This window comes from Rhizohabitans arisaemae (genome assembly GCF_025996515.1).
GTDB classification, from domain to species: Bacteria; Actinomycetota; Actinomycetes; order Streptosporangiales; family Streptosporangiaceae; genus Rhizohabitans; species Rhizohabitans arisaemae.
Genome location: NZ_BLRH01000009.1, coordinates 1 through 57671, shown reverse-complemented (window position 1 = coordinate 57671; position 57671 = coordinate 1). Strand labels below are relative to the sequence as shown.

The window sequence follows — 57671 nt, the reverse complement described above, 5'->3', positions numbered from 1 at the left end:
CATCCTGGCCGAGCTCGGCACCGACGTCGAGACGCTCTGCGCGGCGCTGCTGCACGACACGGTCGAGGACACCGCCTACGGGCTGGACGAGCTGCGCGGCGACTTCGGCGACAAGATCGCGTTGCTGGTCGACGGGGTGACCAAGCTGGACAAGGTGAAGTTCGGCGACGCGGCGCAGGCCGAGACCGTGCGCAAGATGGTCGTCGCCATGTCCCGCGACATCCGCGTCCTCATCATCAAGCTGGCGGACCGGTTGCACAACATGCGCACCCTGCGCTATCTGCCCCGGCACAAGCAGGAGCAGAAGGCGCGGGAGACCCTGGAGATCTTCGCCCCGCTCGCCCACCGCCTGGGCATGAACACCATCAAGTGGGAGCTGGAGGACCTCGCCTTCATGGCGATGTTCCCCAAGCGCTACGACGAGATCGCCCGGATGGTGTCCGAGCGCGCGCCGCGCCGCGACCTCTTCCTGCAGGAGGTCATCCAGGACGTCTCCGGAGACCTGCGGGAGGCGAAGATCAGGGCGACGGTCAAGGGCCGCCCCAAGCACTACTACTCGATCTATCAGAAGATGATCGCCCGCGACGTGGCCTTCGACGACATCTACGACCTGGTCGGGATCCGGGTGCTCGTCGACACGGTGCGGGACTGCTACGCCACCCTCGGGACGATCCACGCCCGGTGGAACCCCGTCCCCGGGCGCTTCAAAGACTACATCGCGATGCCCAAGTTCAACATGTACCAGTCCCTGCACACCACGGTGATCGGCCCGGAGGGCAAGCCGGTGGAGCTGCAGATCCGGACGCGGGGCATGCACCACCGGGCGGAGTACGGCGTTGCGGCCCACTGGAAGTACAAGGAGGACGTCGGGGGTTCCCCCGCCAAGGGCAAGCCCGCCGGGGACATGGCCTGGCTGCGTCAGCTCCTGGACTGGCAGAAGGAGACCGCCGACCCCGGCGAGTTCCTGGAGTCGCTGCGCTTCGACCTCTCGGTCTCGGAGGTCTTCGTCTTCACCCCGCGCGGGCAGGTCATCGCGCTGCCCGAAGGGGCCACCCCGGTCGACTTCGCGTACGCCGTGCACACCGAGGTCGGGCACCGATGTATCGGCGCCCGGGTCAACGGGCGGCTCGTCCCCCTGGAGTCGCGGCTCAACAACGGGGACACCGTCGAGATCTTCACCTCGAAGTCGCCGGACGCCGGCCCGTCCCGGGACTGGCTGAAGTTCGTCAAGAGCGGCCGGGCACGGAACAAGATCCGGCAGTGGTTCTCCAAGGAGCGCCGGGAGACCGCGATCGAGGCCGGCAAGGAGGCCATCGGCCGGGCCATGCGCAAGCAGGGGCTCCCCCTCCAGCGGCTCATGTCGGGGGAGGCGTTGCTCGCCCTCGCGCGGGACCTGCGCCACGCCGACGTGTCCGCGCTGTACGCCGCCGTGGGCGAGGGACATCTGGCCGCGCAGGCGGTCGTACAGAAGCTCGTGCAGTCCCTGGGCGGCGTGGAGAGCGCCGAGGAGGACATCGCCGAGACCGCCTCGCCGACTCGGTCGAGGAGCCGCTCACGTTCCTCCACCGGGGCAGGGGTGATCGTCGCGGCCGAACCCGATGTCTGGGTGCGCCTGTCCCGGTGCTGCACCCCGGTTCCCGGGGATGAGATCGTGGGATTCGTCACCCGGGGTCACGGGGTCTCCGTGCACCGGGTGGACTGCACCAACGTCGCGCAGCTGCGGGAGCAGCCGGACCGGCTCGTCGACGTGACCTGGCAGCCGACCGAGGACTCGGTCTTCCTGGTGGCGATCCAGGTGGAGGCGCTGGACCGCCCGCGCCTGCTCTCCGACGTCACCCGGATGCTCTCCGATCAGCATGTGAACATCCTCTCCGCCTCGGTGTCCACCTCGCGCGATCGGGTGGCGCTCAGCAAGTTCACCTTCGAGATGGGGGATCCCAAGCACCTCGGCCACGTGCTCAAGGCCGTGCGCTCGGTCCCCGGGGTCTACGACGCCTACCGGGACACCAGCGGCTCCTGACCGGGGGCGGTACGGCCGTGTTCCGGCTTCGCCCTCGCTCTCCCATGCGGGAGAGCCTCATGTCAAGGCGGATGGGCGGCGGACACGTGTGGGTCTCTCACTCGGCGCGCTCGTCGAGGTCACGGCGCCGCCGAGCCAACGATCATAAGGGGTGTTTTCGCTCAAGTCCTTGTACGCACCCTATGAGCGGTACGATCCCTGTGCGGAGTTTACGATGCCGGTCGCGTCGTCGGGACGCTGGAGATGATCAGGCATTACGCCAATTTTACCGGCCATTTGATAGAAACTTGCCTTTGTTTGTGGCGCGAGATAGGTGGAGGAATCCCGGTGACCGGCGAGGACAGCAAGAGCCAACTGGCGCGTGAGCACAATGAGCGGAAGCTGAAGCGGGAGCGGAACAAGTCCCGGCGCGCCCCTGTCATCGCCGCCGTGACCACCGTCGTGCTGGTCGTCGGGGCGGTCGTCGGATGGGTCGCCCTCGGCGGGGACAGCGAGGCCAAGCCGCTGGCGGCGTCGAGCCCGACCCCCTCGGTGACGACACCCAGCCTGCCCCCGACCCCCACCCCGCCGGGCCAGGTTCGCTGCGAGTACCCGGCCGAGACCGTGGGGACCATCAAGAAGGTCGGGACGCCCCCGGCCAAGCCGGTGTCCGCCAAGACGATGACCGTCGTCACCAACCACGGCACGATCGTGATCGAGCTGGACGCCAAGAACGCGCCCTGCACGGTCAACTCCTTCGTCCACCTGGCCAAGAAGAACTTCTTCGACAACACCCCGTGCTACCGGCTCACCCAGGCGCGCACCTCCGCGCTGGACGTGCTCCAGTGCGGGGACCCGTTCGCCAAGGGCGACGGCAACGAGAAGGACGGCACGGGCAACCCCGACTACCGGGTGGCCGACGAGGCCCTCGGCACCTCCGACTACGCGGTGGGCACGGTCGCGATGCTCAACAACGGCGAGCCCAACACCAACGGGAGCCAGTTCTTCGTCGTCCACGGGGAGTTCCCGGTGGAGAACATCGGAGCGAACAACACCCCCTTCGGCAAGGTCGTCAAGGGGATGGACATCATCCACAAGATCGCAGCGGGTGGCAACACCATCCCGGAGAAGGAGCACGGCGAGCAGGGCCCGACTCCGCCGAAGATCCCGCTGATCGTCAAGGACCTGACCGTGTCCCGGAAGTGATCCCTCAGCCAACGGAAAACGCCTGCCGCGCAATGCGCGGCAGGCGTTTTCCGTAGTCGGGGCGGGAGCTACGGTCAGGAGAACTCGGCGAGGGTGCGCTCGGCCTCCACCAGCCAGGAGCGCCGGGCGGCGAGCGACTCCTCCGCGTTCTTCACGTCCTTGTCGCGGCCGGCGGCCCGGGCCTTCTCCAGCTGAGCCTCCAGCTGGGCGATCGAGGTCTTGAGCTGCGCCACCGCCCCCTGGGCGCGCGCCCGCGCCTCGGGGTTGGCCCGCTTCCACTCCGAGTCCTCGGCCTTGCGCACGGTCTCGTCGATCTTGCGCAGCGCGCCCTCCAGCCGGTCCCGCGACTCGCGGGGGACCGGTCCGTAGGCCTCCCAGCGCTCGTGGATCTGCCGCAGCGCCGTACGGGCCGCCCGCGCGTCCGTGATGGGAAGGATCTTCTCCGCCTCGGTGAGCAGCTGCTGCTTGGCCGTCTCGTTCTCCCGGAGCTCGGCGTCGCGCTCGGCGAAGACCGCGGAACGGTTCTGGAAGAACTGGTCCTGGGCGGCCTTGAAGCGCGTCCACAGCTCGTCCTCGACCTCACGGGAGGCCCGGCCGGCCGACTTCCAGTCCCGCATCATGTCGCGGTAGGCGGTCGCCGTCTGGCTCCAGTCGGTGGACGTGGCGAGGGCCTCGGCCTGGACGACGATTCGCTCCTTCACCGAACGGGCGGACTCGCGCTCCTCGTCCAGCCCGGCGAAGTAGGTCTTCCGGCGCTTGGCGAAGGTGGTGCGTGCCGCGGAAAGTCGCTTCCACAGCGCGGCCTCGGTCACCCGGTCGATCCGCTCGGCGCCCTTCCAGTCCTCCACGAGCTGGCGCAGACGCTCCCCGCCGGACTTCCAGTGGGTGGCGCCCTCGGCGATGCCCTCCGCCTCGGCCACGATGCGCTCCTTGACCCCGCGGGCCTCGGCCCTGGCCAGGTCCCGGGCGACCTTCACCTCCTCCCGGCGCTTTCCGACGAGTTCCGTCAACCCGTCGAGCCGTCCGAGCAGCGCGTCGAGGTCGCCCACGGCGTGCGCGTCGGTGATCGCCTCACGGAGCTTGGTGATGCCGAGCTGGGCCTGGGCGGGCGGCAGCTCGGTACCGCGGACGCGCTGCTCCAGCAGGTCCACCTCGGTCACCAAGGCGTCGTACTTGCGCCTGAAGTAGGCCAGGGCCTCCTCGGGCTCCCCGGCCTGCCAGGACCCGACGGCCCGTTCGCCCTCAGCCGTACGCACGTAGACGGTGCCGTCATCGTCTACTCGGCCCCACGGGTCGGTGGTCACCGTGTCCTCCTGCTTCGTCCAACGCGTCTGCACGTTATTACGTCAGTCAGCTCTTGTGGGAGATTGTCACGTCTTTTATCTCGACGGGGAGCTTGGGGGGTGTCGGCCCCTGTTCTCCATCGCCTTGCTTCGGGGTGATGTTTCCACCCTCGGCGACTTTCTTCAGGACGTCCATGCCCTTGACGACCTTGCCGAAGGGGGTGTAGTTCGCCCCGATTTGCGCTACAGGGAACTCCCCGTAGACAAAGAAGAACTGGCTCCCGTTGGTGTTCGGGCCACTGTTCGCCATGGCCACCGTACCCGGTTCGTACTGGGAAGAGCCAAGGGCCTCGTCCCCGAATCGGTAGTCCGGCCCGCCGGTTCCGTCCTGCTGGGTCCCGTCCCCCTTGGCGAGGGGGTCGCCGCACTGGAGGACGTCCAGGCCGGTGTCCTTGGACGCGGTCAGCCGGTGGCACTTGGTGCCGTCGAAGAAGTTCTCCTTCGCCAGGTGCACGAACGAGTTGACCGTGCAGGGCGTCTGCTTGGTGTTGAACTCGACGACGACGTCACCCTGGCTCGTCTTGAACGTGATCGTCTTGGCCTTGAGGTCGGGCTTGGCCGGAGGCGCGCCGACCTTCTTGACGTTGCCCGCCGCCTCCGCCTTGTAGTCGCAGCGGACCTGGTCGAGCGGGGTCGGGCTCGGGGTCGGCGTCGGCGACGGCGGGGCGGTGGGCGCCGTCGGGGTGGGGGTCGCGGCGGCGTTGACGCCGGCTTCGCTGTCGCCGCCTCCGAGTAGGGTGGTGGCGGCCACGATCCCGCCGACCACGACGATCACGCCGATGGCGGACCCGATCATCGTGTTCCGCTTCGCCTTGGCCTCACGCTGCGCACGGCGGGCCATCTGACGCTCGTGATGCTCCCGTGCCAGCTTCCTTTGGCGGTCCTTGCCGGTGGTCACCGCAACGCCCTCCCGAGACTGTGGTCGAGTTGCTCCTGCGCGATAATGAGGTGGGCGAATCGTACCGGGAGTCGGGTAAAGATTCGCAGCCCGCCGACCGGCACCGGTACCCTTCGGTTACATTCACATCCGATTTCCTTGACGCCTTGGATGAGTTCCGTGCTGATCGCCGGGTTTCCCGCAGGAGCCTTCGCCACCAATTGTTATGTCCTCGCACCCGCTCCGGGCGAGGAGTGTGTGATCGTCGACCCAGGTCAGAATGCGGTCGACGGCCTGGAGGACGTGCTGAGGGAGCATCGCCTCAAGCCGGTGGCCGTACTTCTCACCCATGGACATGTCGACCATATGTGGTCCGTGGCCCCGGTGTGCGGCGCGCGGGACATTCCCGCCTGGATTCACCCGGACGACCGAGAGTTGCTCACCGACCCGGGCAAGGGGCTCTCGCTCGCGGCCAAGCAGCAGTTCATGGGCGGGAAGGTGACCTTCACCGAGCCGGACGAGGTTCGTGAGCTCGCCGACGGTGCGACGCTCGGCCTCGCGGGCCTGGAGCTGGTCGTGGACCACGCTCCGGGGCACACCCGCGGGTCGGTGACCTTCCGGCTCGCCGCGGAGCAGGTGATGTTCTCCGGGGATCTGCTCTTCGCCGGGTCCATCGGCCGTACCGACCTGTACGGCGGCGACTACCCGACGATCCTGAAGAGCCTGGCGCGGGTGTGCCTGCCCTTGGCCGACGAGACCGTCGTGCTGCCCGGACACGGGCCGCAGACGACGATCGGGCGGGAGCGCGCGACAAATCCCTACCTTGTCAAACTGGCCGACGACGCCGACGCGGGTCCGCGTGGCGCCGGCCCGAGCAGGGGACTCTAAACCACCATGACCTTTCAGGCCCCCAAGGGGGTTCCCGAGTTCTGGCCGCCGCGTTCGGCGACGCTCACGGCGGTGCGCACGGCCTTCGCCGACGCCGCCGAGCGGGCGGGCTACGGCTACATCGAGGTGCCGGTCTTCGAGGAGACCCAGCTGTTCGCCCGCGGGGTCGGCGAGTCGACCGACGTGGTCTCCAAGGAGATGTACACCTTCGAGGACCGCGGCGGGCGTTCCCTGACCCTGCGCCCGGAGTTCACCGCGGGGGTGCTCCGCAGCGTCCTGGAGCACAACCTGCACACCGGGCAGCTCCCGGTCAAGCTCTGGACGACCGGTCCCGCGTTCCGCTACGAGCGTCCCCAGGCGGGTCGCTACCGCCAGTTCCAGCAGTTCGACCTGGAGGCGATCGGAACCGAGGACCCCACCGTGGACGCCGAGACGATCGCCATCGCCTGGGACGGCTATCAGGCGCTCGGGCTGTCCCGGGTCCGGCTGCTGCTGAACACGCTGGGGTGCAAGGAGTGCCGTCCCCTCTATCGCGCGGCGCTCCAGGACTTCCTGCGCGCCCTCGACCTGGACGAGGCCACCCGGCAGCGGGCCGAGATCAACCCGCTGCGGGTCCTGGACGACAAGCGGCCCGAGGTCCGGGCGAAGGTGGACGCCGCGCCGTTGATCACCGATCACCTCTGTGCCTCCTGCAAGGCCCACCACGACCAGGTCAGGGAGCTGCTCGCCGACCTCTCCATCCCCTGGGAGGACACGCCCCGGCTGGTGCGCGGGCTGGACTACTACACCCGCACCACCTATGAGTTCGACCACCCGATGCTCGGCGCCCAATCCGGCATCGGCGGCGGCGGGCGGTACGACGGGCTCTCCGAGGACATCGGCGGCCCCCCGCTCCCCGGCATCGGGTTCGCGGTCGGCGTCGACCGGATCATCCTCGCGGTGGAGGCCGAGCACGGGCCCGGCGCGGCCGGCCAGGCCCGCTGCGAGGTGTACGGCGTCCCGCTCGGCGAGCGGGCGGCCCGCGCCGTGTTCGGTCTCGTCACCGAACTGCGCCGGGCCGGGGTCGCCGCCGACATGGCGTTCGGCGGCAAGGGCCTGAAGGGCGCCATGAAGGGCGCCGACCGTTCCGGTGCCGCTTTCGCGGTGATCCTCGGCGAGCGGGACCTCGCCGCGGGGTCCGCACAGGTCAAGACGCTGGAGACCGGCGAGCAGAGCGAAGTCCCCCTGACTGAGATCGTGATGAAGCTGAAGGAAAGGCTGGGTAAATGATCCGCACGCACACGGCGGGCTCGCTGCGCGGGACAGACGCGGGGACTCGGGTCGTCCTGGCCGGCTGGGTGGCCAGACGCCGTGACCACGGCGGGGTCGTCTTCATCGACCTGCGCGACGCCTCGGGGACCGCGCAGGTGGTCTTCCGGGAGGAGGAGCACGCGCACGACCTCCGGTCCGAGTTCTGCGTGAAGATCTCCGGAGAGGTACGGCTGCGTCCCGAGGGCAACGAGAACCCCGAGATCCCCACCGGTGAGATCGAGGTCGTCGCCGACGAGGTGGAGATCCTCAGCGAGTCCGCGCCGCTGCCGTTCCCGATCGAGGGCTCCTCCGGCGTCTCGGAGGAGGCGCGGTTGAAGTACCGCTACCTCGACATGCGGCGGGCGGAGCTCGCCCGCGCGATCCGGTTGCGCTCACAGGCGACGGGCGTCGTCCACCAGGTCCTGGGGGAGCGGGGCTTCCTCAACGTCGACACCCCGAACCTCACCCGTTCCACTCCCGAGGGCGCCCGCGACTTCCTGGTGCCGGTCCGCCTCCAGCCGGGCAACTGGTACGCCCTGCCCCAGTCCCCGCAGCTGTTCAAGCAGCTGCTCATGGTCGGCGGTCTGGAGCGCTACTACCAGCTGGCCCGCTGCTTCCGGGACGAGGACCTGCGCGCGGACCGCCAGCCCGAGTTCACCCAGATCGACATCGAGATGTCGTTCGTCGACCAGGACGACGTGATCGAACTGGGCGAGGCGCTGATCGGCCGGGTGTGGCGGGAGACCATCGGCTACGAACTGCCCACCCCGCTGCCCCGGCTCACCTACGCCGACGCCATGGCCCGGTACGGGTCCGACAAGCCGGACCTGCGGTTCGACTGCGAGCTCGTGGACATGACGGCGTACTTCGCCGGCACCTCCTTCCGGGTGTTCCAGGCGGAGTACGTCGGCGCGGTCGTGATGCCCGGCGGCGCGTCCCAGACCCGCAAGGAGCTCGACGGCTGGCAGGACTGGGCCAAGGCCCGCGGCGCCCGCGGGCTCGCCTACGTGCTCGTCCAGGCCGGCGGCGAACTCGGCGGTCCCGTCGCCAAGAACCTCTCCGAGCAGGAGCGCGCCGGGCTGGCGGCGGCGGTGGGCGCGGCCGAGGGGGACGCGGTGTTCTTCGCCGCAGGGGAGGCGCGCGGTTCCCGCGAGCTGCTCGGCGCGGCCCGGCTGGAGATCGGCCGCAGGTGCGGCCTCATCGACGAGTCGCGGTGGAACTTCCTGTGGATCGTCGACGCCCCCATGTTCGAGCCGGTGACCGACGAGAAGACCCTGCAGACCGGCTGGACCGCGGTGCACCACCCCTTCACCGGGCCCAAGCCCGAGTGGGCGGAGAACTTCCAGGACAACCCCGGCGAGGCGCTCGCCTACGCCTACGACATGGTCTGCAACGGCATGGAGATCGGCGGGGGCTCCATCCGGATCCACCGTGCCGAGATGCAGCAGCGCGTCTTCGACGTGCTCGGCATCTCCAAGGAGGAGGCGGAGAGCAAGTTCGGCTTCCTCCTGGAGGCATTCAAGTTCGGTCCGCCCCCGCACGGCGGCATCGCCTACGGGTGGGACCGGATCTGCATGCTCCTCGCCGGCGGCGACTCGATCCGCGACGTGATCGCGTTCCCCAAGACCGCCTCCGGTTTCGACCCGTTGACCGGCGCCCCCACTCCGATCACCGCGGAGCAGCGCAAGGAGGCGGGCGTGGACGGCCGTTCCCAGAACGCCTGACCCGGACGGAAGCGGATGTCGTGGGGCGCGCTCTCAGGGGCGCGCCCCACGACACGTCTTCCGGCGGGTCAGCCGAGGCGGGCCTGGTAGACGGCGCGGGCCTGTTCGAGGTCGGCCAGGACGTCGTCCAGGTGTTCGGCGGTGTGGAAGACCCCGCGGGTCAGCAGGGCCTGTTCCAGGCGGTCCAGCCAGTCCAGGCACCACATGAGGTCCTTCTGGCGGGCGACGTGGGCTCCGGCGACGTCCAGGTAGACGGGGCTGGAGTGGGCGTAGGCGCTGGGCCCCAGGACCCGGGGGTGGGCGGGCCCCTCCGCCACGGCGACGATGTAGGTGGGTTCGGTCACGGTCAGCACCGTCTGGAGTTCGCCGCCTTCCCCGCTGAAGTCGGCGCAGGCCTGGACGCCGTCCGCGGTGCGGATCTCCACCCGCCCCACCTCGGGCCCCACGGCCTTGGCCCGTACCAGCACCGCGGTCCCCGGGACGAGGTCGAGGGTGTCGCCCGGACCGTGACCGTCGACGGTGAGCTCCAGCCAGGGTCCGTTGGTGGCGATCGTCGCGCCCGCCCGGATGGCACGGGCGAACGACTCGGCGCTGAGCCGGCCGTCGACCCGGGCGTAGACCCGGGCCCAGCCGGGCGGGTTGGACTGGGTGCCGCAGCGGGTGTAGGAGAGGAAGACGTCGGTGCCGGCGGTCGCGGCGAGGCGGTTTCCCGCGCCCAGCAGCCTGCGGAAGACGACCGCGGTGGTCTGCGGCGAGGCGTGGGTGAGGACGTCGAGGCTGTCCACGAGGCCGAGCGCCGCGTCCACGACGAGGCCTCGCGCCTCCGCCGACCGGCGGATGGTGTCGAACATCGGGGCGGGCGGGTCGTCCTCGCCCATCGGCAGGTAGAAGGGGTGGCTGTAGCCGAGCACGGCGCCGAGCCCCCGGAGTTCGCGGCAGGCGGCGCTGTTGCCCGGCCAGTCTTCGGGGTTGTCGCTCGCCCCGTGCCCGCTGTAGAAGCGGCGCGGCGGGGTGGCGGGGCCGAAGGCGTACATGTGCCCGTACAGTTCGGCGCGGTACTCCACGCCCATGCGGGCGATGTGGGAGGAGTCGGACCAGGGCAGGTCCCGGCCCGCCCAGACGTCGAGTGCCTCCCGCTCGAAGATCAGCGATGAGGTGTAGTTCCCGGCGAGCAGGTTGAGCACGTGCAGGTCCTCGCCGTGCTGCATGGCTTCGGCGAGGTGGGGGTCGGCTACCGTGTCGCCCGCGAAGTTCATGTGCACGTGGGTGTCGCCCCCGTACCACCCGTCGGCGACGGGATCGTAGAGCCGCTCGGGGGCGGACTCCACGAGGATCTCCTCCCCGGGGCCCGGGGTGAGGCGGGTGACGGTGACGCCGTACTCCATGCCGCGGGTCACCGTGACCGTGATCGGCGCGGCGGGTACGGCCACGAGCAGGTCGTCGCCGTGGAAGTAGCCGTGGCCGTGCCAGTCCCGCTTGGCGGGCGCGCCCTCCGGGTACCAGGCCTCGCCCGTGCCGTCGTCGGAGACCGACCAGCGGCAGGGCATCCCGGCGCGCAGGCGCAGTCGGGCGGCGGGCATCCGGCGGACCACCCCGGGGAGGGCGACGGGCCGCCCGTCCACCTCGATCACGGCGTCGGCGTCCGGCGGGACGGGAACCTCGATCAGCCGGGCGCCGTACGCGGGGATCGGCTCTCCCGCCACGGTGGCCGGCTCGGGGCGGCGCGAGTCGACGAGGAGGGTCCTGGCGACGGTCTGCCCGGGGAGCGCCGGCCGCGCCGTACCGGGTTCGAGGCGGACGCCGCCCGGGAGGAGGCGGAGCGCCATGAGGCCGGGTGGCAGGGCCCCGTCGAGGGTGTCGCGCAGGACGGCCTCGAAGTCGAGCGCGTGGGTGCGGTCGAGCCACGCGGCCCGGGTTTCCCGAGGGTGGTCGGCGGAGATCCGCTTCACCGCGGTGTCGATCAGACTCCAGGCGGAGGCGAACCGCATCGAGGTGATCAGTGGGACGGTGCTGGCTTTCGGCTGGCCCCAGGTGGGGCCGTGCTCGGCGAGGAGCCGCCGGTAGCCGGCGAGCATCCGGGCCACCGGAGCGGGAGTCGGTTCGTGGCAGGTGCACATGGAAAACCCCCCGGTCTTTCAAGGTAATTCCGACGGTAACCCCGCTCCGCGGCCGCTCCCGGCTCGCCCACGGCAAGCGTCCTACCGGCGATAAATGCTCTGCATCCCGGTGTAATCACTGTCTACCGCGATGTGGTGAACAAACGTTCGGTCACTTGCGTCATGAAAAGCAGGCAGAATTCCGAACCTCGGAACCGAGGGGGCGCGGGATCCGTGGTGAGGGATGAGACGAAGGAGCCCAGAGTGTTCGAACAGATTCTTGATCTTCCCGCGCACCCGTTGCTCGTGCACGCGGCGGTGGTGCTCATCCCGCTGCTCGCCCTGCTGGCCTCCGCCTACGGGCTGATCCCCCGGATCCGGGCGGCGACCGGCTGGGCGGTGGCCGCGCTCGCGGTGGCGGCGCCGGCGTCGGCCGCCGCGGCGTACCTCAGCGGCACCGCCTTCTACGACAGCCTGTTCGCCCGGGGCGTGCCCCCCGGCGAGCTGGGCGAGCGGGTCGTCACCCACGCCAACCTGGGCTCGCCGACCCTGTTCGCGGCCCTCGGCCTCGGCCTCAGCGCGGGAGTCCTGCTGTACGCGGTCGCCCGGGGGCCTCGCGTCCTGAGCCTGATCTTCACGGTGACGACCGTGCTCGCCGGCCTGGTGGCGCTCTTCCTCACCGTACGGGCCGGGCACACCGGGGCGACGGCGGTCTGGGGCCGGTAGAGTCGCATCGGTGGAGAGTCTGTTCGACGAGGCCGCGCAGGAGGCGGAGCGGGCCCAGGCCCCGCTCGCGGTCCGGATGCGCCCCCGCACGCTTGACGAGGTGGCCGGGCAACGGCATCTGCTCGGGCCGGGAACCCCGCTGCGCAGACTGGTCGAGGGCGACGCGTCCATGTCGCTCTTCCTGTGGGGGCCGCCGGGCACCGGCAAGACCACCCTGGCCTACGTGGTCGCCGGGGTGACCAAGCGGCGCTTCGTGGAGATCTCCGCGGTCTCGGCCGGGGTCAAGGAGGTCCGCGCGGCGATCGAGGAGGCCCGCCGCGCGGCCGCGATGACCGGGCGCCAGACCGTGCTCTTCGTGGACGAGGTCCACCGGTTCAACAAAGCCCAGCAGGACGCCCTGCTCCCCGCGGTGGAGAACCGGTGGGTGACCTTCATCGGCGCCACCACCGAGAACCCGTTCTTCTCCGTCGTCTCCCCGCTGCTCTCCCGCTCGCTGCTGCTCACCCTGGAGCCGCTCGCCGAGGAGGACCTGCGCGGGGTGCTGGAACGCGCCCTGGCCGACGAGCGGGGACTGGCGGGGCGGGTACGGCCCGCCGGGGCGGCCCTGGACCACCTGGTGCGGCTGGCTGGCGGGGACGCGCGCCGGGCGCTGACCTACCTGGAGGCGGCGGCCCTGCTGGTGGAGGACGGCCGGGAGATCACCGTGGAGGTGCTGGAGCGGGCCGCGGACAAGGCCGCCGTCCGCTACGACCGGCAGGGCGACCAGCACTACGACGTGATCAGCGCCTTCATCAAGAGCATGCGCGGCTCGGACGTGGACGCCGCCCTGCACTACCTGGCCCGGATGATCGAGGCGGGGGAGGACCCCCGCTTCATCGCCCGCAGGATCGTGATCTTCGCCTCCGAGGACGTCGGGATGGCCGACCCGACCTGCCTGCAGACCGCGGTCGCCACGGCGCAGGCGGTGGCGCTCATCGGGCTGCCCGAGGGCCGCATCAACCTCGCCCACGCGGTCGTCCACTGCGCGCTCGCCCCCAAGTCCAACGCCGTGGTGAAGGCGATCGGCGCGGCGATCGAGGACGTACGGCGCGGCGGGATCGGCCAGGTGCCGCCGCACCTGCGCGACGGGCACCACCCGGGGGCGGCCAAACTGGGGCACGGGGTCGGCTACCGCTACCCGCACGACGCCCCGCACGGGGTCGTCCGCCAGCAGTACCTCCCGGACCCGCTGGCCGGCCGGGCCTACTACGAGCCGACCGGGCACGGCGCCGAGGCGCGGATCTCCGAGCGCTGGAGCCGGATCCGCGCCCTGCTCCGCCCGCCCGGGTGACCCGGGAACTCACCGGCGCCATGTCGGCCATCTGAGAAGCCGGTACGGCCGGGCACGATAAGGTCTTGGGAATCCACCCGGGGTCGTCGTCGAGGGGACGGATCACCCATGCTCACCGCAGGAGAAGTCGCGGGCCTCATCGTCGCCGTCTTCTGGGCGATTCTGGTCAGCTTCGTCGTGGTCATGCTGATCAAGCTGGCGCGGCTGCTCAACCAGACGACCCGGATGGTCGCCGAGCTCAACAAGCGGGTGGTCCCCCTCCTCGACGACGTCTCCGTGACCGTGACCGAGACCAACCGGCGGCTCGCCGGGGCCGAGGCGATCAGCGACGACGCCAAAGTGGTCAGCGGCAACCTCGCCCGGCTCACCGCCGTGCTCAACCTGCTGGTCACCACGCCGGTGCTGAAGCTGGCCGCGCTCGCCGCCGGCGTCCGCGGGGCCGTCGCGGCACGGCGGCGCCCGGAGCTGGAGAAGGGGCGCGGCCGATGATCCGCCGGCTCTTCTACATGAGCCTCGGGGCGGCGATCGCGATCTGGGCTTTGCGTAAACTTCAATCGTTGAGCCCCGGCGGTCTCGCCCATCGGGCGGCGCACGGAGCGCTGGGCGTGCTGGGCGCCGCGCGGGAGTTCGCCGCCGACGTACGGGAAGGCGCCGCGCGTCGGGAAATCGAGTTGCGCGCGGAGCTGGGCCTCGACACCGTTTCCGGTATATCCGGTCTATCCACCCACCAATACGTAAAGGACGGCCGCTGAGATGGAGTCGGCAGAGATCTCCCGCCGCTTCCTGCGCTTCTTCGAAGAGCGCGGGCACACCGTCGTGCCCTCGGCGAGCCTGATCGCCGAGGACCCGACGCTCCTGCTGGTGAACGCCGGGATGGTGCCGTTCAAGCCCTACTTCCTGGGTCAGCGGCGCCCGCCCTACCCCCGGGCCGCGAGCGTGCAGAAGTGCATGCGCACCCTGGACATCGACGAGGTCGGCCGTACCACCCGGCACGCCAGCTTCTTCCAGATGCTCGGCAACTTCTCCTTCGGCGACTACTTCAAGGCCGACGCCATCCCCTTCGCCTGGGAGCTGCTCACCAAGCCCGAGTCCGAGGGCGGTTTCGGCTTCGCCGAGGACCGGATGTGGGTGACCGTCTACCTCGACGACGACGAGGCCGCCGACATCTGGCACCGGGTGGTCGGCATCCCCGTCGAGCGCATCCAGCGGCGCGGCATGGCCGACAACTTCTGGTCCATGGAGGTCCCCGGACCCTGCGGCCCCTGCACCGAGATCTACTACGACCGCGGTCCCGATTACGGCCGCGAGGGCGGCCCGATCGCGGACGAGAACCGCTACCTCGAAGTGTGGAACAACGTCTTCATGCAGTTCGAGCGGGGGGCCGGCGGCACCAAGTCCGACTTCCCGATCCTCGGCGAGCTCCCGGCCAAGAGCGTGGACACCGGGATGGGCCTGGAGCGGATGGCCGCCATCCTGCAGGGCGTCGACAACATCTACGAGATCGACACCACCTACCGGATCCTGGACCGGGCCGCCGACCTCACCTCCTCCAAGTACGGCCGGGACCACCGCACCGACGTATCGCTCCGGGTCGTCGCCGACCACCTGCGGGCGGGTGTCATGCTCGTCTCCGACGGCGTCGCCCCCTCCAACGAGGGCCGCGGGTACGTCCTGCGGCGCATGCTTCGCCGGGCCATCCGCAACCTGCGCCTGCTGGGCGCCGGGGACGACCGCTACATGCACGCGCTGACCGACACCACGATCAAGGCGCTGGGCGAGCAGTACCCCGAACTCGGCACCGACGCGGCCCGCATCCACACGGTGATCGACGCCGAGGAGGAGGCGTTCCTCTCCACGCTGCGCACCGGGACGGCGATCTTCGACGCCGCGGTGGAGGAGACCAAGCGGGCCGGCCGGACCTCGCTCGCCGGAGCCCAGGCGTTCCAGCTGCACGACACCTACGGCTTCCCCATCGACCTCACACTGGAGATGGCTTCCGAGGCGGGGCTCGCGGTCGACGAGGAGGGGTTCCGCGGCCTCATGGCCGAGCAGCGGGCCCGCGCCCGGGCCGACGCGCTCGCCAAGAAGACCGGCAACGCCGACATCTCGGTCTTCGGGCAGCTGCTTGAGCTCGCGGGCCGGATCGAGTTCCTCGGCTACGACGAGTCGGACTCCGACAGCGAGGTGGTCGGCCTCATCGTGGACGGCGCCTCGGTGCTCGCCGCGGGGGAGGGCACCGCCGTCGAGGTGGTCCTCAACCGTACGCCGTTCTACGCCGAAGGCGGCGGCCAGCTGGCCGACCGGGGTTCCATCCGGACCTCCGACGGCGCCGAGGTGGAGATCGCCGACGTGCAGTCGCCGCTCGCCGGGCTGATCGTGCACCGGGGCGTGGTCCGCACCGGTGAGGTACGGGTCGGCGCCGACGCGCAGGCCCACATCGACGTCGAGCGCCGCCGCGCCATCTCCCGGTCCCACTCGGCCACCCACCTGGTCCACGCGGGCCTGCGCCGGGCGCTCGGGGAGTCGGCCGCCCAGGCCGGCTCGGAGAACTCGCCGGGCCGGTTCCGGTTCGACTTCACCGCCGGCGGCGCGGTCCCGGTCAACGTGCTGCGGGACATCGAGGACGAGGTGAACGAGGTGCTCGTGAACGACCACGAGGTACACGCCTTCCACACCTCGATGAAGGAGGCGCGCCAGATGGGCGCGCTGGCGATGTTCGGCGAGAAGTACGGCGACCAGGTCCGCGTCGTGGAGATCGGGGACTACTCCCGCGAGCTCTGCGGGGGAACCCACGTGGCGCGGTCGGGGCAGCTGGGCCTGGTCAAGCTCCTCGGGGAGTCCTCCATCGGCACCGGGGTCCGCCGGGTCGAGGCCCTGGTGGGGATCGACGCCTTCCGCTTCCTGGCCCGGGAGAGCGTGCTCGTCGCCCAGCTCAGTGAGCAGCTGAAGACCCCCCGTGAGGAGCTTCCCGAGCGGATCGACGGGATCGTCACCCGGCTCAAGGCCACCGAGCGGGATCTGGACCGGCTCCGCGCCGCCCAGGTGCTCGCCATCGCCCCCGAGCTGGTCAAGGGCGCCGAGGACGTCAACGGCGTCGCGGTGGTGATTCACCGCGCGCCTGACGGCACAAACGCTGATGACCTGCGTAAACTTGCCGTCGATGTGCGTAGTCGCTTTACCGGCGATCACGCTGTGGTGGTCGTGCTGGCCGGTGTCCCCGCTGATCGGCCCGTCGTGGTCGCCGCGGTCAACGAGGCGGGACGCCGGCGGTCGCTCAAGGCCGGGGAGTTCGTGGGTGTCGCCGCCAGGGCACTCGGAGGTGGCGGTGGCGGCAAGGACGACCTCGCGCAGGGCGGCGGCACCCGTCCTGAGGCGATCAAGGACGCCCTGGACGCGGTCGACAAGGCGATTCGCCTGCGGATCGGTTAGGGCGCCGATGAGAGTCGGGACCCGGCTCGGGGTGGACGTCGGCACCGTGCGTGTCGGCGTCGCCCGCAGTGACCCCTCCGGCCTGCTCGCCACTCCGGTGGAGACCGTTCCGCGGGGACGCGGCGACCTCCACCGGATCGCCGAGCTCGTGGCCGAGTACGAGTGCGTCGAGGTGCTGGTCGGCCTGCCGGTGTCGCTCTCCGGTAAGGAGGGGCCCGCCGCGGCGGCGGCGCGGGGGTTCGCCCGCGATCTGGCCGCGCGACTGGCGCCGGTCCCGGTCCGCCTCGTCGACGAGCGGCTGACCACGGTCAGCGCCGAGCAGTCGCTGCGCGCGAGCGGGGTGAAGGGCAAGGATCGGCGCAAGGTGGTGGACCAGGCCGCGGCGATCGTGCTGCTGCAGGCCGCGCTCGACTCCGAGCGGGCCACGGGACGGGAGCCGGGCAGCCTCGTCCAGACCGGCGGGTGAGGGCCCGCCGCTTCGGGTTGGTCACCATCGACCCGGCGAATAGAATCACGAAGTTCACTGACATAGAGAGTGAATTTGTGAAATTTCGCACAGAGCTAAGTCGTTACCCCAGGCGGCACTGATGTCCGGCGGCCTCACCTCGGGCCGTTCGGGGATCGGTGCTCGCGCCCGCACGGAGGGCAGTCGGGCTGTTCCGCTTGACGCGGAGGCTGCTGACCAGGGAGATTGGCCAGCGCATCTATGAGCGACAACGATTTCGAGTTCTTCGACGGCGAAGACGACGAGTACCGAACCCGACGGGGATCCCCCCGCCGGTCCCGCGGCGACGGCCGCGGCCCGGCCGGCGGGCGAGGCTCCGGTGGTCGGCGATCCGCCGGTCGGCGTACCAGGCGTAGGCGCAGGAGGGGCGGCTCCGGCCGCTGGATCGCCCCCCTGCTCGCGGTGCTCGTCCTGGCCGTCGTCGTCGGCGGCGGCGGATACTACGGCTACCAGTGGGTCCGCGGCGTCTTCCACGTCCCCGACTTCACCGGGCCCGGCAGCGGGGACGTCGTGGTCACCATCAAATCCGGGGACACCACCACCGACATCGGCAACAGCCTGGCCAAGCTCGGGGTGGTGGCCAGCGCGAAGGCGTTCACGCAGGCGGCTGACGCGGAGGGCAAGGACGGTTCGTTCCAGCCGGGCCAGTACCGCGTGCGCAAGGGCATGGCCGCCGCCGGTGTCGTCCCGCTGCTCGACCCGGACAAGCGCCTCCAGACCACGGTGACGATCAAGGAAGGCTGGCGCCTCAAGCAGATCCTGCCGGAGCTGGCCAAGAAGACCGGCATCAAGCTCGCCGAATTCGAGAAGGCGGCGAAGAACGGCCGCGCCTTGGGCCTGCCGTCCTACGCCGGCGGGCGTCTTGAGGGATACGCCTTCCCCGCCACGTACCAGATCGAGCCGGGCAAGACCGCGACGGACGTGCTCTCCGCCATGGTGCAGCGCTACAAGCACGCGGCCGACGAGCTGGACCTGGAGTCCTCCGCCAAGCAGGTCCGCCTGACTCCGGCGCAGATCATGATCCTGGCGAGCATCGTGCAGGCGGAGGCGGGCAGCGTCGAGGACATGGGCAAGATCAGTCGGGTCATCTACAACCGGATGGCCAAGAACCCGCCGATGAAGCTGGAGATGGACAGCACGGTGATGTACGCGCTCGGCAAGTTCGGGCTCGCCGCCACCCACAAGGAGACGGCCACCCAGTCGCCGTACAACACCTACTACGTCACCGGGTTCCCTCAGGGGCCCATCGGCAACCCCGGCGAGGACGCGATCAAGGCGGCGCTGAACCCGACCCCCGGCAACTGGATCTACTTCGTGACGGTCGACCCCAAGACGGGTACCACGAAGTTCACCCACGACTACGCCCAGCACCAGCAGTGGGTGCGCGAGTTCAACCGCGCCACCGGCGGCGGGTGAGGCACCGATGTGCATGCCGCAGCTCACCCTTTGCGCTGTGCTGGGGTCGCCGATCGCGCACTCCCTCTCACCCGCCCTGCACCGGGGCGCCTACGCGGCGATGGGCCTGGACGACTGGCGGTACGCCGCGATCGAATGCGACGAGGCGGGCCTGCCCGCCCTGATCGACGGACTCGACGACCGCTGGGCGGGACTCTCCCTCACCATGCCGCTCAAGCGGGCCGTGCTCCCGCTGCTGGACGAGGTGTCGCCGCTCGCGGTCGCCGTCGGCGGCGCCAACACCGTCCTGCTCGGCGGCGGCGTCCGCCGCGGTGACAACACCGACGTGTACGGCATCGTGCGCGCGCTGGAGGAGGCCGGGGCCGGCAAACCGGGGTCCGCGATCGTCCTCGGCGGCGGCGCTACCGCCTGCTCCGCCCTGGCGGCGCTCCAGCAACTCGGCCTCTCCGAGGCGACCCTGCTGGTCAGGGAGGTCACCCGGGCGGGGGAGGCCCTCGCCGCCGCCGAACGCCTCGGCGTCGCGGCAGCCGTACAACCGCTTGCTCAGGCCTCGTTCGAGGCCGACCTGGTGATCTCCACCCTGCCGTCCGGCGGCGCCGACGCCTACGCCGAGCGCATCGCCGCATCGGCCCCCACGGTGTTCGACGTGGCCTACGCCCCCTGGCCGAGCCCCCTCGCGGAGGCGGTACGGCGTGCCGGGGGCACGGTCGTCGGCGGCTTCGAGATGCTCCTGCACCAGGCGGCCCGCCAGGTCGAGCTGATCACCGGCCGCCACGACGTCCCGGTCGAGGCGATGCGCGCCGCGGGCCTGAAGGAACTCGCCGCCCGCTCCTGAGCACCTGTCGAGCCTCTGTTTCAGGCCGGATTCACCCTGAACCGGCCACGCGGTCGTTTTCCTCGACCGCGCGGCCGGTCCGGGTGATTTCGCTCGCCGGCCGAGGCCAGGAGGCCGGGGACACCTCACCGGCGCCTACGGCTCCGCTCGCCGTGCCTCGGGTGCCCGAGGATCACCTTGACGGGGAAACACCGCGGTGACGGCGCACAGCGCGACCATGCCGACGACCGCGACGAGTCCGGAATCGAAATACCGGAGGAGCAAGGCCATGTAGGCGAACGAGGGCAGCGCAAGAAGGATCAGGAGGCGGCGGCCGGTCGCCGATCGGAGTGCGAGACCGGCGGTCACGGCGAAGACGGCGAGCCCCGCGAGGAAGGCGGGGGTGAAGCGGGCTAGTTCCTCCACCCAGATGAACGCGGTCAGCAGCCCGGCGAAGCCCAATGCCAACCTGGCAGGCCCCAGGGACTTCAGCCCACGTCGTGGCTCCCTCAGGAGAGTCAGGGAGACGGTGGCCACCAGGGGGACCAGCTTCTCCCAGGTGGTCAGATAGGTGGCCAGGGCGAGCGGTCCGGGGGCGGGGATGCTGTGTTCAAGCACCATCAAGTAGACGAACGTCTCCTCGACGGCGATCAGAGCCCAGGCGAGACCGGCCGCCGGCCAACGTCGTCCGGCGCCCATCAACAGGAGGCCGCCGATCGGCAGGAGGGCGGATGCGACGATGAAAGGCCATTCCGCGATGGGAAGGATGTCACCCGTGCGGTCGGTGACCAGGCCGGTGAGCCACCTCATGCCTTGGAGACCTTGCATCGTCAGGCCGATGAGGGCGGCGATCAGCAGAGCGCGTTGCCAGTGGGCGGTCCGGTTGGGGCCGAAGGCGCGCCCGAACCGGATGAGCAGGGCACCCCTGGCCAGGTCGGCGGTGTCGCGGACGCCGGGGTGGCGTTGGCCGGGGTGCGCCCCCGCGAGCAGTACCCCGATCATCTCCTCCTCGTGGCGGGCCCGATGTTCCTTGGGGTACCAGGCGAGCAGTCGCCGGTAGCGGCAGGCAAGTGCTTCGCCTGGAGGTCCCACCGCAACGGCGGGCACGTTGTGCCGTCCGTCGCTCACGCTCGCCTTCCGGTGGTGCCGGGGCCGGTGTCGCCGACCTCACCGGTTTGGTCGCCTCGGGCACGGCGGAATCTGGAGGCGGTGACCGCCAGCGCGATCAGGCCCACGATCGTGAGGAGGTCGATCGGGGGGTTGAAGTCCCCGAAGAAGGCGAAGTACATGAGGGATACAAGGGCGGGGGAGAGGAAGAGGAGGGCGCGGCGGCCGGTCGCCGATCGCAGGGCGAGGCCTGCTGCCAACGCGGTGGCGAAGAGCTGGGGGTTCAGCTCGTCGTACAGGACACCGACAGGTATGTGGCCGAAGAACACCACCCAGGTGCCGTACGCGATCAGGCCCCCGAGCACCGGAGTGATCCGGCTCCACCGTAGGGACTTCAGCGAGTGCCATGGCTCTTTGGCGAGGGTGAGCGAGATCGCGGTGGCCGCGGAGAGCACGGTCGGCCACTGGAGCAGCGGGTCGTTTGGCCCGATCATCTCGGGCGCGGGTATGAGGTAGGTGCCCATCACGGTGAACGTGACGGCTTGTTCGGCGGCGAGCAGAGTCCAGGCGAGCCCGGCGACGAGCCACCGCCGGTTGGTACGCATCGCCCCGATGACGATCAACGGGAAGAGGGCAAGCGCTGAAGTAAAGGTCCACATCAAGGCGGGATCAGAGTCCTCGACCCGCGAAACGATCGCCCATTGTGCCATGGCACCCAGGCCCACGGTGGCTTGAAGCACGAGACCGATCACGCCGGCGATCAGCGACGCGCGTTGCCAGTCGGCGGCCCGGGTGGGGCCGAAGGCGCGTTGGAGCCGGATATGGAGGGCGCCCTTCGCCAGGTCGGCGGTGTCTCCGAGCCCTGGGTGGCGTTGACCGGGATGCGCCCCCGCGAGCAGCACCCCGATCATCTCCTCCTCGTGGCGGGCCCGATGGTCCCTGGGGTACCAGGCAAGGAGTTTGCGGTAGCGCCGGGTGAGCGCGGCCTCGTCCTGTTCCCAGGGGTCGGGGGAGGCGGGCAGCGGGAGGAGTCCTTCGTTCACGCTGTGCCTCCCGCGTAACCGGTGCGGAGCCGGGCGACGGCTTCCGCGGCGTTGCGGCGGAGCCGTTCGGCTTCGGTGGCGAGCCGGGTGGCTCCCTCGCCGGTGAGCCGGTAGTAGCGGCGGACCCGGCCGTCGACGATCTCCTCCCGGTCCTCGGCGATGAGCCCTTCGGTCTGCAACCGGTCGAGGGCGGCGTAGAGGGTGCCCGCGCGCAGTTTCACCCGGCCCGCGGAGATGCCGGTGACCTCGGTGATGATGGCGTAGCCGTGCTGGGGCCCGGAGGCCAAGGCGGTGAGTATGAGGAACGTGGGTTCCTGCATGGACCTCTCTGTCATGCCATCCACTATATACAGATGACATGACTATGCGAGGTGAAATCAGCCCGCCGGGATGAACGGGTTGAGGAGGCGGACGCCCGTCCGGGTGTAGTCCTTGGTGTTCCGGGTGACGAGAATCCAGTCGTTCACCCTGGCGGTGGCGGCGATCAGCCCGTCCACCACCGGCAACGACTCGGGGACGTTCATCCGCCCCCACTCCTGTACGACCTCGCCGGTGATCGGGGCGATGCGGTCGCCGAACTCTTCGCGCATTCTCGCGGCGTTCGGTCGGGCGCCGTCGCGGTCGTACGCGGCGATGCTCTCCAAGGCGTGGCAGGAGCGAGATCGGCGGCGGAGGGCCGACGGCTGTACGCGGTCAAGGCGTCGGGGGGTGAAGGGCTCGCCTGGGGGCTGTGATGAAGGGGCTGCGTGGCGGGTGCGCCTCGGTTATCGTCGGGCGATGAACCAGCCCTCATCTGGCACATGATCTGGCCGGCGCCACAGGATCTGAGGGCATAGACGCCCGTTCTGCCCTGATCGTATCGAACCGTGTCCTGCCTTTGCCGCATACATCAGGAGGAGGCGAGAGTGACGACCCAGCCCACCCCGCTGACGATCGTCGATGCCCTCAGGCTGCGTACTCAGGAGCACGAACGCCGGGAGTTGCGTCGCTGTGACGCGGCCGGGTTCCGAGGGCTGGACGACCGGGAGTTCAGCCGTCTGCTGGCCAGGGCGTGCGCGGATGATCTGTTGCCTGAGGCGTTCGCCGCCGAAGTCACCCGGCGGGCCGGGGCGGGCCGGTTGCGGACGCGTGATCTGCGGGCCCTGCTGCTCGACAGCGCGATCGAGCCCCAGCGCGTGTGGCCGATACGGAAGGCCGCCTGGGTGGCGCTGGCCTTGACCCCTGAGCGTGCCACGGCGGTTCTCACCTTGCAGATCCAGGCGGTGAAGGCGGTGCTTTTGGTGCGTGCTCTGCCGAGCGAGGCCGGGACGGGCTGGTTCGGGGTGCAGGCCGGGTGGCGGACACCCGGCGGGTTCGTTCACGGCCTCGCCGCCTACGCCGACCAGCGCAAAGCCGCTCAGCATCGCGCCGCGCTGAGCCTGCTCGGGCACCTCTGTGCGGTCCAGCCGGTGGCGCAGGAGGCCGGCGACGGCGCGCACTGGGCGCCCGTCGGCGCCGGCGGCGCATTCGCGCCGGTGGCGGTCGAGCCGCCGACCGACGGCTTCCTCGCCGAGCTTCAGCGGGTATGCGCGCAAGCCGTCGTGGCGCCGGCTGTGGTTGCCGAGATCATCGCCCGCGTCCGCGCGGGCGCGCTGGACCCGCAGGCCCTGCACCTGGTGCTCTTCCAGGCGGCGGCGCCGCAGTGGGAGTCAGCCCGCCAGGCCATCATTGACACGATCGCCGCCAAAGGTGGGCCCGCGGCCACGATCCTCAACCTCCACGCCAACGCCATCGGTCGGCCCGCGCCGGTCTACGAGGACATCACCGTTCCGGGAGCCACCCCGGAGACGACGCGGTTCCAGACGCGGGTGAGCTACGATCCCGGCACCGGTGCCGGGATCCTGCTGGTGAGCGGCGGGCCGAAGCGGTCGAGGAAGCAGGCCCGACGCGCGGCCACGGCCGCCCTGCTGGCCGAGGTGGCCGGACTGCCGCTCGCGCTGTACTCGGGCACGCCGAAGGCGGCGACGCCGGTGGGCAGGGTGGCGCCCGATCACCCGGTCAGCGCGCTGAACGATCTCGTCCACGTCGAACTGGTCACCGGTTTGGCGTTCGACGTCTCGACCGGGATCAGCGGCGCCCAGCCGCTGTTCACCTGCCGGGCCGTGTGCCGTTCGAATGGCCGCGATATTCAGGCGGCGGGGGAGGGACTGAGCAAGAGTGCGGCGCGTGAGCAGGCCGCCCGCGCGCTGCTGGCTTTGGTCGTCGCCGATGACGAAGCCCCGCCGGAGACGCCGGTGCGGGCGGTGTCGGCGGTCAAGCCGGTGCCTGCGGGCAAGGACCCCCTCAGGCGGTTGAACTGGCTGCGCCAGACCGGCGTCATCGCCGAGGTCGACCCGCGGTATGCGACCTCGGGCCTGCCGCACCGGCAGGTGTTCACGTGCACCCTGTCATGCCTCCACCAGGGCCAGACCGTCACCGCCCTCGGGCGCGCGGCGAGCAAACGCGCCTCCTACCAGGAGGCCGCGCGGGCGCTGATCGCCAGCCTCGTGCTGATCCCCGCCCTCCCCACCCCGACCTCGGAGCCGGACGTGGCCCCGACGGCTTCAGAGCCGCAGGCGGTTCCGGCGACGGCGGAGCCTCAGCTTGTACCGTCCCCGCGCTCGGCCACCACCCAGGCGCTCACTGTGTCGCCCGCCCAGACGATGGCGGTCGTGCGGCTGGTGGAGGATGTTCTGCGGGCGGGGGCCGCGATGAGCGCGGATCTGAGCCCCGACCTGAGCCCCGACCTGAGCCCCGCGCGGCTGCTGATCTACCACCTGGACGGCAGCCCGCTGCCGGGCCTCGACCCGGCCGCGACGGTGCGGGCGGTGAACGTCGAGCTGGTGCTGCCCGGGATGGGCGTCGGCGTGCGCGTCCGCATGATGACCGCCTGGACGATGCCGCTCAGGCTGCTGGCAGGGATCCTGGCCCGGCTGCCCGAGACTGGACTGCACCCCAGTGCCGCCACCTGGCGTGCCGTCATCTGCCTGGGATTGGACGCCATCGCCGGCCAGCGCGTCTACCCGGGCACCGACCCGGGCGGGCGCGACGCCTGGCAGCTCGGACCGCTCACCCCCGGCCAGCGCGCGACCGCCGCCGGCTTGGCTGCGGCGATGCCGCCGTACGCGCACTGTGTCCCGGCCGCCCGCACCCCCTACCGGCTGTGGGCGCCCCGCATCGTCGTACGGCACGTCCTGGACGCTCTGGCCGACGCGGTCGTGCGCGGCCCGGGCACTGCGTACGCTCTCGGCGCCGCCCCTTACACTGCCCCCTCCCGGCGCCCGCACACCGCGGACCTTCTCTCCTGGACCGACCGCGTCACCACGATCCTCGACCCGCTTCCGCCGCCCGGCCTGGTCGTGACGATCAAACCGCCGCCCGCCAACAGCCCGCACGACACCGAGCTGCTGTGGGCGGTGCTACGGGTCAGAACCACCACGCCCGGCGGCCAGGCCCGGCTCGTCGACGCCGCCGAGTACCTGCCCTGGCACGGTGCCGACCCCGGCGAGCTGGAACGTGTCCGCCGGGCGCTGCGCGCCGCCGCCCGGCTGTGGCCGCCGCTGGCGCGCCTGCTGGAACAGGACCGCCCGGCCCGCTGCACCGTGCATGCCGCCGAAGCCGCGCTCCTGCTCGGCGAGAGAGGCCAGGACCTGGCTCGTGTCGGCATCGAGATCGCCTGGCCCGGCCAGTGGGCCCGCGCCCTGGGTGTGCGCGCCCTGATCGGCGCCCGCTCCACCCGCAGCAATCGCGAAGCCGCGTTCGGCCTGGACAACGTCCTGGACTTCCGCTGGCAGCTCACCGTCGACGGCGACAGCCTGACCGAGGACGAGATGGACATCCTGGCCGCCGACGGCCGCGCCCTGGTGCACCTGCGCGGCCAGTGGCTGCTGGTCACCGAGCAGACCGCCCGCCGCGCCGCCCACCGCGACCTCGGCACGCTGCCCGCGGCCGAGGCCCTGGCCGCGGCGCTCACCGGCAGCCTCGCCATCGACGGCGACCTGGTGGCATGCGAGCCGCTCGACGCGCTCGCCGACCTGGTGGAGTTCCTGCGCGTCGGCACCCACCAGCCCGTCCCCGCGCCCGCCGCGCTGACGGCCACCTTGCGCGACTACCAGCAGCGAGGACTGGCCTGGCTGGCCAACCTCACCCGTCTCGGCTTCGGCGCCTGCCTGGGCGACGACATGGGCCTCGGCAAGAGCATCACCGCCATCGCCCTGCACCTGCACCGCCGCGAGCAGGCCGAACGCGCCGCGCCGACGCTGATCGTCTGCCCGGCGTCCCTGCTCGTCACCTGGGAACGCGAGTTCGCCGCCTTCGCCCCGGCCGTCCGCGTCCGCCGCTACCACGGTCACGGCCGCACCCTGGCGGACCTGTCTGCGGACGAGGTGGTCATCACCACCTACGGCACCCTGCAACGCGACGCCGACCTGTTGGCCGCACAGCCGTTCGGCCTCCTGATCGCCGACGAAGCCCAGCAGGTGAAGAACCACCTGTCGCGGACCGCCCTGCACCTGCGTTCGCTGAACGGCAAGGTGAGGATCGCGCTGACCGGCACCCCCGTCTCCAACAGCGTGATGGAGGCCTGGTCGATCCTGGACTGGGCCAACCCCGGCCTGTTCGGCAGCCCTCGCACCTTCGCCGACCGCTACGCCCGCCCCATCGAGCTCGACCCCGGCGGCGAGCACGCCCGCCGCCTGGCCCGGGTACTGGCCCCCTTCCTGCTGCGCCGCCGCAAGAGTGACCCGCACATCCTCACCGAACTCCCCTCCAAGATCACCAACCGGCGTTGCGTGCCCCTCACCCGCGAACAGGTCGGCCTTTACGAGGTGGTGGCGCGCGAGAGCATGGAGCAGATCCACGCCGCCCACGTGGGCGAGCGCGCCATCTTGGTCCTCACCCTGCTCACGCACCTGCGCCAGATCTGCAACACCCCCGCCCACTACCTGCGCGAAACCCCAGCCCCCGACCGCTATGACCCCGCCGCCGAGCGGCGCCGTTCGGGCAAGCTGGCCGCGCTCGACGACCTCCTCGCCGACGTCGTGGCTGCGGGGGAACAGGCTCTGGTGTTCACCGGCTATGCCGCCATGGGCCGTCTGCTGGAAACCCATCTGCGCGTCCAGGGCATCGAGCCGCTGTTCCTGCACGGCAAGATCCCGCCCGGGCAGGCTCGCCAGGGCCTCGTTGATGCCTTTCAGACCGGCTACAACCCGGTCATGATCCTCACCCTGGGCGCGGGCGGCACCGGCCTCACCTTGACCGAAGCCGCCCACGTGATCATGTTCGACCGGCCGTGGAACCCGGCCGTGGAGACCCAGGCCATCGACCGCGCCCACCGCATCGGCCAGAGCCGCGCTCTGGAGGTGCACCTGCTGCAGACCGAGCTGACGATCGAGGATCGCATCGACGCCCTCCTGGCCCGCAAACGCGCCCTGGCCGACGCCGTCCTGACCGGCAGGGAGACCGCGCTGGCCGACCTGACCGACAGCGAGCTCGTCGAGCTCATCGCCTTGGGAGCACGCTCGTGACCGGCATCACCTCACCGTGGGCGCTGGTCTGGGCGGTAGCGCACAAGCAGGCCACCCGCAGCGACGTCATCCTCCAGCAGGGTCACACGATCCACGCGGGGGGCGGCGTCCCCGCCGCCCTGAGCACCGAACCCGGCCAGGTCAGCGCCGAAGTCACCCCTCGCCACGCCGAGCCCGTGCGCGCCGTCATCCGCATCGCCCTGCTCAGCCCGGACGAGCAGCAGATCATCGCCGCCGCCCTGGCCGCCGGCCCTCACAAGCCAGCCCTGTTGAAAGGACAGCGACCCGCCGCGCTCACCGACCCCGCCCACACTGGCGACATCCCCATCGCACCCCGCGCCGAGCACCTGTCGTTCGCCTGCGACTGCGGGCAGGCGCCCTGCCGGCACACCGCAGCCCTCGGCCACGCCCTCACCCAGCGCCTGCAAGCCAACCCCTCCCTGATGACGACCCTGCGCGGCCTGCCCCACCGGCACCTGACCGGCCTACTGCAAGCACCGGCCCCCGCCGCCCCGGCGACGCCCGCACAACATGACAAACCGTGCACCCCGACGCGTCCTCCACGCCCGGCAGGCCCCCATGTCGCCGCACACCAGGCGTACCGCGGCTACGACCCCAGTGTCCCGCCCCAGCCCGTACCCGCGCGCGAAACCGCCGTCGACAGCAGCGATGGCGCGCGGTCTGCGCAGTTCGCGGACGCCGAGCTGCCCGAGCCGCCAGCGCCCGCCCCGCCCCTGCGGCTGCTGAGCCACCTCACGGCCGAAGCCGCCCGCCAAGCCCAGCAGGTCCTGGACGACGGCGCCCTGTTCGAGACCGACCCGGTCGCCGACGCCGTCCGCCTCATCGCGTCCCTACCGGCCGCAGAACGCGCCGAGATCGTGGCCTACCGGCTCGACATGGAGCTGCACACATTACGCAGCCTCGTAGCCGCCTACGATCTGGCCGGCACACCCGGTATCCACGCCGCCCGCCACCTCTACCCGGACGACCCTCAAGTCCTTCAGCAGGCTGCCGCCGCCATCGCCCCACTCCGCCCAGACCCGGCCGTGCCGCTGAGCATTGCCGACAACCACGTCACCGACCCGGCCGCCGGCATCGAGATCCGTCACGGGCAAGACAGCCGGTGGTATCCCTTCGCCACCGCAGGCCACGACTGGCAACTCGTCGCCTCGGCGAGCGACGACCCGCACAGCGCCTACCAGAGTGCGCTCACCGCCCTCCGCACCCGCCCGCGGTAGGGCGCTCTGCCCTCACCCCGCAACGGCCGCCGCGGCGAAAGGGCCGGGGAGGCGAGTTCGAGCGCGGGAATCGAATCGGCTTCAGCGGAGGCCGGTTGGCGCTGCCGAGCTCTCCTGCTCAGCCCGAGCTCCGCCTGGTGGTCCACGGCTGCCCGCTTTCTCGATACTCCTCGACAGGGATCGGGTGGACCCCTGGACGCATCCGGGAGGTGTACAGCCGTCCGTAGAGCCGGTCGACCTCGTGCGCGACGAGTCTCGCTTGGCCGTCCACGAAGCATGTGATCATCTGCTGCCCGTTCGGCATGGTGTGCTCGACCTCCAGGCCCCGCACGTCGAAGAAGCTCAGGCAGCCCTCGTACTGCTCGTCGGAGTCCGCGGCCTCGGCGACTACTCGTGGGTTGAGCAGCAGGATCGGTTCGGCGTCGGGGTCGGGGTCGGGGGGATCATGATCGCCGTGGCATGGCCGATGCCGATCTGCGGTGCGGCCAAGCCCATGCCCTTGCCGCTCTCCTGACTACGCCTTCGCACGCGGGATGAGTTCGTGATGTCGAGGATCGCGTTCCACGGTTCGCCCGGGGCGGGAGAGAGCGATCGTCGCGGCCCGGGCATGCCGGTGGCCCGCGCCTGCTCAGGCGGGGTCGATGGGGTAGCGGTAGGCGAGGTCCCATTGGTAGGTCGGCAGGATGTAGCGGGTCACCTTGACGGCCCGCTCGTCTGCTGTCCAGCCGATCTGGATGACGTCGTAGACCCGCTGCTCTACGGTCATTCCCAGGAACGCCGCCTCTTCCCGGGTCGGGGGCCGGACGCGCAGCTGTTCTTCGAGTTCAACCTGGGCGTGGCCGAGTTCGGCCAAGCGGCTGCTGATGCCGCCGATGCCGGGGTCGCGTTCGGCGATCGGGGTGCCGTCTGCGATGGCGCGCGGGATGTAGCTGATGGCGATCTGGATCGGGACGTCCTGGGCGCGCATCCGGCGGTGCCTGACGATGACACTATCGCTGTCGGGGTCGACGCCGAGGATGGCGGCGATGTGCTTGGGCGGCCTGCCGGGGCCGATGGTGTTGACGGAGTCGAGCTCGTAGGCCAGGTCGACGAGCTCGGCGGCGAGGGCGCCGCGGACTCCTCCGCGTTCACGGTGGGCGCGGCTGTGCCGGGTGGCGGCGTTGCGCAGGATGGGCGGCAGTGGGTGGACGCGGGTGCCGACACCCATTTCCACGTGCAGCAGTCCCTCGTTCTTGAGGATCTTGAGGGCCTTGTTCACTGTGGCGCGGTGGACGCCGAGGTCGGTGGCGAGCCGGTCCTCGGTAGGCAGCAGCGTGCCGCGCGGGTAGAGGCCGTCGGCGATCGCGGCGCGGATGACGTCGGCGACCTCGTGGTAGCTGCTGGGGCTCATGGGCACACCCTAACGCGAATAAGTACTACATACTCCATTGACCTCGCCCCGGAGGTCGGTTATGCAGTATGTAGTACAAAGTGCGTCTCGGATTTTGCAGCAGATGCCCGCACCGTGGCCCGACCGGCCGCCACCATCAGTACCTCACCGTCCTGACCGCCGGCCGAGCCGAAGCAGCCAGGACATCCACGATCACGCCCCCTTCCGGGGCGCAAGGGGAAGGAACCCAGGTGGCCGAACCCACCAGCAGCACCCGCGACCAGGAACTGCGCGACCAGATGACCGACGCGCTCGTCGACAGCGGCATGATCGCCTCCAAAGAGGTGGAGGAGGCCTTCCGCCGGGTGCCGCGGCACCTGTTCGCGCCCGAGGTGTCGATCGAGAAGGCTTATGACGGGGGCCGTGCGCTGATCACCAAGCGCGACGAGCACGGCGTCTCGATCAGCTCGATCAGCGCGCCGAGCATCCAGGCCACGATGCTGGAGCAGTCCCGGCTCGGCCGCGGGATGCGCGCCCTGGAGATCGGCTCCGGCGGCTACCACGCGGCGCTGATGGCCGAGATCGTCGGTCCCGACGGCACCATCACGACGATCGACATCGACCCCGACATCATCGACCGCGCGCACGTCGGCCTCGAACGCGCCGGCTACACCGCGACGGTCAAGCTCGCCGACGGCGAACTCGGCGACCCGACGGGCGCGCCGTACGACCGGATCATCGTCACTGTCGGCGCCTGGGACATCCCGCCCGCCTGGACCGACCAGCTCACCGACGACGGCATCCTCACCGTCCCGCTGCGGATGAACGGCCTGACCCGCTCCATCGCCTTCCGCAAGCAGGGCGACGTACTGGTCGCCGACTCCGCTGAAATCTGCGGCTTCGTCGCCATGCAGGGCATCGGCGAGCACAACGAGCAGCTCATCCTCCTACGCGGCAGGGAGGTCGGCCTGCGCTTCGACGAGGGCGAGCCGGCAGACCCCTACCTGCTGACCGGCGCCCTGGACGGCCCCCGCGCAGAGGCGTGGAGTGGCGTCACCGTCGGCCGCAGCGAATCTTTCGCGGGCTTGCAGCTCTGGCTGGCCTCGACCCTTGCGGGGTTCGCCACGATGTCGGTGGACCCCGAGCTCGACACGGGCGCGGTCGCGCCGAACAACCGGATCGCCTCGCCCGCCATCGTCGCCGGTGACAGCTTCGCCCACCTCGCCGTCCGCCCCGCTGGCGACGCCGGCGTCGAGTTCGGGGCACACGGGTACGGTCCGGCCGGGCCCCCACTGGCCGAGCGGCTGGCCGGAAGCGTCGCCCGGTGGGACACCGAGCAGCGGCACGGCCCCGGCCCGGCCATCACCGCCTACCCCGCCGACACCCCCGTCGAGCAGATGCCCGGCGGTTTCGTCCTCACCAAGCGGCACCGCCGCCTCTTGATCTCCTGGCCGCAGTCCTGAGCTCCCGCCCAGGCTGACCGCCAGGTGGATGGCACCACCCGACCCAGAGAAGGAGTCATCATGGCCCCCACCGCCGACGCCACGCTCGCCGCCGCCATGCCCGCCTCGGCCGATGAGTTCACGCTCGACGTCCGCGCTGTCTGGGCCGACCAGCCGGTCGCCGCGCTGCAGCGCTCCACCAGCGACAACTGCGGCAGCACCTGCAGCGGCACCGCCTGCAATACCTCCATGTCGGACGTCTCCTAACGAGAAGCCGGAACCGGCGCGCGCCTCATTTTCCCGAGGGGCGCGCCGGTGCGGCGCCACGACCCGGGAACCGGCTGGAGGCAGACGATGACGCTGTACCGGCACGACGGCACCACCCTGTTCCGCGCCACCACCCGCGACGGTCTCGACCTGCCGCGACTACCTGACCTGCACGGCGACGCCCACGCGTGCCGGGCCTGGCTTGATGAGGTGTGGACGACGGCGGGGGTCCGCCGTCTCGTCGAGCACGCCAACCCCGGCCTCGCCGCCGAGATCGGCAAGACCCTGAGCGAGGACAGGCCCTTCGCACCGCGTCGCCTGACTGCCGCTCTGGCCTGCTACCTGCTGCGCTGGCACAGCCGGGTAACCCCGTTCGGCCTGTTCGCCGGCGCGGCGTGGGCTGAGACCGGCACGGAGATCTCAGTCAGGTTCGGGCCGCACCATCGCGCTACCGCCTGCGCTGACGCCCTCTGGCTCGCCGCGGTGACCACGCGGTTAGAGGCATGTCCCGACCTGCTCGACCGGCTCACCGTCGTCGCGGCCACCACCACCGAGCGAGGCGGCCGGCTGGTCGCGGACGGACGGCCGCCGACGAGCTCGCGGACCGTCCTGGCCGCCGAGCAGGTCACCGCCCGGATAACCGGCCCCGTGCGCTTCGTCCTGGACCACTCCCGCCGCCCCATCCCCTTCTCTGACCTGACGGAGCTGCTGGCCGGCCGCTATCCCGCCACCGGCCGCGAGCAGATCGCCGCGCTGGTGGCCGGGCTCGTCACCAACGGCTTCCTGCAGACCCGTCTCACCGCGCCACAGACCGCCGCCGACGCCCTCGCGCACGTCAACCGGGAACTCGCCCGCGTCCGCGCTGACGAGGTTCCCGAGATCGGGCCGCTGGTCAAAGAGCTGCGCGCCGCACAAGACGACCTCGCCCGGTACAACCGGTACGCCCTGTGCCATCACCCTCAGACCGCCCACCTGCTCCGCCTGCACGCCGGCGACCGGATGCTCGGCCTCTGCGGCACGGCCCCGCAGCCGCTGGCCGTCACCGTCCAACTCGACGCCGACGTCACAGTTCCGGCGGCCGTGATCGGCGAGGCGCAGAACGCTGCCGACGCGCTGCTCAGGCTGACCCCATACCCCTACGGTCACCCTCGCTGGAAGGGCTACCACCTGGCGTTCCGCCGCCGATACGGGCCCGGCGCGATCGTGCCGCTGGCCGACCTGGTCGCCGACAGCGGGCTCGGCCTACCCGCCGACTACCGCGGCTCCGCCCACCACCATCCACCGCAGCCGGTCACCGGCCGCGACCACCGGCTGCTCGCCCTCGTGCAGGAAGCTGGCCTCGACGGCGCCGCCGAGATCGAGCTCGACCAGGCGCTGCTGGGCCAGCTCTCGGTCGGTGACCCCGGTGACATGCTGGTGCCGCCTCGAATCGAGTTGGCGTTCCGCCTGCATGCCGCCACGCCCGCCGACGTGAGGGCGGGCCGCTTCCGCCTGGCCGTCACCGGTGTGCCTCGCCCGGCCAGTAGCATGATGGGCCGCTTCGCCGCCCTGGGCGGCGAACGCGATCGGGCCGCGCTCACCGCCTCCTACGCCGCCACCAGCCATCCCGGCGCGGCCGCCGCCCAGCTCTCCTTCCCCGCGCGGCGCTGGCACAGCAGCAACGTCACCCGCGTCCCGCGCCTGCTGGAATCAGCGATCGCGGTGAACGAGCCCATCGACGGAGGCTGCGCGACGATCGCACTCGACGACCTGGCGGTGACCTCCGACACCCGCCAGATGTACCTCCTGCGCCGCTCGACCGGAACGCTGATCGAGCCCCGAGTGCTCCACCCGCTGGAGGCCGGCACACTCACCCCGCCGCTGGCCCGCTTCCTGGCCGAACTCCCGATCGCCCGCTGCGCGGTCTACCAGGCTTTCGACTGGGGCGCCGCCGCCCGGCTGCCGTACCTGCCGCGCCTGCGGTACGGCAGGACGGTCCTGTCGCCCGCACGCTGGCTCCTGGCCGCCGCCGACCTGCCCGGCATGTCCGCGCCGCACCGGGAATGGGAAAGCGCCTTCACCGCCTGGCGGGAGCGGGCGCGCGTCCCGGCCCATGTGGAGCTGTGCCAGCACGAGCAGCGCCTGCCTCTCGATCTTGGCCAGGAAGGGCACCGTGGTCTGCTGCGCGAACGGCTGCACCGGGTGAACCGGATCGAGTTGCGCGAAGGCAGCACCCCGGGCGAGCTCGGTGCTGTCGGCCGCCCCCACGACTTCGTCCTCGGCTTGCACGCCACCCGCCCCACCCCGATCCCGCCCCCGGCGCTCCAGCACGCTCCCGCCCGAGCCACCGGCCCCGACATCGGCCATCTGCCCGGTTCGCCTCACTGGCTGCACGCCCGAGTCCTGGCCCATCCTCACCGGCACGACGAGATCGTCGCCGGGTATCTGGCCTCCTTCTGCCCCGCCGTCGACGGACGGCTGTGGTGGTGGCAGCGCTTCCGGGACCTGGCCCACCCCGACCGGGGCGGCCACCTCAGCCTGTACCTGGAGCTGGACGGCAGTCCCGGAGCCTACGGCGCCGCTGCCGCACGGGTCGCCTCTTGGGCCGCGGACCTGCGGCAAGCCCGGCTCGCCGCGGACGTCGAGCTGGCCTCCTACCAGCCGCAGGAGGGCCGCTTCGGCGACGGGCCCGCGATGCGGGCCGCGCATCAGGTGTTCGCCGCCGACGCCGCCGCGGCCGCCGCCCAGATCCAGACGGCGACCCGTGCAGGCATTGCGGGGGAGGTGCTCGCGGCGGCGAGCATGCTCGACCTGGCCCTCGGCTTCTCGGCCACCCCCGGCCAGGGGCTGCGCCGGCTCGTAGACCTCCTGCCGGGACGACGCCGCCCGGAGACGCGGCAGGCCGAAGACGCGCTCCGCGCCGACGCGGTCCGGCTGGCCAACCCGCACACCGGCTGGAGCGACCTGGCCCGCCTGCCCGGCGGCGCGGACGTGCTCGCTGCCTGGGCCCGGCGCTGCCCGGTGCTGGCCGCTTACCACCGGCTCCACCCGTCCGGGCACACCGATGAGCTCCTTCGCGTCCTGCTGCGCGCCCACCACCACCGCGCCCTGGGCGTCGACCCCGGCCGCGAGCACGTGGTGCTGCGGCTGGTCCGCGCGGCCGCGCTCCGCCAGAGCGCGCTGGCCGAGCGGGCACGCCCATGACCGGCTCTCCGGCTGCCACCCGGTCGGCGGCCTCGGCGTTGCGCCTCCTCGACGGCATCGACCCGCAGCATTGCACCAGCCCCGGACAGTCCCTCGCCGACGGCGCGGCCGGGATCGCCCTGGCACACATCGAAGCTGCCCTCGCCGGGCACCGGCCATGGGACGCCGCCCACCGGTGGGTCCGGCTCGCCGCCGCCGACCCGGTCCGGGCGGACGCGGGCATCGCGCTCATGTACGGTGCGCCCGCCCTCGCCTTCGTCCTGCACGCCGCCCGCGCCGACGGCCTCGACCGCTACGCCAGCGCACGAACCCAGATGGACGACCTGGTCGACGCCCTCACCCGCCACCGCCTCCAACTGGCCCACGACCGCCTCGATCAGGGACGGCCGGGCACCTTCGGCGAGTACGACCTGCTGTCCGGCCTGACCGGCATCGGCGCCCATCTCCTGCACCACCGGCCCGGCAGCGAACACCTGCCCGGCGTGCTCGCCTACCTGGTACGGCTGGTCACTGAGGAGATCCTTCTCGACGGCGAACGGCTGCCGGGTTGGTGGGTCGCCCACGACCCGTGCCGCGAGCCCATGCCGGGCCCGCGAGCCGGGCACGCCAACCTCGGGATTGCCCACGGCATCACCGGCCCCCTGGCCCTCCTGGCCGCCGCCGCACGCCGCGGCGTCACCGTCCCGGGCCACCGCGAGGCGATCACCGCCATTCTGCGCCGACTCGACACCTGGAAACAGCCCGGCCGCACCGGATCGTGGTGGCCCTACTACTTGACCTTCGACGAACTGCTTACTGGCCACTCCCACCAGCGGCGCCCGGCCCGGCCGAGCTGGTGCTACGGCACCCCCGGCATCGCCCGCGCCCAGCAGGCAGCCGCCATCGCCACGGGCGACACCCGCCGCCAGATGGACGCCGAACACACCCTGGCCGCGTGCCTGGCCGACCCCGCCCAGACACGGATGATTACCGACGCCGGGCTATGCCACGGCTGGGCCGGGATCGTTCAGACCACCGGGCGCGCCGCCCGCGACGCTGCCATACCCCAGCTCGCCGGCCTGCTCACCGCCCGCCTCTCCGGTGCGCTCACCTGCCTGCACCGCATTGGCGCGGCGGGTGGCCCCGGGCTGCTGGAAGGCGCGGCCGGGACCGCGCTCACCCTCCTGTCCACCCGGGGCGGGGAAGAAGAGCAGCCGATCCGGTCGGGATGGGACGCCCTCATGCTCATCAACTGACGGAGGTAGGCATGACCAGCACGCTCAGTACCCCGGCTCACCGGCCGGGCCAGCAGCCGGAGCGGTTCGCCGACGCGGTTCTCGCCGTCCTGGCCGATCCCGTCAGCGCCGTCCCGGCCGATCTCGACGAAACCGAACTCAGCGACGCGATCGCGCTTTTCACCGCCGCCGGCCGTGCCGCCTTGCTCACGCACCGCCCGGACTGGCTGCACATCCGGCTGCGCATCACCGTGTGGGAGGACGCCGAGCGGATCGCCGCAGCGATGATCGGCCCGCTGCTCACCCGCGCCCAGCAAGCCGGGCGGATCGGCGACTGGTGGTTCCTGCGCAAGGCCCCCGACTGGCGGCTGCGCATCCGCCCCGGCCACGACCCCGCCGAAGCCCGATTCGTCGTGGACGTCCTGGCCGGCGGCCTGCTCGCCGCCGGCCACATCACCGGCCACCAGCCCGGCGTCTACGAACCCGAGACCTTCGCCTTCGGCGGCCCGGCCGGGATCGACATCGCCCACGCGCTGTTCGCCGCCGACAGCAGCGCCCTGCTCACCTACCTCGCCGACCCTGCGGACACGACCGCGATCGGCCGCCGCGAACTCTCCCTCATCCTGTGCTCGGCGTTGTTTCGCGCAGCGGGCCAAGACTGGTACGAGCAGGGCGACATCTGGCACCGCATTACGCTCTTGCGCCCGCTGCCCGGCGACGTCGACCCCGGGCAGACCCTGCCCATGCACGCCGACGTGCGCCGCCTGATGACGCTCGACCCCCGAGCGGACGGGCCGCTCGGCTTCGCAGCCGCGTGGGCGGACGCGCTGGCCCGGCAGGGAGCCCGCCTCGCCGAAGCGCACCGTGATGGGCGGCTGGAGCGCGGAATCCGCTCCGTCCTCGCCCACCACGTAATCTTCTCGTGGAACCGGATCGGCCTGCCCGACCGCACCCAGGCCATCCTCGCCCGCGCCGCCCGCGACACGATCATGGACGGCCCGTGAATGGCCACGCCGTACCCGGCCTCATCGCCGAGCGGATGCGAGCAGCACACGCACACGGCCGCCGCGCCCTCCACGCCGCTCTCGAACCGGACGCCGTGCCGGCGTGGGGATGGAGAGGCCGGACGCTCGGCCTGCCGGTCACCACTGCGGCGGGCGCCTCCTGGCTGCGCCTCGCCTGCCACCCTCTCGACCAGGCCGACCTGACGTTCTTCAACGGCAACCTCGACGCCGAGACCGCCATCCCGCCTTCCGTGCCCCGGCTGCGGCTCCTCGGCTGGCACGACTGGGCCGAAGCGCCCTTCCGCTACCGGGCCGAACTCTACGAGCGAGCAGCCAGCAGACCGATCGCCGACAATCCCGTGCTGCGCGACGCGCTCGACGTACCGTCTTCCTGGTGGAACGATGTTCGGGCAGCCCTCGCCGCAGTCGAACAGGTCCCGACCAGGCGATTCACCGTCCACCAGCACTGGCTCGGCTACATCATGCCCCGACACCTCGGCGCCGGAGTCGATACCCGGGTGTCGGCCTGGTCCACGGCGCACGGTGACTTCCACTTCGCCAATGTGTGCGGTCCGCAACTGCTCATCCTGGACTGGGAGGGGTGGGGGCTCGCGCCCGTCGGCTACGACGCAGCCGTCCTCCACACCAACAGCCTTCTCCAGCCATCCGCGGCAGCGTCCATCCGCCGTTCACTCCCGGTGCTGGACACGCCAGAAGGCCGCTTCGCCGAGCTGGTGGCCGTCAGCGAGCTCCTGCACAACAACGGCGGCCACGACGTGGGGAACGAGTTCGTTGGGGCAGTTCACGCGCGAGCGAAACAGCTATACACAGCGACACCGTGTCAGCGCCCGCCTGCCTGGCCATCGCGGCGACCTCGGCCACCGCCCGAAGGCGGGCTCCGGCAAGATCTCCGGTCCTCCTCACCATGACATCCTTCGGGCCGATCGCCCACCCCTGCTCGGGGAGGAACACGCAACGGGGATCAGCGTGGGAACAGCGGCAGACGAGCGATTGGGCGGAGAGCCGCAAGTCGGAGGTGCCCTGGATCATCAGGCTGATCAGGTCGGCAACCAGAAAGGCGCGTTGCCAGTGGGTGGTTCGGTCTGGGCCGAAGGGGCGTTGGATCCCGACGTTGGGGCGCATTCCTCTCCCGGGAGGCCAGCGCGGTGAGTATAAGGAACGTGGGTTCCTGCATGGACCTCTCTGTCATGCCATCCACTATATACAGATGACATGACTATGCGAGGTGAAATCAGCCTGCCGGGATGAACGGGTTGAGGAGGCGGACGCCCGTCCGAGTGTAGTCCTTGGTGTTCCGGGTGACGAGAATCCAGTCGTTCACCCTGGCGGTGGCGGCGATCAGCCCGTCCACCACCGGCAACGACTCGGGGACGTTCATCCGCCCCCACTCCTGTACGACCTCGCCGGTGATCGGGGCGATGCGGTCGCCGAACTCTTTGGACATCTGGTCGAGCCAGCTCTCGTAGACGGCGGCGCGTGCAGCGTCCCTGCCGCGCAGGCGCTCGACACCCTGCCGGAGCTCACCGAGGACCATGACGCTGATGTACAGCGTGGGCCCGGGGACGGTGTCCAGCCAGGCGGAGACATGGGGGTCGGGGTTCCGCTTGCAGACTTCCGACGTCACGTTGGTGTCGAGCAGGTGGTTCACCCGTCGTCACCCAGTTCTACGGGTCACTGAGTGTAAACACAGGGTCAAGCTCTCGCGGCCGATCCGCCACACGGTGTCGCGGTTGGAGGGTGTCGCGAAGTGATGGTAGTCTTGCTGTTCGATCGGTCCGGTGTGATTGCCGGATGCGCAAGCGGAGCCCAGCTCCCACCTGAGCGGCTGAAAGGCCGACGGGTCAAGGTTCACACCGAGTGCTGACGCACTCGACGGACTCAGCGATGAGTCAGGTGGCCCCGCACGCGCGACGTGCGGGGTTTTTCGCGTTTGACCCCAGGCGTTCAGTCGAACAAGCCCACACGCTTGGTTCCTAGGAGGTCCCATCAGCGCCGAACCCCGTATCAACGAACGCATTCGGGTGCCCGAGGTCCGCCTCGTCGGCCCGAACGGCGAGCAGGTCGGCATCGTCCCCATCGGGGACGCGCTCAAGTTGGCCCAAGAGGCCGACCTTGACCTGGTTGAGGTCGCAGCGACGGCACGGCCGCCCGTGTGCAAGCTCATGGACTACGGCAAGTTCAAGTACGAATCGGCCATGAAGGCCCGCGAGGCGCGTCGCAATCAGGCGCACACGGTGATCAAAGAGATCAAGCTTCGGCCGAAGATCGATCCGCACGACTACGAGACCAAGAAGGGTCACGTCGTGCGGTTCCTGAAGGCCGGGGACAAGGTCAAGGTCACGATCATGTTCCGCGGCCGGGAGCAGTCCAGGCCCGAGCTCGGGTTCCGGCTGCTGCAGCGGCTGGCCGAGGACGTGACGGAGCTCGGCTTCGTCGAGTCCCAGCCGAAGCAGGACGGGCGTAACATGATCATGGTGATCGGGCCACACAAGAAGAAGAGCGAAGCCAAGGCCGAGAAGGCGGCGGCTCGTGTGCGGCGGGAAACCGGCGAACCGCGTGACGAGCTGATCGAGGGGTCGGACGACGAGCAGAGGGCCGACGAGCAGAGCTGAACCCGTCGCGGTCGCCCCACGGCCAGGGTGATGGTCCTAAGGAGATGCGAGGCCGGCCGATGGCCTCGCGGTGAGGTATGCCCCGACCTGGGTCACCGGGGGGGACGACGATGAGGGAGACACGGCGATCATGCCGAAGATGAAGACGCACAGCGGCGCGAACAAGCGGTTCCGGGTGACCGGATCCGGCAAGGTCATTCGCCGCCGCGCCAACCGGCAGCACCTGTTCGAGCACAAGTCGTCCAGGCGGACGCGCCGGCTCTTCAACGAGGTCGTGCTCTCCGATGCCGACACCAAGAAGATCAAGAAGCTGCTCGCCAAGTAACCACCCCGGGGAGAAAAGAACATGGCACGCGTGAAGAGGGCTCTCAACGCCCAGAAGAAGCGCCGGGTTGTACTCGAGCGGGCGAGTGGCTACCGCGGCCAGCGGTCCCGGCTGTACCGCAAGGCCAAGGAGCAGATGCTCCACTCGATGACCTACGCCTACCGCGACCGCAAGGACCGCAAGGGCGCGTTCCGCCGCCTGTGGATCCAGCGGATCAACGCCGCGGCCCGGCTCAACGGCATCACCTACAACCGCTTCATCCAGGGCCTGAAGGCCGCGAACATCGAGGTCGACCGCAAGATCCTCGCGGACCTCGCGGTGAACGACAGCCAGACTTTCGCGACCCTCGTCGAGGCGGCCCGCAAGGCCCTGCCCGCCGACGTCAACGCCGCGAGCGCCTGAGCGTCTCACGCGCATCACGCCGGGGGCATCGCCGCGATGCCCCCGGCGCTCGTTTTGAGCGGCCTGCCCCGTGCGCCGGAACCCGCCCCACGTCCTTGTCCCGCGCGGCGGCGGGGCCGTCACGCTGAAGGAATCCTCGATGAGCTCGGAGCTGACGAACATCCGGTCGCCGCGGGTGAAAGCCGCCCGCCGGCTCGCCAAACGGAGTTTCCGGGAGCGTGACCGGTCCTTTCTGGCCGAGGGGCCGCAGGCCGTACGGGAGGCGCTCGCCCTCGACGGCACGGTCACCGACCTGTTCACCACCGCCGAGGCGGAGCTGCGCCATCCGGAGCTGGTGACGGCGGCGCGCCAGGCGGGGGTGCCGGTGCATCGGGCGAGCGGTGAGGTCATGGCCGAGCTCGCCCAGACGGTGACCCCGCAGGGGCTCCTCGCCGTCTGCCGCTTCGTCCACGTCCCCCTCGACCAGGCGGTGCGGCCCGGCGTCAGGCTCGCAGCCGTACTCGCCCACGTCCGCGACCCCGGGAACGCGGGTACCGTGCTCCGCACCGCCGACGCCGCGGGCGCGGACGCCGTGATCTTCACCGACGCCTCCGTCGACCCCTACAACGGCAAGTGTGTACGGGCCTCGGCCGGCAGCATCTTCCACCTTCCGGTGGTCCCCGACGTCGGCGTCGAGCGGGCCGTGCACGCCCTCCGGGAGAGCGGGCTGCGGATCCTGGCCGCGGACGGGTCGGGAAAGCGGACCCTGGACGACGTCGACCTCGCCGCGCCCACGGCGTGGATCTTCGGGAACGAGGCGTGGGGGCTGCCCGAGCCGCTTCTCGCCCTCGCCGACGAGGTGGTGCGGGTGCCCATCTACGGGCGGGCGGAGAGCCTCAACCTGGCCACGGCCGCGGCGGTCTGCCTTTACGCCTCCGCGCGCGCCCTGCGGCGGGGGGTCTGAGGCCGGTCCCCCGCGCCTCCGAGGCTGCCGCCGCTCCCCGGTAACCGCTATTGTCGCCCCAGGAAGGCTTACCGGGCCGAGGATTTCGCGTTTTCGGCCCCGACTTCAAGGAGGCTGTCGTGGGTCGGGATGACTCCCGCGGCGACTCCCGGGACCGGGAGGATTCGGGTGTGGGTCCCCGCTCCCCGCACGCGGAGGGAGCCTTCCCCTGCGACCCGGACGATCTGCCCGACGGGCTGGTGATCGCCGATCGCGAAGGCCGGGTGGTCGTGTTCAACGCCCCGGCGCGGCGGCTCACCGGGATCCCGCAGGACCGCGCCCTCGGCCGGGATCTTCGGGATGTGCTTCCGCTGCGGGACACCGACGGCCGGGACTGGTGGAAGTGCCTGGACCCCTATGCCGGTCTGCGCACCCGGACCCGTCAGGTCGAACGTCCCCTCCACCTGCCGGGTGGCCCGGAGCTGCTGGTCGCGGCCAGGTTCGTCCGGGAGCCCGCCCGTTGCGGCGACGTGGTGAAGGTGGTGGTGAGCCTGCGGGACGCCGCGGCCCGGGCCCGTCAGGAGCGGAGCCGGGCCGATCTGGTGTCCACCGTGGCGCATGAGCTCAGGTCCCCGCTGACCAGTGTGAAGGGCTTCACCGCGACCCTGCTCGCCCGCTGGGATCGGTTCACCGACGACCAGAAGCGGGTGATGCTGGAGACGGTCAACGCCGACGCCGACCGGGTCACCCGGCTCATCACCGAGCTGCTGGACGTCTCCCGGATCGAGGCGGGCCGGTTGGAGATGCGCCGCCAGGTGGTCGACATCCGGGCGCGGGCGATGAAGATGATCGAGGGCCGGGTGGCCGCGGGCGAGCCGAAGGACCGCTTCCGGATCCGGCACACCGGGGAACTCCCCGAGATGTGGGTCGACCCGGACAAGCTCGACCAGATTCTCGGGAATCTGCTGGAAAACGCGCTGCGCCACGGGGATGGTACCGTCACAGTAGTGGTGGAACCGGTTGCGGGGAGCACCGGAGACAAGACACCGTGGGGAGCAGCCGTGTCCGTGAGAGACGAGGGCGAAGGCATCGCGCCCGAGCTCGCGCCACGGGTGTTCCAGCAGTTCTGGCGGGGGAACAGTCGGCGCAGGGGCGGCACGGGCCTCGGGCTGTTCATCGTCAAGGGGCTCGTCGAGGCCCACGGCGGCACGATCACCGTTCAGCGGGGTCCCGAGGGCGGGGCCGAGTTTCGATTTATGTTGCCCGCCGGCACCCCTGCCTGGGACTGATCAAGGCGCGGACACGGCGGGCGACGACCTAGACTCACGATCTGTCACGCCCTTCCCAGGAGCCCAGCTACCCATGACTTCACACTACGACCCGGTCGAGGTCACGCCGCTGCACGCCGACGAGCTGGCGCGCACGGTCGACGACGCCCTCGCGGCCGTCGCCGCGGCGAAGGACCTCGACGACCTCAAGCAGGTCCGGCTCGCACACGCGGGGGACCGATCCCCGATCGCGCTGGCCAACCGCGAGATCGGCGCCCTGCCGCCCGCCGCGCGCGCGGAGGCCGGCAAACGGATCGGCGCCGCCCGTAAGGCGATAAACGAAGCGCTCGCCGCCCGCCACGACGAGCTGGAGCGGGAGCGCGACGAGCGCGTCCTGGTCGAGGAGCGCGTCGACGTCACCCTGCCGTGGGACGTGCGTCCCCGCGGCGCCCGCCATCCGCTGACCACGCTCGCCGAGCGGATCGGCGACGCGTTCGTCGCCATGGGCTACGAGATCGCCGAAGGCCCCGAGCTGGAGGGCGAGTGGTTCAACTTCGACGCGTTGAACATCGCCCCGGACCACCCCGCGCGCTCGGAGCACGACACCTTCTTCGTCGGGTCGGCCGACTCGGGCCGGGTCCTGCGGACGCAGACCTCGCCGGTGCAGATCCGCGCCCTGCTCGACCGGAGCCTGCCCGTCTACGTGGTGAGCCCCGGCAAGGTCTTCCGGACCGATGAGCTGGACGCCACGCACACGCCCGTCTTCCACCAGGTGGAGGGGCTCGCGGTCGACGAGGGCCTGACGATGGCCCATCTGAAGGGCACACTGGACCGGTTCGCCGAGGTGATGTTCGGCGAGGGCATCTCCACCCGGTTCCGGCCCAACTACTTCCCGTTCACCGAGCCGAGCGCCGAGATGGACCTGCGCTGCTTCGTCTGCCGCGGCGCCTCGGCGTCCCCGGGCGCGCCGCCGTGCCGTACCTGCAAGTCCGAGGGGTGGATCGAGTGGGGCGGCTGCGGCATGGTCAACCCCCGGGTGCTGATCGCCTGCGGGGTGGACCCGAGCCGCTACTCGGGATTCGCCTTCGGGATGGGCATCGAGCGGACCCTGATGTTCCGCCACAACGTCGAGGACATGCGCGACATGGTCGAGGGTGACGTGCGGTTCACGCTCCCCTTCGGAATGGAGGTCTGATGAAGGTCCCCCTCTCCTGGGTGCGTGAGTACGTCGACCTTCCCGCCGCCGCGGCGCACGAGGTCGCCGAGCGGCTGACCGCCGCCGGGCTGAAGCTGGAGTCGATCGAGTCCTTCGGGTACGACATCACGAACGTCGTGGTCGGCCGGGTGCTCACGGTGGAGGAGCTCAGCGAGTTCAAGAAGCCGATCCGGTACTGCTCGGTGGAGGTCGGCGAGGCCGAGCCCCGCTGGGTCATCTGCGGGGCGACCAACTTCGTCCCCGGCGACGTGGTCCCGGTCGCACTCCCCGGCGCGACGCTGCCCGGCGGGTTCGCGGTGGGGTCGCGCAAGACCTACGGCCGGATCTCCGACGGAATGATCTGCTCGGCGCGTGAGCTGGGGATCGGCGAGGACCACTCGGGCATTCTGATCCTGCCCGCGGACACGCCGATCGGCGCCGACGTGGTGGAGCTGCTCGGCCTCCGGGACGACGTCCTGGAGCTGGAGGTCACCCCGGACCGGGGCTACGCGCTGTCCGTCCGGGGTGTCGCCCGCGAGCTGGCCACGTCGTACGGGGTGCCCTGGCGTGACCCGGCGGACGTCGAGATCCCGGCGACGGCCGAGGAGTCCTACCCGGCTTCCATCGCCGATCCGACGGGGTGCGACCGGTTCGTCCTCCGCCGGGTCGACGGCTTCGACCCCAAACGCCCGACCCCCATGTGGATGCAGGTCAGGCTCACCCGGGCCGGGGTAAGGCCGGTCTCCCTCGCCGTCGACGTGACCAACTACGTGATGATCGAGCTGGGTCAGCCGCTGCACGCCTTCGACTGGTCCCGGCTCAGCGGGCCGATCACGGTACGGCGGGCGCGCACCGGGGAGAAGCTGGAGACCATCGACCACGTGGTCCGGGTGCTCGACGAGGGCGACATCCTGATCACCGACGAGTCGGGCCCGATCTCCCTGGCCGCGACGATGGGCGGCGTCGACACCGAGATCTCCGACGTCTCCACCGAGCTGGTGATCGAGGCCGCGCACTTCTCCGCGACGGCGGTGGCCCGGATGTCGCGGCGGCACGGTCTGGTCAGCGAGGCCTCCCGGCGGTTCGAGCGCGGGGTGGACCGGGAGCTGCCGCCGATCGCCTCCTGGCGGGCGGTTCGGCTGCTGGCCGAGCTCGGCGACGCCGTGGTCGTGCCCGGCGTGACCGACGTTTCGGCTTCGGCCCCGCCCACCGTGATCACGATGCCCGCCGACCACCCGGACCGGGTGGCGGGGGTGGCTTACGGGCGGGAGACCGTGGTCCGGCGGCTGGCGGACGTCGGCTGCGCGGTGAGCGGGGAGGACGTGCTCACCGTGACCCCGCCGACCTGGCGGCCCGACCTGACCGACCCGAACGACCTCGCCGAGGAGGTCATCCGGCTGGAGGGGTACGACCGGATTCCCTCGGTGCTGCCGCACGCCCCGGCGGGCGCGGGGCTCACCGAGCCCCAGCGGCTGCGCCGGCGGATCGGCCGGGCGCTGGCCGGCGCGGGCTACTCCGAGGTGCTCGCCTACCCGTTCGTCGGCGAACGGGATCTGGACGCCCTTCAGCTTCCGGCGGACGACCCGCGCCGGGTCGCCGTACGGCTGCTCAACCCGCTGAGTGAGGACGAGCCGTTCCTGCGGACGTCGCTGCTTCCGGGCCTGTTGAAGACGCTCGTCCGCAATGTGGGGCGTGGCTTCCACGATGTGGCGCTGTTCGAGACGGGTCTCGTCTACCGTCCGCGTCCCGGTGCCCCGGAGCGGGCGCCGATCCTCTCCGTGGACCGCGGGCCCACCCCCGAGGAGGTCGCCTCCGTGGACGCGGCCCTCCCCGATCAGCCGTTCCGGGTGGCCGTCGTGCTCTGCGGCGAGGCCGAGCGGTCCGGCTGGTGGGGTTCGGGGCGTCAGGTCTCGTGGAGCGACGCGGTCGAGGCGGCCCGGATCGTGGCGCGGGAGGCGGGCGTCGAGCTGGAGGTCCGCGCCGACGAGCACGCGCCCTGGCACCCGGGACGCTGCGCAGCCCTCTACCGGGGCGACGTTCTGGTGGGGCACGCGGGTGAGCTGCACCCCCGGGTCGTCGAGGCGTACGGGCTGCCGCCGCGCACCTGCGCGATGGAGCTGGAGCCGGAGCGTCTGGGGGCGCGGGCCGAGGGCGTCGCCCAGGCGCCCCGGGTCTCCCCGTACCCGGTGGCGATCCAGGACGTGGCGCTGGTGGTGCCTGCGGAGACCCCGGTCGCCGCGGTGGCGGCCGCGCTCGCCGAAGGGGCGGGTGAGCTGCTGGAGTCGGTCCGGCTGTTCGACGTCTACACGGGTGAGCAGGTGGGGGAGGGGAACAAGTCCCTCGCCTACACGGTGCGGTTCCGCGCCCTGGACCGGACGCTGACCGCGGAGGAGATCACGGCGGCCCGCGACGGGGCGATCGCCCGCGCCGCCGAGCTCACCGGAGCCCGCCTGCGCGGCGCCTGACCGCCGCAGTGACCTGGGGAGCCCCCGGAGCCCGTGTCGGCTTCGGGGGCTCCCCCATGCCTGACCAGGGGAAGGACAGGTTCCTCTTGCCTTAGCGGTGATTGACCGGGCGGTCAATCAGGTTCACCATCCGGGCATACCTAGTTGGAAAGGTGAGCACATGGGCAAGTTCGGCCTACAGGATCTTGTCGCCACCGTCGCGGGTCTCGCCACGCTTCTCGCACCCCTGATCTGGGCCTCCGGGGCCGCCGGAGTCAAGCAGCCCCTGATCGTCCTCGGGGCCCTGCTCGCGGTCTCCGGGCTCTACGGCCTCCTCGGCGCCGCGGGCGCCGCGTCCTGGGCGTCCACCGCCTTCGCCGTACTCATCTTCCTCTCCCCGTGGGCGTTTGAGTTCACCTCAAGCGCGTCCGCCGCGTGGACGGCATGGATCGCGGGCGGCGTAGCCGCTATCGTCGGCCTGTGGGCAGTCCTTCAGACGCGGAGCACGCCCGCGAACGCGTGAGCCGGGTATCCCGGTGGGGTCGTCGCCGCTCGGCCGGGGACCGGGCGGCCGACCCCGATTCACGGACCAGGATTCTCGACGCCGCCGAGGAGCTGTTCGCGGAGACCGGTTACGAGGCCACCCCGACCGCGAGGATCGCGGGCTCGGCCGGAGTGCCGAAGGGGTTGGTCTTCCACTACTTTCCCCGCAAGATCGATGTGCTCGTGGCGCTCGTCGACGAGCGGGCCCTCGTCGTGGAGCTCCCCGAGTCCGAGTCCGACGCCCTGCCGGGGGATCCGGCGGGGACGCTGGTACGGCTGGCGCGGCGTTTTCCGCTTCGCGCCTCGCCCGCCATGCGCCGGATCCTCTTCCGCGAGGTCGACACCCACCGCTCGGTCCGGGACGTGCTCGGCAGGCTCAACAGCGAGGTGGTCCGGCGCGCGCTCGGCGCCTTGAAGCTCGCCGCCCCCGGCGCCGCCGGCGACATGGCCCGGCTGGAGGTCGCCGCCGCCACGTTCGCCGCCGTCCTGATGTACCAGGAGAACCTCCACCAGCTGACGGGCCAGCGCGTGGACCTGGACGCCGTGGCCCACTTCATCGCCCTGGCCCTGGGCAGCTGAGAAGGGGCTTCCCTCGAGGCATGGGCCAAGCGTGACGACAACGGACGTGCGGTACCCCGTTAGGCGCGATCACGCTTACAAGAACAGTGTTTCCTGACATTGACCGCGGTCGGTTCGCGCCGGACAAAGGGCGCCCGGCGCGAACCGCCGCGCGCATTCTCGCGCCGCAGAGTACGCGGCGCGAGAAGTGCGGACGTAGCGCGCACAACCTTAGGATCCAGTCGTACTGACGACCCGACCTGGGGATTCTGTAAGGGAGCTTCGAGCCTACCGGCTGTGGTCCTGCCATTCATGCCTCTCTGGCAGGGCACTCTTGGCTTCCCTCCCTTGCATCTTCATGCAGCTTGATGCATAATCATTGCATCAAGATGAGGAGTGATGCATGGGTATGCGGGTAGCCGTCGCCGGGGCGAGTGGATACGCCGGAGGCGAGCTGCTCCGGCTCCTCGCCGGTCACCCCGAGCTGGCCGTCGGCGCACTCACGGCCGCGAGCAGCGCGGGCACCCCGCTCGGCGCGCATCAGCCGCATCTGCTCTCGCTCGCCGACCGGCAGCTGCTCCCCACCACGGCGGAGAACCTCGCGGGTCACGACGTGGTCTTCCTCGCGCTGCCGCACGGGGCCTCCGGGGCGGTCGCCGAGCAACTGGGCCCGGACACGCTGGTCGTGGACTGCGGCGCCGACTTCCGGCTCGCCGACCCGGCCGCGTGGGCCGCCTTCTACGGCGGTGACCACGCCGGCACCTGGCCGTACGGCCTGCCGGAACTCCCGGGCAACCGGGAGGTGCTCCGCGGGGCGCGGCGGATCGCCGTCCCGGGCTGCTATCCGACCGCGGTCACCCTCGCCGCGTTCCCGATGTACCAGGCGGGGCTGGCCGACCCCGATCTCGTCGTGGTCGCCGCCTCCGGCACCTCCGGCGCAGGACGGGCGCTCAAGCCGAACCTGCTCGGCAGCGAGGTGATGGGCTCGATGAGCGCGTACGGCGTGGGCGGGGTGCACCGGCACATCCCGGAGATGGAGCAGACGCTCTCCACGGTCGCCGGGGAGCGGGTCACCGTCTCCTTCACCCCGACGCTGGCCCCGATGAGCCGGGGGATCCTCGCCACCTGCACGGCGAAGGCGAAGCCGGGGGTCACCGCGGCGGCGCTGCGGGAGGTCTACGAGCACGCCTTCACCGCCGAACCCTTCGTCCACCTGCTGCCGGGCGGGCGGTTGCCCGCCACCTCGATGACGCTGGGCGCGAACATCGCGCTCGTCCAGGTCGTCCTCGACGAGCGCGCCGGGCGGATCGTCGCCGTGGTCGCCGTCGACAACCTCACCAAGGGCACGGCGGGTGGCGCGATCCAGAGCGCCAACCTCGCCCTCGGCCTGTCAGAAGAGCTGGGCCTGCCCGTTCACGGAGTCGCTCCGTGAACGGACGGACCGGCAAGGAGAATGCCATAGGCCAGGAGGCTTCATGAGCGTCACCGCACCTCTCGGGTTCCGCGCCGCGGGCATCAGCGCGGGCATCAAGTCCGGCGACGGCCGTGACCTGGCGCTCGTGGTGAACGACGGCCCGTCCAGGGCCGCGGCGGGCGTCTTCACCGTCAACCGGGTGAAGGCGGCGCCCGTGCTCTGGTCGCAGCAGGTGCTGCGGGGCGGGCGACTCCGCGCGGTCGTGCTCAACTCCGGTGGCGCGAACGCCTGTACGGGCCCGGCCGGGTTCCAGGACACGCACGCCACCGCGGAGAAGGCGGCCGGGGTGCTCGGCGACTCGGCGGGGGAGATCGCGGTGTGCTCCACCGGGCTGATCGGTGAGCGGCTGCCGATGGACGCCCTGCTGGCCGGGGTGGAGACGGCCGCCGCGGGGCTGTCCCGGGACGGCGGGCTGGCCGCCGCGGACGCGATCCGGACCACCGACACGGTCTCCAAGATCGCCTTCAGGCGGGGGGCCGGCGGCTACATGGTGGGCGGCATGGCCAAGGGCGCGGGCATGCTCGCCCCCGGAATGGCCACCATGCTGTGCGTGATCACGACGGACGCCGACGTGCCCGCCGACCGGCTCGACGAGGTGCTCCGGGCCGCGACGAAGGTCACCTTCGACCGCCTGGACACCGATGGCTGCATGTCGACCAACGACACGGTGCTGCTGCTGGCGAGCGGTGCGAGCGGGGTCGCCCCCGACCCCGCCGAGTTCGCCGACCTCGTCCGGGGGGTGTGCGCGGACCTCGCCCGCCAGCTGCTGGTGGACGCGGAGGGCGCGACGAAGGCGATCGCCATCGAGGTGGTCGGCGCGGCGGGCGAGGACGACGCGGTCGCCGTCGGCCGGGCGATCGCCCGGTCCAACCTGCTCAAGTGCGCGATCCACGGCGAGGACCCCAACTGGGGCCGGGTGCTGTCGGCCGTCGGCACCACCGATGCCGTCTTCGAGCCCGAACGGGTCAATGTGGCGATCAACGGGGTGTGGATCTGCCGCGGTGGCTCGGTGGGCGACGACCGGTCCAAGGTCGACCTCCGGCCCAGGGACGTCACGATCACCGTCGACCTCTCCGCCGGACCGCACGCGGCCACCATCCACACCACGGATCTGACGGCCGAGTACGTCCACGAGAACTCGGCGTACTCCTCATGAGCGTCGAGCAGATCCCCGCGCGGCTCAAGGCCGCGACGTTGATCGAGGCGCTGCCCTGGCTGGAGCGCTTCCACGGGAAGACGGTCGTGGTGAAGTACGGCGGGCACGCGATGGCCGACGAGTCGCTCCGCCGGAGCTTCGCCGACGACATCGTGTTCCTGCGGTACGCGGGGATCAAACCGGTGGTGGTGCACGGCGGCGGCCCGCAGATCAACGCGCATCTGAGCAGGCTGGGGGTGGAGAGCGTCTTCACCGCCGGGCTGCGGGTGACCACCCCCGAGACGATGGACATCGTCCGGATGGTCCTGGTCGGCCAGGTCAACCGGGACGTCGTCGGCCTGATCAACCGGCACGGCCCGTTCGCGGTGGGCCTGTCCGGCGAGGACGCGCACCTGCTCACCGCGCGCCGCAAGTACGCGGTGGTGGAGGGGGAGCAGGTCGACATCGGCCAGGTGGGGGAAATCGTCCGGGTACGGCCGGGCGCGGTGACCGCGCTGCTGGCGGACGGCCGGGTCCCGGTGGTCTCGGGCATCGCCCGCGGTGACGACGGCGTCGTCTACAACGTGAACGCCGACACGGCCGCGGCCGCGCTCGCGGTGGAGTTGAACGCGGCCAAACTGATCGTCCTCACCGACGTGGAGGGGCTCTACGCCGACTTCCCGGCCCGGAAGAACTTGATCAAGAGCTTGACCGCGGATGAGCTGAAGAAGGTTCTGCCCGGTCTGTCCGCGGGGATGGTGCCCAAGATGGAGGCGTGCCTCACCGCGGTGCTCGGCGGGGTGCCTCAGGCGCACGTGCTGGACGGCAGGGTTCCGCATTCGATCCTGCTGGAGATGTTCACCGACGAGGGGATCGGGACGATGGTGGTGGGCGGGGAGCCCGCCGTGCCGGCCGGCTCGGCGGACGACTGGTCCGGTGCCGGCGGAGTGGGCGGGCCGGGAGCGAAGGGAAACGGCGAGTGACCGGGACTGGGAGCCTGTACGACAGGTTCGAGGCGGCGTTCATGCCCAACTACGGCGTTCCGCCGCTGGCGATCAGCCGGGGTCTGGGGGCCAAGGTCTGGGATGTGGCGGGCCGCGAGTACCTCGACATGTTCGCGGGTATCGCGGTGAGCTCGCTGGGGCACGCCCATCCGGCGCTGGTCCAGGCCGTCTCCGCGCAGGTGGCGAAACTCGCGCACACCTGCAATCTGCTGCTGCACGAGCCCGAGGTGCTCCTGGCCGAGCGGTTGCTCGGGCTGCTGGGCGTACCCGGCCGGGTGTTCCTCGCCAACTCCGGCACCGAGGCCAACGAGTGCGCGCTGAAGCTCGCCCTCAAGTACGGCAAGGCGCGCGGGCGGGGGTTCCTCGTCGCCGCGGAGAACGGTTTCCACGGGCGGACGTTCGGTGCGCTCGCCCTGACCGGGAAACCATCCATTCGCGATCAGTTCGGGCCCTTCGGGCTGGACGTGCGCTTCGTGCCGTACGGCGACGCGGACGCGCTCAAGGAGGCCGTGACCGAGGAGTGCGCCGCCGTCTTCCTGGAGCCAGCCCTCGGCGAGGGCGGGGTGGTTCCCCCGCCCGCCGGGTACCTCACGGCGGCGCGGGAGATCTGCGATGCGACGGGCGCCCTGCTCGTCGCCGACGAGATCCAGTCGGCGATCGGCCGGACCGGCGCCTGGTTCGCCCATCAGCACGAGGGTTTCGTCCCCGACGTGCTCACCCTGGCCAAGGGCCTCGGCGGCGGCATGCCGATCGGGGCGTGCATCGGCGTGGGCGAGGCGGGACTGCTCTTCGACCGGGGCGACCACGGGAGCACCTTCGGCGGGAACCCGGTCAGCTGCGCGGCGGCGCTCGCGGTACTCGACACCGTCGAGGCCGAAGGCCTGCTCGGCCGGGCCGTCGAGCTCGGCGCGCAGCTCGCCTCGGGGATCGCCGCCGTGGAGCATCCGCTCCTGTCCGGGGTGCGCGGGCGCGGGCTGTGGCTGGCCGCGACGCTGACCCGGCCGGTGGCCGGTGCCGTGCAGGCCGCGGCCCAGGAGGCGGGGTTCCTGGTGAACGCGGTCCAACCAGACGCGCTGCGCCTCGCCCCGGCGTTGGTGATCAGTTCGGCGGAGGTGGCCTCCTTCACGGACGCCCTCCCCGCGATCCTGGAGGGTGCCAGATGACCAGACATTTCCTGGCCGACGACGACCTCTCGCCGGAGGAGCAGCTCCTGGTGCTGGAGCAGGCCGTCGCGATGAAGAAGTCCCGGTACGGCGTCCAGCCGCTGCTCGGGCCCAAGACCGTGGCCGTGATCTTCGACAAGCACTCCACCCGGACCCGGGTCTCCTTCGCCGTCGGCATCGCCGAGCTCGGCGGCCAGCCGTTGATCATCGACTCCGGCAGCACCCAGCTGGGCCGGGGCGAGCCCGTACCGGACACCACCAAGGTGCTGGAACGGCAGGTGGCGGCGATCGTCTGGCGCACCTTCGAGCAGTCCAGGCTGGAGGCGATGGCGGCGACGAGCCGCGTCCCGGTGATCAACGCCCTCACCGACGAGTACCACCCCTGCCAGATCCTCGCCGACCTGCTCACCGTCAAGGAGGCGTTGGGTTCGCTGTCCGGGGTGAGCCTCACCTACTTCGGTGACGGCGCCAACAACATGGCCCACTCCTATCTGCTCGGCGGGGCGACGGCCGGCATGAACGTCTGCGTCTGCGCCCCCGAGGAGTACGCGCCGGACCCGGCGGTCGTGGCGCGGGCGCGGCGGATCGCCGAGCGGACGGGTGGTGTGGTGCGGGTGACGCACGACCCCGAGGAGGGTGCGAAGGGCGTCCAGGTGATTGCCACCGACACCTGGGTCTCGATGGGGCAGGACGGCGGCGAGGAGAAGATCGCGGCGCTGATGCCGTACCAGGTCAACGCGCGTCTGCTCGAATCGGCGCACCCGTTCGTCATGGTGCTGCACTGCCTGCCGGCCTATCGCGGCGTGGAGATCACCGCGGAGGTGCTGGACGGTCCGCGCAGCGCGGTCTGGGATCAGGCGGAGAATCGGTTGCATGCGCAGAAAGCGCTATTAGCCTTTTTGCTGGAGCAACCATGACGATTCCCTTCACCAAGACCGCCCGGCACGCGCGCATCGTCGAGCTGCTCGCACGCAACCAGGTGCGGTCCCAGCCGGATCTCGCCCGCCTGCTGGCCGAGAGCGGGGTCGAGGTCACCCAGGCCACGCTCTCCCGCGACCTGGACGAGCTCGGCGCCATGAAGCTGCGGGCCGACGACGGCACGCTCATCTACACGCTGCCGGGAGAGGGCGGAGGGCGTATCCCCCGGGCCCGTACCGACACGGGCGAGACCCCCGACGCCAGGCTGCGGCGGGTGGCCGAGGAGCTTCTCGTCTCCGCGGAGGCCTCGGCCAACCTGGTGATCCTGCGGACGCCGCCCGGGGCGGCCCAGTTCCTCGCCTCGGCGATCGACCACGCGGACCTGCGGGCGGTGCTCGGCACGGTGGCCGGAGACGACACGATCCTGGTCATCAGCCGCGACCCGCTCGGCGGCGAGGCCCTCGCCGAGTCGTTTCTGAACCTGACCAGGCCCAAGCCTTCCGCATGAGCGGTCGGGGCAGGGTGGGACCGCGTCCGATCGGACTTGTGATCTTGTAATGGGGATCCGGCCGGGGTGAGACTCGGGTCGGCGCGTTGGCGTCGACCACGGACTCATCGATACGGTGTGCACATCCACGACTTGGTCGCATCGGCGAGGCGGTCGCAGCACGAACCCGGCGACGACATCGGCTCCCGCATGCTGTCATGCTGCACGGTGAGTGCGACACCTCAGGCGATGAAGGCCGGACAGGCGAGCCAGACGAACACGCGTGCCCTGAGCACGCACGGGGAGGAGAAAACGGTGGAGCGAGACCAGGAACGGCCGGGAGGCCCGATGCGCCTGTGGGGTGGCCGATTCGAGGGCGGACCCGCCGACGCGCTCACCCGGCTCTCGGTCAGCGTGCAGTTCGACTGGCGGCTCGCCCCGTACGACCTGATGGCCTCCCGCGCCCACGCCCGGGTACTCCACCGGGCCGGGCTGCTCACCGACGACGAGCTGGGCCGGATGATCGGGGCGCTCGACGACCTGGAGGAGGCGTGCAAGGCGGGGCGGTTCCGTCCCACGGTGGCCGACGAGGACGTGCACACGGCGCTCGAACGCGGCCTGCTGGAGCGGCTCGGCACACTCGGCGGCAAACTCCGCGCGGGCCGCAGCCGCAACGACCAGGTGGCCACCGACTTCCGGCTCTACCTGCGCGACCACGTCCGCACGATCGTCTCCCGGCTCGTGGACCTGCAGACCGCGCTGATGAGCCAGGCCGAGCGGCACGTCGACACGGTCGCGCCCGGGATGACCCATCTGCAGCACGCCCAGCCGGTCTCCCTCGGTCACCAGCTGCTCGTCCACGTCCACTCGATCAGCCGGGACATCGAGCGCTTCAAGGACTGGGACAGACGCGCCGCCGTCTGCCCCCTCGGCTCCGGGGCGCTCGCCGGCTCCTCCCTCCCGCTGGACCCGCGCGCCGTGGCGGCCGAACTCGGGTTCGACGCGGCGTCGCCCAACTCGATGGACGCCGTCTCCGACCGGGACTTCGCCGCCGAGTTCCTGTTCGCCGCCGCGCTGACCGGGGTGCACCTCTCCCGGCTCGGTGAGGAGATCGTGCTCTGGGCGTCGCAGGAGTTCCGCTGGATCGAGATGGACGACGCCTACTCCACCGGCTCGTCGATCATGCCGCAGAAGAAGAATCCCGACGTCGCCGAGCTGGCCAGGGGTAAGAGCGGGCGGCTCGTCGGCAACCTCATGTCGCTGCTCACCACGCTCAAGGGTCTCGCGCTCACCTACAACCGGGACCTGCAGGAGGACAAGGAACCGGTCTTCGACTCGGTGGACACCCTCCTCCTCGTGCTCCCCGCGGTGGCCGGACTCGTGTCCACGATGCGGGTCAACGTCTCCAAGGTCGAGGCGTCCGCTCCCGACGGGTTTGCGCTCGCCACCGACCTCGCCGAGCTTCTCGTCCGTAAGGGCGTGCCGTTCCGGGAGGCGCACGAGGCGGTCGGGCACCTGGTCGTCTGGTGCCAGGTGAACGACAAGGACTTCGAGGACCTCACCGACGAGGAGCTGATCAAGGTCTCGCCGCACTTCACCCCCGACTCCCGTGAGGTGCTCAGTGTCCCCGGCGCCATCGCCGCCAGGAAGGCGTACGGCGGGACCGCGCCCGACCGGGTGCGGGAGCAGCTCGTGTCGCTCCGGGTCGCGGTCGACGGGTACGCCGAGTGGGCCAGCGGGAACTAGCCGGGCGGGACGGCCTCGCGCGGGAGTTCTTCGAGCGGCCCGCGCACGAGGTCGCCCCCGCCCTCCTCGGGCACCTGCTCGTCCACGGCCCGGTGATCGCCCGGATCACCGAGACCGAGGCGTACGGCCTTCCCGGCGAGGATCCCGCCTCCCACACCTACCGCGGGCCCACCCGTCGCAACGCGGTCATGTTCGGGCCTCCCGGGCATCTGTACGTGTACTTCACCTATGGCATGCACTTCTGCGCCAACCTGGTCTGCCTGCCGGAGGGGCAGGGGTCCGGGGTGCTGCTCCGGGCCGCACAGCTGATCCACGGAGCCGACCACGCGCGGACCCGGCGCAGCGCCGGAGCCGGGCGGATGATCGCCGACCGGGATCTCGCCCGCGGCCCCGCCCGGCTCGCCGTCTCGTTCGGCCTGGCCATGGAGCACAACGGACTCGACTGCTGTGCGCCGGAGAGCGTGATCCGGGTGGTCGCCGGCGAACCGCCCGTACCGGACATGATTCGGTACGGCCCGCGGACCGGGGTGGCCGCCGGAGCCGACACACCCTGGCGCTTCTGGATCGACGGCGAGCCCACCGTTTCGCCGTACCGTGCGCATCAGCCCCGGGCCAGAAAGCCGAGTGGCGAACAGCGTGGGACATCGGGCAGGCTGTGATCGGCAACCCAATCGGACCGACGGAGAGCAACCGCTGTGATCGATATCCTCGACGAGCTCGAATGGCGCGGCCTGATCGCGCAATCCACCGATGCCGGCGCACTGCGCAAAGAGCTGGCCGAGGGCCCGATAACGGTCTATTGCGGATTCGACCCGACCGCGCCGTCGCTCCACGTCGGGAACCTCGTGCCGCTGCTCACCCTCACCCGGCTCCAGCGGGCCGGCCACCGGGCGATCGGCCTGGTCGGCGGGGCCACCGGGCTCATCGGCGACCCCAGCGGCAAGAGTGAGGAACGGTCGCTCAACTCGGCCGAGATCGTCGCCGAGTGGGTGGCCCGGATCCGCGTCCAGGTGGAGAAGTTCCTCGACCTGACCTCCGGCGAGCGGGGGCTCCTGGTCAGCAACCTGGACTGGACCGCGGGAATGTCCGCCATCGACTTCCTCCGCGACGTGGGCAAGCACTTCCCGGTCAACCGCATGCTCGCCAGGGAGTCGGTCTCCGCCCGGCTGGGCGGTGAAGGCCTCAGCTACACCGAGTTCAGCTACCAGATCCTGCAGGCCAACGACTACCTGGAGCTGTACCGCAGGCACGGGTGCCGGCTTCAGCTGGGCGGCAGCGACCAGTGGGGCAACATCACCGCCGGGGTGGACCTGATCCGCCGGGTGACCGGGGCGCACACCCACGCGCTGACCGTGCCGCTGATCACCAAGGCGGACGGGACGAAGTTCGGCAAGACCGCCGGGGGAGCCGTCTGGCTCGACCCTTCAATGACGTCGCCGTACGCGTTCTACCAGTTCTGGCTCAACTCCGACGACCGGGACGTGGTGAAGTTCCTCAAGATCTTCAGCTTCCGGTCGCGGGGCGAGATCGCCGAGCTGGAGAAGTCGACGGTCGAACGGCCGGCGGCGCGAGTGGCCCAGCGGGCCCTGGCCGAGGAGTTCACCGTGCTGCTGCACGGGGCCGACGAACTCGCCCGGGTGGTCGCGGCCTCGCGGGCGCTCTTCGGCCAGGGAGCCTTGGAGGAGCTCGACGAGCGGACGCTGGGTTCGGCGCTCGCGGAGGTGCCGAAGGCGGTCGTCGCCGGGGAGTTGCCCCCGTTGGTCGACCTGTTCGCCGAGAGCGGCCTGGTGGAGAGCAAGTCCGCCGCCCGTCGAGCGATCAAGGAGGGCGGGGCGTACCTCAACAACGTCAAGGTGACGGACGAGGCGTACGTGCCCACCCGCGACGATCTGCTGCACGGCCGCTTCCTCGTGCTGCGCCGGGGCAAGCGGGCCGTCGGCGGCGTGGAGGTCTGAGCCCTGAATCGGGGTTTCGGCTTTGGTTTAAGGTCAACAGAAGCCGGGTAAACAGTAACGTTTTGGTAGCGAAGCAGGGGAGCGGGATGGCCATCCCGCTCCCACCTGCGGTTTTGTCGGCGAGCATGATTTGACGCTCGATCGGACGGCGTTTATTGTTCAGTTCGCCCTGGAGGGTGGCGCCTCGTCGCGTACCCTCATGATGGCAACCCCGAGAACCGGCTCCCACAGCTTCGTGTCGTTGATTCGACAGCGGCTAAAAAGGGCGCTAATTTAAAGGGGTCGCCCTCGAAAGGGGCGGGCGAAATTCCCACAGATTCTCAACCGGGTGAATTTGACACCGGATCGGGAAAATGTAGAATTAAGTCACAACAGAACGGAAGACGCTCCGGGCGGTCGAGACTCCGGTGGAGACCGAGCGGTGTGCGTGCGTTCCTTGAGAACTC

Annotated in this window: 50 protein-coding genes (1 of these 50 running past the window's edge); 40 read left to right on the top strand and 10 right to left on the bottom strand. The window is 71.0% G+C overall.

Annotated features, from left to right (window positions below; genetic code table 11):
* Together RUR_RS01340 and RUR_RS01335 are read left to right on the top strand one after the other, a co-directional pair.
* Nucleotides 1–2020 carry the 3' portion of a RelA/SpoT family protein gene (locus RUR_RS01340; protein WP_283133983.1) on the top strand. 164 nt of this gene lie to the left of the window's left edge, so the window shows 2020 of its 2184 coding nt (coding positions 165–2184); its start codon lies off the left edge, out of view; it ends in the stop codon at nt 2018–2020.
* Nucleotides 2021–2347: 327 nt separating this feature from the next.
* Nucleotides 2348–3205, top strand: a complete 858-nt coding sequence (locus tag RUR_RS01335; RefSeq protein ID WP_283132972.1) for a peptidylprolyl isomerase — start codon at nt 2348–2350, stop codon at nt 3203–3205.
* Between the two features lie 74 nt (nt 3206–3279).
* Here the strand turns inward: RUR_RS01335 and RUR_RS01330 are convergent, their stop codons facing one another.
* Together RUR_RS01330 and RUR_RS01325 are read right to left on the bottom strand one after the other, a co-directional pair.
* Nucleotides 3280–4509, bottom strand: coding sequence for a DUF349 domain-containing protein (locus tag RUR_RS01330; protein ID WP_283132971.1), 1230 nt, complete (start codon nt 4507–4509; stop codon nt 3280–3282).
* Nucleotides 4510–4555: 46 nt separating this feature from the next.
* On the bottom strand, nt 4556–5446 hold the full coding sequence (locus RUR_RS01325; RefSeq protein ID WP_283132970.1) for a peptidylprolyl isomerase: 891 nt from the start codon (nt 5444–5446) through the stop codon (nt 4556–4558).
* A 159-nt stretch (nt 5447–5605) separates the two neighbouring features.
* Between RUR_RS01325 and RUR_RS01320 the strand changes: the two genes are divergently transcribed.
* Genes RUR_RS01320 through aspS form a run of 3 tightly spaced genes read left to right on the top strand, consistent with a single transcriptional unit; the run spans nt 5606 to nt 9327 of the window.
* Entirely contained in the window at nt 5606–6313 is a 708-nt protein-coding gene (locus RUR_RS01320) for an MBL fold metallo-hydrolase (protein WP_283133982.1), read from the top strand.
* Between the two features lie 6 nt (nt 6314–6319).
* Entirely contained in the window at nt 6320–7582 is a 1263-nt protein-coding gene (gene hisS / locus RUR_RS01315) for a histidine--tRNA ligase (RefSeq protein ID WP_283132969.1), read from the top strand.
* Nucleotides 7579–9327 carry an aspartate--tRNA ligase gene (gene aspS, locus RUR_RS01310; RefSeq protein WP_283132968.1) on the top strand — a complete coding sequence of 583 codons (1749 nt, stop codon included), beginning with the start codon at nt 7579–7581 and terminating at the stop codon, nt 9325–9327. Before hisS ends, aspS begins: the two co-directional genes overlap by 4 nt.
* Before the next feature lie 68 nt (nt 9328–9395).
* Here aspS and RUR_RS01305 read toward each other — a convergent pair whose 3' ends face one another.
* Nucleotides 9396–11444, bottom strand: a complete 2049-nt coding sequence (locus tag RUR_RS01305) for a CehA/McbA family metallohydrolase (RefSeq protein ID WP_283132967.1) — start codon at nt 11442–11444, stop codon at nt 9396–9398.
* 243 nt (nt 11445–11687) lie between these two features.
* Between RUR_RS01305 and RUR_RS01300 the strand changes: the two genes are divergently transcribed.
* The 8 genes from RUR_RS01300 (at nt 11688) to RUR_RS01265 (ending at nt 19664) form a co-directional block, all read left to right on the top strand.
* Entirely contained in the window at nt 11688–12149 is a 462-nt protein-coding gene (locus RUR_RS01300) for a DUF2231 domain-containing protein (RefSeq protein WP_283132966.1), read from the top strand.
* A 10-nt stretch (nt 12150–12159) separates the two neighbouring features.
* Nucleotides 12160–13479: a replication-associated recombination protein A gene (locus RUR_RS01295; RefSeq protein WP_283132965.1), complete on the top strand. Its 1320-nt coding sequence runs from the start codon at nt 12160–12162 to the stop codon at nt 13477–13479.
* 108 nt (nt 13480–13587) lie between these two features.
* The gene (locus RUR_RS01290) at nt 13588–13968 is read left to right on the top strand and encodes a DUF948 domain-containing protein (protein ID WP_283132964.1); all 381 of its coding nucleotides are present in this window, start codon (nt 13588–13590) and stop codon (nt 13966–13968) included.
* On the top strand, nt 13965–14231 hold the full coding sequence (locus RUR_RS01285; RefSeq protein ID WP_283132963.1) for a hypothetical protein: 267 nt from the start codon (nt 13965–13967) through the stop codon (nt 14229–14231). The genes RUR_RS01290 and RUR_RS01285 overlap by 4 nt, the downstream gene beginning before the upstream one ends.
* A gap of 1 nt (nt 14232) precedes the next feature.
* Nucleotides 14233–16908, top strand: coding sequence for an alanine--tRNA ligase (gene alaS, locus RUR_RS01280; RefSeq protein ID WP_283132962.1), 2676 nt, complete (start codon nt 14233–14235; stop codon nt 16906–16908).
* A gap of 7 nt (nt 16909–16915) precedes the next feature.
* Entirely contained in the window at nt 16916–17374 is a 459-nt protein-coding gene (gene ruvX / locus RUR_RS01275; RefSeq protein WP_283132961.1) for a Holliday junction resolvase RuvX, read from the top strand.
* A gap of 240 nt (nt 17375–17614) precedes the next feature.
* Complete coding sequence (gene mltG, locus RUR_RS01270; RefSeq protein WP_283132960.1) at nt 17615–18829, top strand: endolytic transglycosylase MltG; 1215 nt, start codon at nt 17615–17617, stop codon at nt 18827–18829.
* Between the two features lie 13 nt (nt 18830–18842).
* Nucleotides 18843–19664, top strand: coding sequence for a shikimate dehydrogenase (locus tag RUR_RS01265; protein ID WP_283132959.1), 822 nt, complete (start codon nt 18843–18845; stop codon nt 19662–19664).
* Nucleotides 19665–19799: 135 nt separating this feature from the next.
* Here RUR_RS01265 and RUR_RS01260 read toward each other — a convergent pair whose 3' ends face one another.
* From RUR_RS01260 to RUR_RS01245, 4 genes are read right to left on the bottom strand one after another with little or no spacing between them, the layout of a single operon-like run.
* Nucleotides 19800–20771, bottom strand: coding sequence for a hypothetical protein (locus tag RUR_RS01260; RefSeq protein WP_283132958.1), 972 nt, complete (start codon nt 20769–20771; stop codon nt 19800–19802).
* On the bottom strand, nt 20768–21793 hold the full coding sequence (locus RUR_RS01255) for a hypothetical protein (protein ID WP_283132957.1): 1026 nt from the start codon (nt 21791–21793) through the stop codon (nt 20768–20770). The genes RUR_RS01260 and RUR_RS01255 overlap by 4 nt, the downstream gene beginning before the upstream one ends.
* Nucleotides 21790–22128, bottom strand: coding sequence for a PadR family transcriptional regulator (locus tag RUR_RS01250; protein WP_283132956.1), 339 nt, complete (start codon nt 22126–22128; stop codon nt 21790–21792). Before RUR_RS01250 ends, RUR_RS01255 begins: the two co-directional genes overlap by 4 nt.
* Before the next feature lie 42 nt (nt 22129–22170).
* Nucleotides 22171–22437, bottom strand: a complete 267-nt coding sequence (locus tag RUR_RS01245) for a PIN domain-containing protein (RefSeq protein WP_283132955.1) — start codon at nt 22435–22437, stop codon at nt 22171–22173.
* A 261-nt stretch (nt 22438–22698) separates the two neighbouring features.
* Here RUR_RS01245 and RUR_RS01240 point away from each other — a divergent pair, with 261 nt between their 5' ends.
* Nucleotides 22699–27336, top strand: coding sequence for an SNF2-related protein (locus tag RUR_RS01240; RefSeq protein WP_283132954.1), 4638 nt, complete (start codon nt 22699–22701; stop codon nt 27334–27336).
* On the top strand, nt 27333–28574 hold the full coding sequence (locus RUR_RS01235) for a hypothetical protein (protein ID WP_283132953.1): 1242 nt from the start codon (nt 27333–27335) through the stop codon (nt 28572–28574). Before RUR_RS01240 ends, RUR_RS01235 begins: the two co-directional genes overlap by 4 nt.
* Nucleotides 28575–28692: 118 nt before the next feature.
* On the opposite strand, the gene RUR_RS01230 is transcribed toward RUR_RS01235, so the two are convergent.
* Complete coding sequence (locus tag RUR_RS01230) at nt 28693–28980, bottom strand: peptide deformylase (RefSeq protein ID WP_283133981.1); 288 nt, start codon at nt 28978–28980, stop codon at nt 28693–28695.
* Between RUR_RS01230 and RUR_RS01225 the strand changes: the two genes are divergently transcribed.
* The gene (locus RUR_RS01225; RefSeq protein WP_283132952.1) at nt 28882–29088 is read left to right on the top strand and encodes a hypothetical protein; all 207 of its coding nucleotides are present in this window, start codon (nt 28882–28884) and stop codon (nt 29086–29088) included. The two genes, RUR_RS01230 and RUR_RS01225, sit on opposite strands and share 99 nt — an antisense overlap.
* A gap of 114 nt (nt 29089–29202) precedes the next feature.
* Here the strand turns inward: RUR_RS01225 and RUR_RS01220 are convergent, their stop codons facing one another.
* Entirely contained in the window at nt 29203–29964 is a 762-nt protein-coding gene (locus RUR_RS01220; RefSeq protein WP_283132951.1) for a GntR family transcriptional regulator, read from the bottom strand.
* Nucleotides 29965–30194: 230 nt separating this feature from the next.
* Here RUR_RS01220 and fxlM point away from each other — a divergent pair, with 230 nt between their 5' ends.
* The 6 genes from fxlM to RUR_RS01190 all read left to right on the top strand — a co-directional run bounded on the left by fxlM (nt 30195) and on the right by RUR_RS01190 (nt 37982).
* Nucleotides 30195–31406, top strand: coding sequence for a methyltransferase, FxLD system (gene fxlM, locus RUR_RS01215; RefSeq protein WP_283132950.1), 1212 nt, complete (start codon nt 30195–30197; stop codon nt 31404–31406).
* Between the two features lie 60 nt (nt 31407–31466).
* Nucleotides 31467–31652 (top strand): FxLD family lanthipeptide, encoded by a 186-nt coding sequence (locus tag RUR_RS01210; protein ID WP_283132949.1) that lies wholly within the window; start codon nt 31467–31469, stop codon nt 31650–31652.
* A gap of 87 nt (nt 31653–31739) precedes the next feature.
* On the top strand, nt 31740–34835 hold the full coding sequence (locus tag RUR_RS01205; RefSeq protein WP_283132948.1) for a lantibiotic dehydratase: 3096 nt from the start codon (nt 31740–31742) through the stop codon (nt 34833–34835).
* Nucleotides 34832–36070 carry a lanthionine synthetase C family protein gene (locus RUR_RS01200; protein WP_283132947.1) on the top strand — a complete coding sequence of 413 codons (1239 nt, stop codon included), beginning with the start codon at nt 34832–34834 and terminating at the stop codon, nt 36068–36070. Before RUR_RS01205 ends, RUR_RS01200 begins: the two co-directional genes overlap by 4 nt.
* An 11-nt stretch (nt 36071–36081) precedes the next feature.
* Nucleotides 36082–37053: a thiopeptide-type bacteriocin biosynthesis protein gene (locus RUR_RS01195; protein ID WP_283132946.1), complete on the top strand. Its 972-nt coding sequence runs from the start codon at nt 36082–36084 to the stop codon at nt 37051–37053.
* On the top strand, nt 37050–37982 hold the full coding sequence (locus RUR_RS01190; protein WP_283132945.1) for a hypothetical protein: 933 nt from the start codon (nt 37050–37052) through the stop codon (nt 37980–37982). Before RUR_RS01195 ends, RUR_RS01190 begins: the two co-directional genes overlap by 4 nt.
* Before the next feature lie 323 nt (nt 37983–38305).
* On the opposite strand, the gene RUR_RS01185 is transcribed toward RUR_RS01190, so the two are convergent.
* Complete coding sequence (locus RUR_RS01185; protein WP_283132944.1) at nt 38306–38722, bottom strand: type II toxin-antitoxin system VapC family toxin; 417 nt, start codon at nt 38720–38722, stop codon at nt 38306–38308.
* 337 nt (nt 38723–39059) lie between these two features.
* Between RUR_RS01185 and infC the strand changes: the two genes are divergently transcribed.
* The 18 genes from infC (at nt 39060) to tyrS (ending at nt 57225) form a co-directional block, all read left to right on the top strand.
* Nucleotides 39060–39686 (top strand): translation initiation factor IF-3, encoded by a 627-nt coding sequence (gene infC, locus RUR_RS01180; RefSeq protein ID WP_283133980.1) that lies wholly within the window; start codon nt 39060–39062, stop codon nt 39684–39686.
* A gap of 130 nt (nt 39687–39816) precedes the next feature.
* Nucleotides 39817–40011, top strand: a complete 195-nt coding sequence (gene rpmI, locus RUR_RS01175; RefSeq protein ID WP_283132943.1) for a 50S ribosomal protein L35 — start codon at nt 39817–39819, stop codon at nt 40009–40011.
* Nucleotides 40012–40032: 21 nt separating this feature from the next.
* Nucleotides 40033–40413 (top strand): 50S ribosomal protein L20, encoded by a 381-nt coding sequence (rplT, locus tag RUR_RS01170; RefSeq protein ID WP_283132942.1) that lies wholly within the window; start codon nt 40033–40035, stop codon nt 40411–40413.
* 139 nt (nt 40414–40552) lie between these two features.
* Nucleotides 40553–41356, top strand: coding sequence for a TrmH family RNA methyltransferase (locus tag RUR_RS01165; protein ID WP_283132941.1), 804 nt, complete (start codon nt 40553–40555; stop codon nt 41354–41356).
* 119 nt (nt 41357–41475) lie between these two features.
* Complete coding sequence (locus tag RUR_RS01160) at nt 41476–42624, top strand: sensor histidine kinase (protein ID WP_428846889.1); 1149 nt, start codon at nt 41476–41478, stop codon at nt 42622–42624.
* A 73-nt stretch (nt 42625–42697) separates the two neighbouring features.
* Nucleotides 42698–43798 carry a phenylalanine--tRNA ligase subunit alpha gene (gene pheS, locus RUR_RS01155; RefSeq protein WP_283132940.1) on the top strand — a complete coding sequence of 367 codons (1101 nt, stop codon included), beginning with the start codon at nt 42698–42700 and terminating at the stop codon, nt 43796–43798.
* Complete coding sequence (gene pheT / locus RUR_RS01150; protein ID WP_283132939.1) at nt 43798–46263, top strand: phenylalanine--tRNA ligase subunit beta; 2466 nt, start codon at nt 43798–43800, stop codon at nt 46261–46263. Before pheS ends, pheT begins: the two co-directional genes overlap by 1 nt.
* A gap of 160 nt (nt 46264–46423) precedes the next feature.
* Nucleotides 46424–46765: an SPW repeat domain-containing protein gene (locus tag RUR_RS01145; RefSeq protein ID WP_283132938.1), complete on the top strand. Its 342-nt coding sequence runs from the start codon at nt 46424–46426 to the stop codon at nt 46763–46765.
* Nucleotides 46723–47364, top strand: coding sequence for a TetR/AcrR family transcriptional regulator (locus tag RUR_RS01140; protein ID WP_283132937.1), 642 nt, complete (start codon nt 46723–46725; stop codon nt 47362–47364). The genes RUR_RS01145 and RUR_RS01140 overlap by 43 nt, the downstream gene beginning before the upstream one ends.
* A 382-nt stretch (nt 47365–47746) precedes the next feature.
* Nucleotides 47747–48775, top strand: a complete 1029-nt coding sequence (gene argC / locus RUR_RS01135) for an N-acetyl-gamma-glutamyl-phosphate reductase (RefSeq protein WP_283132936.1) — start codon at nt 47747–47749, stop codon at nt 48773–48775.
* A gap of 43 nt (nt 48776–48818) precedes the next feature.
* Complete coding sequence (gene argJ / locus RUR_RS01130) at nt 48819–49973, top strand: bifunctional glutamate N-acetyltransferase/amino-acid acetyltransferase ArgJ (protein ID WP_283132935.1); 1155 nt, start codon at nt 48819–48821, stop codon at nt 49971–49973.
* The gene (gene argB / locus RUR_RS01125; protein WP_283132934.1) at nt 49970–50935 is read left to right on the top strand and encodes an acetylglutamate kinase; all 966 of its coding nucleotides are present in this window, start codon (nt 49970–49972) and stop codon (nt 50933–50935) included. Before argJ ends, argB begins: the two co-directional genes overlap by 4 nt.
* A 41-nt stretch (nt 50936–50976) precedes the next feature.
* Nucleotides 50977–52119: an acetylornithine transaminase gene (locus RUR_RS01120; RefSeq protein WP_428846970.1), complete on the top strand. Its 1143-nt coding sequence runs from the start codon at nt 50977–50979 to the stop codon at nt 52117–52119.
* Nucleotides 52116–53036: an ornithine carbamoyltransferase gene (gene argF, locus RUR_RS01115; RefSeq protein ID WP_283132932.1), complete on the top strand. Its 921-nt coding sequence runs from the start codon at nt 52116–52118 to the stop codon at nt 53034–53036. Before RUR_RS01120 ends, argF begins: the two co-directional genes overlap by 4 nt.
* Nucleotides 53033–53545, top strand: coding sequence for an arginine repressor (locus RUR_RS01110; RefSeq protein ID WP_283132931.1), 513 nt, complete (start codon nt 53033–53035; stop codon nt 53543–53545). Before argF ends, RUR_RS01110 begins: the two co-directional genes overlap by 4 nt.
* Nucleotides 53546–53872: 327 nt before the next feature.
* Entirely contained in the window at nt 53873–55270 is a 1398-nt protein-coding gene (gene argH / locus RUR_RS01105; RefSeq protein WP_283133978.1) for an argininosuccinate lyase, read from the top strand.
* Entirely contained in the window at nt 55252–55929 is a 678-nt protein-coding gene (locus RUR_RS01100) for a DNA-3-methyladenine glycosylase (protein WP_283132930.1), read from the top strand. Before argH ends, RUR_RS01100 begins: the two co-directional genes overlap by 19 nt.
* 36 nt (nt 55930–55965) lie before the next feature.
* A complete protein-coding gene (gene tyrS, locus RUR_RS01095; protein ID WP_283132929.1) occupies nt 55966–57225 on the top strand; it encodes a tyrosine--tRNA ligase in 1260 nt (419 codons plus the stop codon).
* Nucleotides 57226–57671: the final 446 nt, after the last annotated feature.

Coding starts and splice junctions, on each gene's coding strand:
- RUR_RS01165 (WP_283132941.1), top strand. CDS start 40,553: ATGAGCTCGGAGCTGACGAACATCCGGTCGCCGCGGGTGAAAGCCGCC.
- aspS (WP_283132968.1), top strand. CDS start 7,579: ATGATCCGCACGCACACGGCGGGCTCGCTGCGCGGGACAGACGCGGGG.
- pheT (WP_283132939.1), top strand. CDS start 43,798: ATGAAGGTCCCCCTCTCCTGGGTGCGTGAGTACGTCGACCTTCCCGCC.
- argC (WP_283132936.1), top strand. CDS start 47,747: ATGGGTATGCGGGTAGCCGTCGCCGGGGCGAGTGGATACGCCGGAGGC.
- RUR_RS01290 (WP_283132964.1), top strand. CDS start 13,588: ATGCTCACCGCAGGAGAAGTCGCGGGCCTCATCGTCGCCGTCTTCTGG.
- argF (WP_283132932.1), top strand. CDS start 52,116: ATGACCAGACATTTCCTGGCCGACGACGACCTCTCGCCGGAGGAGCAG.
- RUR_RS01200 (WP_283132947.1), top strand. CDS start 34,832: ATGACCGGCTCTCCGGCTGCCACCCGGTCGGCGGCCTCGGCGTTGCGC.
- RUR_RS01250 (WP_283132956.1), bottom strand. CDS start 22,128: ATGACAGAGAGGTCCATGCAGGAACCCACGTTCCTCATACTCACCGCC.
- RUR_RS01205 (WP_283132948.1), top strand. CDS start 31,740: ATGACGCTGTACCGGCACGACGGCACCACCCTGTTCCGCGCCACCACC.
- hisS (WP_283132969.1), top strand. CDS start 6,320: ATGACCTTTCAGGCCCCCAAGGGGGTTCCCGAGTTCTGGCCGCCGCGT.
- pheS (WP_283132940.1), top strand. CDS start 42,698: ATGACTTCACACTACGACCCGGTCGAGGTCACGCCGCTGCACGCCGAC.
- rplT (WP_283132942.1), top strand. CDS start 40,033: ATGGCACGCGTGAAGAGGGCTCTCAACGCCCAGAAGAAGCGCCGGGTT.
- RUR_RS01265 (WP_283132959.1), top strand. CDS start 18,843: ATGCCGCAGCTCACCCTTTGCGCTGTGCTGGGGTCGCCGATCGCGCAC.
- alaS (WP_283132962.1), top strand. CDS start 14,233: ATGGAGTCGGCAGAGATCTCCCGCCGCTTCCTGCGCTTCTTCGAAGAG.
- RUR_RS01220 (WP_283132951.1), bottom strand. CDS start 29,964: ATGAGCCCCAGCAGCTACCACGAGGTCGCCGACGTCATCCGCGCCGCG.
- argB (WP_283132934.1), top strand. CDS start 49,970: ATGAGCGTCGAGCAGATCCCCGCGCGGCTCAAGGCCGCGACGTTGATC.
- RUR_RS01120 (WP_428846970.1), top strand. CDS start 50,977: ATGCCCAACTACGGCGTTCCGCCGCTGGCGATCAGCCGGGGTCTGGGG.
- RUR_RS01305 (WP_283132967.1), bottom strand. CDS start 11,444: ATGTGCACCTGCCACGAACCGACTCCCGCTCCGGTGGCCCGGATGCTC.
- RUR_RS01285 (WP_283132963.1), top strand. CDS start 13,965: ATGATCCGCCGGCTCTTCTACATGAGCCTCGGGGCGGCGATCGCGATC.
- ruvX (WP_283132961.1), top strand. CDS start 16,916: ATGAGAGTCGGGACCCGGCTCGGGGTGGACGTCGGCACCGTGCGTGTC.
- mltG (WP_283132960.1), top strand. CDS start 17,615: ATGAGCGACAACGATTTCGAGTTCTTCGACGGCGAAGACGACGAGTAC.
- RUR_RS01110 (WP_283132931.1), top strand. CDS start 53,033: ATGACGATTCCCTTCACCAAGACCGCCCGGCACGCGCGCATCGTCGAG.
- rpmI (WP_283132943.1), top strand. CDS start 39,817: ATGCCGAAGATGAAGACGCACAGCGGCGCGAACAAGCGGTTCCGGGTG.
- RUR_RS01195 (WP_283132946.1), top strand. CDS start 36,082: ATGACCAGCACGCTCAGTACCCCGGCTCACCGGCCGGGCCAGCAGCCG.
- argJ (WP_283132935.1), top strand. CDS start 48,819: ATGAGCGTCACCGCACCTCTCGGGTTCCGCGCCGCGGGCATCAGCGCG.
- argH (WP_283133978.1), top strand. CDS start 53,873: ATGCGCCTGTGGGGTGGCCGATTCGAGGGCGGACCCGCCGACGCGCTC.
- RUR_RS01210 (WP_283132949.1), top strand. CDS start 31,467: ATGGCCCCCACCGCCGACGCCACGCTCGCCGCCGCCATGCCCGCCTCG.
- RUR_RS01145 (WP_283132938.1), top strand. CDS start 46,424: ATGGGCAAGTTCGGCCTACAGGATCTTGTCGCCACCGTCGCGGGTCTC.